Source organism: Streptomyces finlayi (genome assembly GCF_014216315.1).
In the GTDB taxonomy this organism is placed as follows: Bacteria; Actinomycetota; Actinomycetes; order Streptomycetales; family Streptomycetaceae; genus Streptomyces; species Streptomyces finlayi_A.
Genome location: NZ_CP045702.1, coordinates 2,575,070 through 2,632,740 on the forward strand (window position 1 = coordinate 2,575,070; position 57,671 = coordinate 2,632,740).

Sequence of the window (57,671 nt, forward strand, 5' to 3'; positions counted from 1 at the left end):
ATGCGTGCGCCCGCGCCGTGCATGCGGCATGTGCGCGTGCTCAGCGGTGGATGGCACCTCGCAGCCGGCGCGCCGCTTCGGCGACCGCGGGCCGGTCCTGGTCCAGCCAGTCGACGTCGTCCACCTCGTCGGGAGCGAGCCACCGCAGCGCGTCGTGGTCCTGGAGGGTGCGGGGATCGCCGGACACCAGGGCAACCGTCCATACCTGAAGCACATATCCGGGCTTCAGGGGCCATTCGCCGGGAATGCGCTCCAGCGGCCGCGACTCCACACCGAGTTCTTCGCGGAGTTCCCGGACGAGCGCCTGTTCACCGCTCTCCCCCGGCTCCACCTTGCCGCCGGGCAGCTCCCAGCGACCGGCCAGCTCGGGAGGGGAGCTGCGGCGGGCGGCCAGCAGCCGTCCTTGGTCGAAGACGGCGCCGGCCACCACCACTGAAGCGTTCATACGCGGGAGCGTAACCGCCCGAGACCCGGCCCGGACCAGCCCCGGACCCGGCCGGGAGATGACGGGTTGTCCGCCGACCGGCCGGAGAACCGGCCCGTCCGCTACGGCCTGGCGCTCTCCCCCACGCGCTCGACCCAGTACAGCTGCTTGTGTCCGCGGCTGTCGAGGCCGTCCGCGATCTTCTGGGCCTCGTCCTGCGTGGCATACCTGCCGACGCGGTAGCGATTGCCGTTGTCGTCCTGCCGTATCACCAGCCAAGGGAGCACGGCACCGCTGTCGCTCATCGTGTCCCGCCCGAGCATGTTGCCCCTCTCCCCACCGGAGTGCACATCTCTAAGGATCCCCAGGAAACCGCAGTACGCATATGCCCGAGCCTACGCCTGACCTTTACTCAGCGGATGCGTCTTTACACAAAGAGATACGCATCCAGCCATACGTGCGGGGCGCACCCTTCCGGATGCGCCCCCCGAATTCCCGACGCGCCCGTTTCGGCGGCTTGTGGATGGCAATGGCCTCCCGTTCAGGGCGCCCTGTGCACCGCTGACATCGGCAGGAGCACGGCTCCGGCCGACGGCTCCTTGCGGCACACGTCCCCGCACTCCGCGTCCAGTGAGCAGCACAACGAGCAGATCGGCCCCGACCGGAGCGGGCAGTCCGCGATGTCCGGCAGCTCGTACGCGGTCTCGCACACCGCACACAGATGGGTCGCGGTGATGTCGGAGACGTCGGCGTCCGGCCCGTTCGACGGGTTCGGGCGCGCCAGGGGTACCTGCCCTGGTCGCCCACGCGATCAAGGGGCAGAGCGTGAGCGTCAGGCCGGCCGCGATGAAGGTCGAGAACGCTCCGGCGTACTCCCCGAAAAGCCCGAAGAACGCCAGGACAGAGATGGTCGAGGCGATCACCATCGCCCGGCACCCCGCCGGGTTCACGGCATACAGAGAGGCCCGCTTGAATTCGATGTACGGCGGGCTGAGCCCGATCCGCTTGTTCAGGGCGCGAGCATATGCATCTCCGTCAGCGCGATCGCGATCGCGAGGTTGAGGAAGATGTACCAGACAGGGCCCGGGTGCTTGTGGGTCATCCGGGAAAAGGAGTTCGACCAGGACAGCAGCCGCTGTAGGCGTTGGTCACATCGATCTTCACCTGCGAAACGATGACGAAAACCGCGGCGGCCGGAAGGGCGAAGGAGCCCAGCCATGGCTTCAGGGCCTCGATCTGCGGCGCGTCGGCTCCGGGGCGTGCGTCTTGCCGACCGCCTCCAGCGCGACGAAGGCGAGCAGTGCCCCGCCGAGCTGCTTCGCCGCTCCGATGATCACCCAGGCAGGCCCGCCGCGAGAACGGCCAGATTCCACCGCCTCCTGTTGGCCTCCGTCCTGGCGTACCGGCGTCACGAGCGGCGGACAAGCCGTTCATATATCGGGCAGCCGGCAGGAACGTTCCGCCAATGGGCCGACCGGGCTCACTCGAACCGACCCACGGCAGGGCAACCGTCACGTCACCGACCCACGGCCAGGTTCACCGTCACCGACGGACAAAGGCCACCAGCACCGACCGTCTGCCGGCGTCAACAGAACGCCCATGGCCGGGCTCACTTGACCGGCAGATGGTAGGCGATCCGATAGCGGTCGGCCGGCACCACGACATCCGCCGTCTCGACGGCCCGGCCCGAGGCGTAGTACGTCCGCTCGACCACCATCACCACATGACCGGGTACACCGCCGAGCGCCAGGAGCTCCTCCGCCAGCCCCGGCCTCGCGCCGACGTCCTCGGCCACGTTGTCCACGACGACATCGATGGCCGCCATCCGGTCCACCACCCCGCAGCCGCCCAGCGGTCCCTCCTCGGGCAGCATCACCGGCGTACGCCCCGTGACCGCCAGCGGTTCCCAGGAGGTGGAGAGCATCATCGGCTCGCCCGCTTCCCGGAACACGTATCTCGTACGCATCACCCGGTCGCCCGGTTCGATGCCGAGCCGTTCGGCGATCTCCGCACTCGCCTCCTCCTGCTCGCTGCGGGACTCCCAGGTGCCTCGCGCCCCTTCCGCCGTCTGTTCCTGGCGAAAGGGGTTGGCGCCGCCGCCCGTCCGGTAGCCGGAGCGGGCGATCCGGCGCGGGACGGGGCGCTCGCGCACATAGGTGCCGGAGCCGGAGCGCCCTTCGACCAGCCCCTCGGCCATGAGCACTTTGCGCGCCTCCAGGGCGACGGTGTCCGAGACTCCGTATTCCTCGCGAATACGGGCCTGCGACGGCAGGCGGGTACGGGGCGGAAGAGCGCCGTTGACGATCTTCTCTCTGAGATCGCTCGCAACGCGCAGATAGGCGGGCTGCTCACCGAAAGTCACAGGCCACTCCCAAAAGGTTGACAGACTGCGACAGCGTGGCAACCGTCGGTTGTGAACCGCAAGCGCTGGCCAAAGTTTCACTCGAAGTGATGATTCAGGGCCGGTCAACGCATATCTCGAACATCAGCACCACAGCAGTCCCAGCCATTTCCTGCCCCGCCGACCCCCTCGCAACTCCCCTACCCTTGACCCTATTTGGTCCAGACCAACATCTTCCTGTGCGGCACGGCTCCCACCCCCCGACCGCCCAGCCGTCAAGGACCTGGACACCAGCGGCGCCGCCGCCAAGCTCACGCACATCAACTACGCCTTCGGCAACGTCAACGCCGACGGCAGGTGCTTCACCGGCAACGTTCCCGGAGAGGCCGACTCCTGGGCGGACTACGCCCGTCCGCTGGATGCCGCCGGATCCGTGGACGGGGTCGCCGACACCGCCACCCAGCCGCTCGCGGGTCGACGGTGTGGACCTGGACTGGGAGTGGCCCGTCCGGCCGGAGACACGGACACGGTCCACCGCCCCGAGGAAAAGCGGAACTTCACCGCGCTGGTGCGCGAGTTCCGTACCCAGCTCGACGAGTACGCCAGGGGTACGACTTCCACGTCTCCGGCGAGAAGAACACCGCGCAGCAGTCCGCCCTGTACGCGAAGGGCGACTTCAGCGTCGACCAGACCGTCCGCGACTGGATCAGGCGTGGCGCGCCCGCCCGCAAGCTCGTGGTCGGTATGCCGTTCTACGGACAGGGCTGGACCGGTGTCACGGGCGCGGTGACGGGCGCGGTGACGGGCTCGGACAGCCCGCCGCCGCTCCCGCACCGGCCACCTGGGCAGCCGGGTACGAGGACCACAAGGCCCTCAAGAAGCCGCCCGACTCGGGCGCGTACACGGTCCACCGGGATGCCCGGAACGGCCATGCCTGGCTGTTCGACGGCACCACCCTGTGGACGTACGACGACCCGCAGGTGCTGCGCGCCAAGACCGCCTACATCCGCGACCGCGGTCTCGGCGGTGCGATGTTCTGGTCACTGGACAGGGACACGGACGACGGTGAGCTGATGAGCGCCGTCGACCGCTGCCTCAGCGGACGCTGAGGCGCGACACGGACACTGCGCGAACGGGACGCTGAGGCGACACGGACGCGAGGCGGCACCGGTGCGAGGCGGCACCGGTGCGAGGCGGCACCGGTGCCGAGCGAACGCCGTGCGGGGCGGCTGCCGGTGGCAGCCGCCCCGCACTCGTTCAGCAGGACTCCGGAACAGTCAGCTCGTCAGAACTGCATGGCCCAGGAGTTGAGGCGTCCCGTGTCGGCCGACGCGTTGTCGCTGACCCGGAGCTTCCAGGTGCCGTTGGCGGCCTCCGACGACGCGTTCACCGAGTAGGTGGTGTTCACGTTGTCGGCGCTGCCGCCCGTGCCGTACGCCTTCAGGGTGTAGACCGACCCGTCGGGCGCGACCAGGTCGATCTTCAGGTCGCCGATGTACGTGTGCGTGATGTTGACCGGGACACTCAGCGCGGCCGGCGCGTTACCGGCGACACCGGTGACGGTGACCGGGGCCTCCACCGTGGAGTGGTCCGCGATGGCGTAGCCGGTCGTGTTCTCGAACTTCGGTCCGGGCGGCGTGACCGTGCCGCTGCCGACGTTCAGCAGGCGGTTCGGGGAGCCGGTGCCCGGGTTGGTCACCACGCCGGTCGAGGACGCCGCGACCAGGCCGGCCGAGACCTGCGCCGGGGTCTGGCCCGGGTTGGCCGCCAGGTAGAGGGCGGCGGCACCGGCCACGTGCGGGCTCGCCATCGACGTGCCGGAGATGGTGTTGGTGGCGGTGTCGCCCGTGTTCCACGTCGACTTGATCGAGGAGCCCGGGGCGAACAGGTCCACAACCGTGCCGTAGTTGGAGAAGCTGGAGCGGGCGTCGGTGCTCGTGGTGGAACCGACGGTGATGGCCTCGGCGACGCGCGCCGGGGACTTGGTGGAGGCGTTGGTCGACTCGTTGCCCGCCGCGACGGCATAGGTGATGCCGGAGGCGATGGAGTTGCGGACGGCCGTGTCGAGCACGCTGTCCGCCCCGCCGCCGAGGCTCATGTTGGCGACGGCCGGCTTGACGGCGTTGGCCGTCACCCAGTCGATACCGGCGACGACGCCCGCGGTGGTGCCGGATCCGGCGTTGTCGAGGACGCGGACGCCGACGATCTTCGCCTTCTTGGCGACGCCGTACGCCGTACCGGCGACGGTGCCCGCGACGTGGGTGCCGTGGCCGTGGCCGTCCTGCGCGGTGTTGTCGTTGTCGACGGCGTCGAAGCCGTACGAGGCCCGGCCGCCGAAGTCGCTGTGGGTGATCCGCACACCGGTGTCGATGATGTACGCCGTGACACCCTGGCCCGCGGTGTCCGGGTAGGTGTAGCTCTGGTTCAGCGGCAGAGCCTTCTGGTCGATCCGGTCCAGGCCCCACGAGGGCGGCGAGGGCTGGGTGGCCGAGATCGTGAAGGTGCGGTTCTGGGCGACGGACTCGACGGCCGGGTCGGCCGCGAACTTCTTCGCCTGCGCGGCCGAGAGTTCGACGGCGTAGCCGTTGAGCGCGGCGCTGTAGGTCTTCTTGATCTTGGCGCCGTACTCCTTGGCGAGGGCCTTGCCGGACGCGGAGTCCGCGTCGGCCGCCGATTCGTCGAGGGTGACGATGTAGCTGCCGCTGATGGCGCCCGGGGCTCCGGCGTTCTCGATCCGGCCTTCCGGCGCGGACTCCGAGGCGGTGGCGGGGAAGGCCGCCGCGGTGGTGAGTGCCATGGCGGCACCGGCTATGACGCTCGCCGCGGCCAGTCTTCGACGCGTGTAGGGGGTGTGACGCATGTGAGGGGTCCTCCTCATCGGCGGTGCCCTGCGGGGGATATGCAGCATGAGCATGACAATCCCCCCTCGCAACGCCACACTGCGCGCGCTGTTCCGGGGATCGGCACGACCTGCTGCCGACGAAAGATTGACTCATCCATAGGAATCGCACAAGAGTGCCTTGGCAATCGCCGTGCACCTGACATTCACCCGCCGGCCCCCTGCCATGCTGGTCGCCATGACCACCTACCTCTGTCCGCAGGACGGCACCCGGGCCGATACGACCTCGCTGACCTGGCGTTGTCCGGAATGCGGCGGCCCCTGGGACCTCGACTTCCGGATCAGCGAACCCCTCTCTCCCAACTCCCTGGCGGGCCGCGTCAATTCACTGTGGCGTTACGAAGAAGTGCTGCCGCTCTCCGCCCCGGCGACCACACTCGGTGAGGGCCGCACCCCGCTCGTCCCCCTCACGGACACGGTCTCGGCCAAGCTCGACTTCCTCATGCCGACGCTCTCGTTCAAGGACCGCGGCGCCGTGATGCTCGCCGAGCTGGCCCGGCGGCTGAATCCCGACCGTGTGGTCGCCGACAGCAGCGGGAACGCGGGCACCGCCGTCGCCGCCTACTGCGCCCGGGCCGGGCTGCCCTGCACGGTGTACGTCCCCGAGGGGACCTCCCCGAAGAAGACCGAGCAGATCCGGGCCCACGGCGCTCAGCTGCACATCGTCCCCGGCGACCGCGAGGCCACCGCGCTTGCCGCCCGCAGCGCCGCGGACGCCCCCGGCACCTTCTACGCCTCGCACGTCTTCAACCCGTACTTCCTGCACGGCACGAAGACCTATGTGTACGAGATGTGGGAGGACCTCGGCGGGCAACTGCCGGACGCGATCGCCGTCCCCGTCGGCAACGGAACGCTCCTGCTCGGCGCGGCCCTCGCCACGCGGGAACTGCTCGCCCAGGGGCTGATCGAGCGGCGCCCGGCCCTCATCGCCGTGCAGGCGGAGGCCGTCGCGCCGCTGGCCGCCGCCTTCCGGGCGGGGGCCGACGACCTCCTCGACGGCGCGGGCGACGGCCCCGCCGCCCCCACGCTCGCCGAAGGCATCGCCATCCCCCGCCCGCCGCGCGCCCGCCAGATCCTGGCGGCCGTACGCGCATCGGGCGGCACCTTCCTCACCGTGCCGGAGGACCGCATCCGCAGCGCACAGCTGGACCTGGCCGCCCGCGGCCTCTACGTCGAGACGACCGGAGTCGCCTGCTGGGCGGCCGTGGGCGACTGGACCGACCGCAGCGTGGTCGTTCCGCTGTGCGGCGCCGGACTCAAGACCGGTCCGGCCTCCTGACCGCCGGCCCGGCCCGGGTCCTTCCGAGCACACCGGCCCGCCACGCGCGCCGTGCACACGTCCACGCCGCCGGATTCCCTACCTTCGTACGGTGAGAATCTCGCGCATCTCTCTGCTGACGTCCTTGGTCGCGGGCACTCTGATCGCGCCCCTGCCACCCCTCTCCCACGCGGCCGCCCACCCCACGACACCGCCGGCGGCGGCTGCCTGCGCGCCCCCGCACGGCGGTGACGCCTCCTGGGCGCAGACCTCCACGCGGCTCGGCGAAGCCGACGGGTACGACCCTTACGTCGGCAACGGCTACCTGGGCCACCGCGTGCCCCCGACCGGTGCCGGCTACGCGGCGACCGGCGAGAAGACGGGCTGGCCGCTGTTCACCCCTCGCTACGACGGCGCCTTCGTCTCCGGCCTGTACGCCCGCGACAAGAACACCGCCGAGGGCCGCGACGTGATCGCCGCCCTGCCGAGCTGGACGACGCTCGACGTACGCGTCGGCAAGGAGACCTACGGTTCCGGCACCCCGGCCGGACGCGTCTCGCACTACCGCCAGACGGTCCTCCTGCGCTGCGGAGTGGTCGTCACCTCCCTGCGCTGGACCACGGCCGACGGCCGCGCGACCGACCTGACGTACGAGGTGCTGGCCGACCGTTCCGACGTCCACACCGGTGCCGTACGCCTGCGGATGACCCCGCACTGGGACGGCGAGGCAACCGTGACGGGCCACCTGGACCGGCGTGGGGCGCGCCGGGTCGCGGTGGCCGACGACGGCACCTTCCGCACCCTGGGCAGCCGCACGGCGGGGGCCGTCGCCCAGACGATGCGACGCGGTTCGGGAATCGTCGAGACGCTGCGGCCCCGACCGAAGACCACTACCGCACCACGGGCCACACCCGCACCGCTCGTCACGCCCACACCGAAGGCCACACCCGTGCGCAGCGGGCGCACCTACACCTTCGAGAAGTACGTGGGGATCGACACCGCCCTCACCTCACCCGATCCGCTCGCTTCCGCGCGCTCCGCGGCCGACCGCGCCGCCCGGCGCGGCTGGGCGCGTGTCTACGCGGACAACGCCGCCGCCTGGCGCGAGGCATGGTCCGCCGACATCGCCGTGCCGGGCAGCCCCGAACTCCAGGCATGGCTGCGGGCCGCACGCTACGGGCTGCTGGCCAACACCCGCCCCGGCTCCTCGGACAGCATCGCCCCCGCCGGGCTCACCAGCGACAACTACGCGGGCATGGTGTTCTGGGACGCCGAGACATGGATGTACCCGGGGCTGCTCGCCACCCATCCCGAACTGGCCCGTTCCGTCGTCGAGTACCGCTACCGGACCCGGGACGCGGCCGCCGAGAACGCCCAAAAGCTAGGCTACCGGGGCCTGTTCTACCCCTGGACGAGCGCGAGCGAGGGGCGACTGGACACCGAGTGCCAGAGCTGGGACCCGCCGCACTGCCTGACGCAGAACCACCTCCAGGGCGACATCGCCCTCGCCGTCTGGCAGTACTACCTGGCCACCGGGGACCGCGCCTGGCTGGCCGGGCGCGGCTGGCCGCTGCTGAAGGGCATCGCCGACTTCTGGCAGTCGCGCGCCACCGCGAACGACGACGGCGGTTACTCCGTGAAGAACGTGGCGGGCCCCGACGAGTACAGCAACGGTGTCACCGACGGCGTCTTCACCAACGCCGTCGCCGCCACCGCTCTGCGCCACGCGGCCCGCGCCGCCGAACTGCTCGGCCGCCCGGCGCCCACCGCGTGGAGGCGCCTCGCGGACGGCCTGCGCATCCCGTACGACAAGAAACGGAAGATCTTCCTTCAGTACGCGGGCTACAACGGCTCCACCATCAAACAGGCCGATACCGCCCTGCTGATCTACCCACTGGAGTGGCCGATGGAGCCGGGCGCGGCCGCCGCCACCCTCGACCACTACGCCGCGCGCACCGACCCGGACGGGCCCGCCATGACGGACTCGGTGCACGCCGTCGACGCGGCCACGATCGGGGAACCCGGGTGTGCCACGTACACCTATCTCCAGCGTGCCGTGCGGCCGTTCGTCCGCGGACCGTACGCGCTCTTCTCCGAGGCACGTGGCGAGAAGTCCGGGGCGCAGGACCCGCTCTCCGGCTTCCCCGCCGAGGACTTCCTCACCGGGAAGGGCGGCTTCCTCCAGGTCTTCACGCACGGGCTCACGGGGCTGCGGCTGCGCGAGGACGGGGTGCGGCTCGACCCGATGCTGCCGCCGCAGCTGCGCGAGGGCGTCACACTGACGGGGCTCCGATACCAGGGGCGTACGTACGAAATGGCCATCGGGGCCCGGCGGACCGAGGTCCGGCTCACGTCCGGCGCCCCGTTCACGGTCCACACCCCGGCAGGCCCGCGCCGTCTCTCCGCCACTCTCACCCTGCCCACCCGGCGCCCCGATCTCGCGCCGACGTCCGACGCGGCGCGCTGCCGCCCGGCGACGGCGACCTCCGAGACGCCTGGCCTGTACGCGGCGGCCGCGGTGGACGGCAGTCCGGCGACGGGCTGGGCACCGGACGGGGCGGAGGGCGCGCTGTCCGTGGACCTGGGCCGGGTGTCCGCGATCACCTCCCTCGTACCGCGATGGAGCGACGTACGGCCCGAGTCGCACCGGCTGGACGCCTCGCTCGACGGCAGCCGCTGGCGGCCGTACCGGCCGGGGACGGCCGCCAGATATGTGCGGGTGACGGTGACGTCGGCCGATGCGGAGAAGCCCGCGGGCATCGACGAGCTGACGGTGACGACGGACGGGTGAGACCGTAGACCGCCCCGGAGGGTCAGTGGGCGCAGGAGGTGACGGTTTTTGCCGGTGACGTCTGGAAGCGGCGGAAGTGGTCGGTACGTTCCCCGTCTGCCAGCAGGGGCGCGAACAGAGCGCGCTCCAGGTCGAGTCCGGCCTCCAGCGGGCCGTCCACGCCCTCGTCCATGGCCTGCTTGGCGGCGGCCAGCGCACCGGCCGGACTCGCGGTGTAGCGCAGGGCCCACGCGCGGGCGGTCGGAAGGAGGTCCTCCACCGGGACGACGGCGTCCACGAGCCCGATACGGGCCGCCTCGTCGGCGTGCACCATGCGCCCGGAGAAGATGATGTCCTTGGCCCGGGACAGCCCGATCAGCCGGGGCAGCCGCTGGGTGCCTCCGGCGCCCGGGATCAGGCCCAGCGGTGTCTCGGGAAGGGCGAAGCGGGCGGTGGGCGCACAGACGCGTACGTCGGCGGCCAGGGCGAGTTCGCAGCCCCCGCCGAGGACGAAGCCCTCCATGGCGGCGACGACGGGGACGGGCAGCGCGGCGACCTGCCGGGTCAGACGGCTGATCCGCCCGGCGTACTCGGCCACCTCGTCCGGCCGCAGGGCGCCCATCTCCTTCACATCGCCGCCGGCCGAGAAGTGGCCGTGGGCGCCGGTGAACACCACGGCGCGCAGCCCGTCGTGGGTCTCCAGCTCTCCCAGCGCCAGCTCGGCGGCGAGCTGCTGCGACGTGTCGAAGAGGTTGAGCGGCGGCCGGTCCAGGCAGACCCACGCCACGGTGTCCTCGTAGCTGACGCGCACCGTCACAGGAGTCCTCCGTCGACCTGGACGACCTGCCCGTTGACGTACGAGGCAGCGGGGCTGACCAGGAAGACGGCCGCGTTCACGGCCTCCTGGGGCGTGCCGGCCCGGCCGGCGAGCAGGCGGGGCCAGTACGCCGCCCTCAGCCGTTCGTCCGCGCAGACCGCTGCGCCCATACCCACGGTGAGGATGCCGGGCGACAGACAGTTCACCCGGACCCGGCGGCCGGCGAACTCCACCGCGCAGCAGCGTGTGAACGCCTCGACCGCCGCCTTGGACGCCACGTAGGCGCTCGCGCCGGGGGCGATCCGGCCGGTCATCGCGGAGGACAGGGTCAGGATCGTGCCGCCGCCGCCGCGTTCGAGATGGGGCAGAGCTGCCTGCACGGTGTGGAAGACGCCGTCCACGTTGGTGCTCATCACGTCCCGCCAGTGCTCCGGGCTGAGTCTGCGCACCGTGCCGTTGCGGGTGATGCCGGCATTGGCGACGACGATGTCCACGCCGCCGAACCGGTCGGCGGCCTCTGTCATCAGCCCGTCGACGGAGGCGGGTTCGCGCACATCGGCCGGATGGTAGTGGACGAACTCCCCGTATCTTTTGACGAGTTCACCGGACTGACCCTCTCCTCTGGCGCCGCACACGACCTGCGCACCCGCCTGGAGGAACCCCTCGGCGATGTACCGGCCGAGCCCCGCGGTGCCGCCCGTGACGACCGCGCGCATCCCGGCGAGGACCCCTTCGCCACGCGGGTGTCCAGCCGTCCCGCGTTCCGGAACCGGCGCACCGGCGACATCCGGAATCGAATCAACACTCGGGACGCCCATCGGTCAACCTTCCGTCGTGCCACCTGAACAGCGGTCATCGTGTCACCGGGTTGCCAGCGACTCGCCGTCCTACACGTTCACGTCCGAGTGATTCCAGGACAACCGCCTCGCACGGTCGTACGAGGGGGAGGAAACGGCACCTCTGGGCGGGCCGCCACGGGCGCGCTTCACCCGAATGAGGATGGCTGACTTGGAAGTTGTCGCCCCGGAGGCCGAAAATCAACCAACCCCCAAGCCTGTCGACACTGTCGGCCAACGAACCACGGGATGCCTCTCACATGGATTTCTCCACCTCCGCCGCCGGCACCGATCCTCTCGTCCCTCCGGCGGGAGCCGAGCCGTTCCCGTACGAGATCAGCGGCGCCCACGCGGACCTGGGAACCATCGTCGGCATGGACGACTGGGCCGGTCGGGCCCGCGTCCCCGACCGCCACCGGCCTGGTGGCCACCTGAGCGGCGCGACGCTCACGAAGCTGCTCGGCGTACGGGGCAAGAGCTGGGACCCGGCGCACTTCGCGAGCCTCGACGCGGTCGTCGCGGTCGCCCGGCAGGCTCTGGACCAGGGCGGGCTCGACCCCTCCGACGTCACCGCGGTCGTCCTCGTGACGTGCACGCCCTACCAGGTGATGCTCGACCAGGACGCCTTCGCGCTCATGCGGCGGCTGGGGATCGCCGACCGCGTCCCGCCCGTGCAACTCGGCGCGGGCTGCGGGGGTCTGGCGCGCGCGGCGGCGGTCGTCTCGGCGATGCGCGCCGAGCGCGCCCTCGTCGTCGCGTACAACATCACGAGCCGCGTCAGCACCGGCTCCGACGGCTCGCTGCTCCCCCAGTACGCCGAGAACTCCGCCCACCCGTACGGCAGGAACCTGTGGGCCTCCCCCGCGCTCTTCTCCGACGGAGCCGCGGCCCTGGTCCTGCTCCGTGACGCGGAGGCCGACGGTGTCCTGCTCTACTCCCGCGACAGCCGGTCCTTCGACGGCGGCCCCGCCGTCACCGACCCGCTGATCCACTTCCTGGGCAGCGGCAGCAGCCACCCGGCCGGCACTCCGGGAGCGGACGAGCTCTCCGCGTACGGCATGAACTCACCCGAGATCCGCCGCTACTACAGCACCGGTATGAAGCTCAACCACCAGGTTCTACAGGCCGCCCGCCCCGGCTACCTCAAGGAGATCAGCCGTCTGTACACGCATCAGGCGCACCCCTTCCTCGTCGACGCGTTCCTGGCCGAGACGGACATCCCCGCGGAGAAGGCCCCGGGCAACGCCCGGACGATCGGCAACATCGCCGCCCCTTCCACCATCGCGCTCCTGCACGCCGACCTGCGGGCCGGCGCCCTGACACCCGGCGACCTGGTCTGCCTCTCGGTGGTCGGCTCGGGCCCGGAGCGCGGAGCGTTCCTGGCACGGATGGCCGCGGAATGAGGCGGCGTCAGCTCTTCGGCAGGGAGGCACACCGCGAGCGTCGCGAGCCGGCCGCCGCACTGCTCGCCCCCGACCGGGCCGCGCGCAGTACGGGGTGGAGGACGCCGCTGCACTCGCCGGCCGTGTCCGCCCCGAGTCTGCCGTACCGCCACTGCCGTACCAGGAGCCCTACGGGATACGCAAAATCCACGGGATACGTAGGATGACCACCCCCGACGTCGTGCGGGCACCACGGCGGGCAGGAGCCGGACGTGACAGACCGGAACAAGGACGGCACGGACGAGCAGCCCCGCCGCCGCGGCCAGGGCGAGCTGGAGGCACAGGTGCTGTCCACGCTGTGCCGGGCGCCGGGGCCCGTGACGGCGGCCTGGGTGCAGGAGCGGCTCGGCGGCCACCTCGCGTACACGACGGTGATGACCATCCTGACCCGTCTGCGGGCCAAGGGTGCGGTCGAGCGGCGCCGCGAAGGCCGTTCCTTCCAGTGGACTCCGACCGCGGACGAGGCCGGCCTCGCCGCGCTGCGCATGCGCAAGGTCCTGGACGGGGAGGCGGACCGGGAGGCCGTGCTGACCAGCTTCCTGACGGCCCTGACTCCCGGCGACGAGCAACTGCTGCGCGAGCTGCTGACACAGGCGGCCGACGAGCCGGAGGCGTAGACGGCATGGGTGTCTTCGTCTTCCTGCCTCTGGTACTGCCCCTGACCGCCTGGCCCGTGGCGCGCCTGGCCGCCCATCATCTGCACCCGCGTACCGCGACCCGGCTGCTGTCGGCCGTCGCGGCGGTGCTGGCGGTGTGCAGCACCCTGTGCCTGGCCCTCCTGGTCGTCGTCGGTACCGCCCAGCTGCCGGGCAACCCGCTGCCCGACGGCTGGTCGGACCCGGAAGTGCGTGCCGTGGTGCCGTACGACGAGGTGGCGGGCAAGGTGGCCATACCCGCCCTGGTCGCCGTGCTCGTCGCGTGCGCGAGGGCCGCATGGCGTCATCACCGCGTACGGCGCGGCGTCGAACGCGCCCTGGCGGGGCTGCCCGCCACTCAGGTGGCGGTGCTCCCCGACGACGCGCCGTACGCCTACGCGCTGCCCGGTCGCCCCAGGGGGCGCGTCGTGGTGTCCACGGCCCTGCTGGCGTGCCTGGACGCGGAGGAACGCCGGGCGCTGTTCGCGCACGAGCGCGCCCATCTGGACGGCCTGCACCACCGGTTCCTGCTGACGGTACGGCTGGCGGCACGGGCCAACCCGTTCCTCCGGCCGCTGCGGACCGCCGTCGCCTACACCGCGGAACGGTGGGCGGACGAGGACGCCGCAGGGGCGGTGGGCAGCCGACGGGTGGTGGCGCGCGCGATCGGCAAGGCGGCGCTGGTCTCCCGCGGCGCGCCCGCGGCGACGTTCGCCGGCCTGGCCGCACCGGGACCGGTACCGCGCCGGGTCGCGGCCCTGCTCGCACCGGCCCCGGCCGCCCGGACCTGGCCGCCGGCCTTCACCGCCGCGGGTATGGCGGTCTGGGCCGCCGCGGTCGGCGCGACGGTGTCGGCGCTGTCGTCGGCGAACACGGCGGTCACACTGTTCCTCGTGCTGAGAGCCGCGACGCCGCTGTGAAGTCCCGGTGGGCCGTGGGGCTCTAAAGGTCGAACTCGTGGGGCGGCAGGTCGAGCGTGAAGCAGGCTTCGCGGACGACGGCCTGTTCGGTCTTGTCGAAGTCGCCGTCCGCGCCCCCGATGACGATGCCGATCTGGATGACGGCACGCGCCTCGGCGGGCTTCTTCTTCGCCTTGGCGATCTCCTGGAGCACGCTGACCTTGCCGAACGCGAAGTCGGTGGTGAGCTTGGTCAGGTTCTCGTCGAAGCGACGCCGCAGGTCGTCGGCCGAGAAGTTCTGCAGCACCTCGTTGGTGGCGATGAGCTGGGCGACCCGGGCCCGCTCGGCCGGATCGACGGTGCCGTCGGCAGCCGCGACGAGCGCGCACATCGCCATGCTCGCGTCGCGGAAGGCCCCGCTCTTCAGATCGTTCTTCTTGGAGTTGAGCTGGGTCTGCATCGTCGATGCGGATTCCTTGAGGCGGTCCCACAGTGCCATGCGAACTCCGTACGCGTCAGGGGCGGTCCGGACTGCCGGGAGCGGCCCGGAGCCGCCGTGATCTCTACAGTGATGTCGAAGCTATCAGGGAAGGTCCGGCGGCCCCGGCCCTCGTCGTCCCATCCTGTCCGACGGCACGGAAAGACCGAGCGAAGAGTTCCGGTAACTACCGTCCCGAGTAGGAGCGCCCGAGATCCGGTGCCACTCCCCGCCGAGAAAGGCTCGACGTTGGACGAGAAGGTCCTCGACGCCCAGAAGTGGGTCAACTCCACCTACGGCAGCGTCTCCGGATACGCACGATGCCCCGAGGACGGCCGCACCGGCTGGTCCACCATGAACGCCCTCGTCATGGGCCTCCAGCACGAACTGGGCATCAGCCCGGTGGTCGCCAGCTTCGGCCCGACCACGATGTCCAAGCTCCAGGCGCTCGGTGACATCGGCTTCGGATGGAACAAGAACGCGAACATCGTCCGCATCATCCAGCACGGCCTGTTCTGCAAGGGTTACTGGGGAGCCAACGACTACGGCGGATACGGCGCCGTGACCACCGAGGCGGTCAAGAGCCTCCTCCTCGACATGGGCCTGCCCGACGGCGGCATCGGCACCGCGGGCGGCGTGACCACGCCGAAGATCTTCAAGTGCATCCTGAACATGGACGCCTACACCAGGGTCAGCGGCGGCACCGACGAGATCCGTACGATCCAGCGCTGGCTCAACGGCCGCTACTGGACCAGGGACGCGTACACCATCGGCCCCTGCGACGGGATCTACTCCCGTGACGTGCAGAAGTCCATGATGATCGCCATCCAGTACGAACTCGGCATCGCCTCACCCAACGGCAACTTCGGCCCTTCCACCCAGGCCGGACTGCAGACCAAGAACTTCGGCGAGGGCAGCTCGGGCCTCTGGGTCGAACTGTTCTCCGCGGCTTGCGTGTTCAACTCGCCTGTGCCGACGGGCACCAGCGACGCCGGCACCCCCACCACCTGGCGCAGCAGTTACGACAGCAAGCTGCGCGAGTGGGTCGAGATCTTCCAGAGCTTCTGCAGGCTGGAGGTCACCGGCCGCTCCGACTACCGGACCTGGGCGCAGCTCCTGGTCTCGATGGGCGACCCCGACCGGCCGGCCACGGGCTCCGACACCCGCTTCGAGATCACCGCGTCGCGGGCCCAGTGGCTGCGCAACAACCGGTACGAGGTCGTGGGCCGCTACATCTACGACCCCCCGGGCTCCACCCTGGACAAGGAGATCAAGCCGGGCGAGCTGCAAACGATCTTCAGCAACGGGCTGAGGGTCTTCCCGATCTACCAGGACAACGCCCGCGAACTCGCCGACTTCACCTACAGCCAGGGCTATCAGCACGCGCTGAACGCCCACAAGCTGGCTTCGGACTACGGGTTCAACCGCGGCACCGTCATCTACTTCGCGGTGGACTACGACGCCACCCGTGAGGAGATCGACGCGGCGATCGTGCCGTACTTCCACGGGGTGGCCGCAGGGCTCTCCTACAACGGCAAGCGCTATGTGCACGGTGTGTACGGCTCGCGGAACGTGTGCACCGTGGTCAGCCGGCAGACCGGGGCCCGCTACTCGTTCGTCTCGGGCATGTCCTGGGGCTTCTCCGGCAACCTCGGCTTCCCGATTCCGGCCAACTGGTCCTTCAACCAGATCAAGGAGTTCAAGGTCACCAACGGGTCGGACACCTTCGACCTCGACCGTGACGTGATCTCCGGCATCGACCTCGGCCAGAGCAGCGTGCTGAAGCCGTCCGGTCCGGCGGACGCCTTCATCGACTACGTCCAGCGCCTGTACGACCACGCGGTCGCCTACACCGGGGACCGCGACCCGAACCAGCTGGTGATGGAGTACATCCGGCACAAGGCGTACGGCGGCGGCGACTGGGACCTCCTGATCGGCTCGTACGACTCGGCGTTCGTCGACTACGCCAACAGGCAAGGCATGTCGGTCATGACCGACTTCACCGACCCGTACACCGCGTACGAACTGAACGCCGAGCACCTCATGGCGTCCGCCAACGGGCACCACGTCGCCTGGATGCCGTCCAACCCGCGTTCGGTGAACGAGGGCGATGTCGCGGGCTGGGGCGGGGACCTGCTCACGCTGTACGTCGACTGGCGCCGCGCGAGCGACCAGTACCCCGACGGCCGCAACTTCGTACAGCTGAAGATGGCCAAAGTCGGAGTCGCCTCCAGCTTCGGCTACAACGACCTGATCGAGGACGCCGACGCCTGGCTCCTGGCCAAGGCGGTCCGCGAAGGCAGGACGATCGTCCAGGCCGTCCGCGACCTCTACAACGGGGGCGGTGGCCTGACGCGTTTCAGCCGCTACTGGGACGGGCGCTTCAGCGGCAGTGCCACGGACGCCAAGTTCCTGGCACACAATATTCTCACCGCGGCCGACGACAAGGAGGTCCTGCTGGCCCAAGTCGGCCTGGTGACCGTCCGAGGCGGGATCAAGACGCTCCCGGCCATGCTCGGATACGACGAACTGGAGCCCTTCGAGCAGGGCTTCGTCGACGTACTGCTGGCCCGTACGGGAACCGAACAGCGCCTGCGCGCCACCTACGAAGCGAACCACGAGAAATACATGAAGGCCGCCAGGACCCGCGCGGCCCGCAAGTGAACGAAGGGACCACCCCGTAAGTGAACGCCGTCTCGGCACTGGCCGCCATCGCACTTCCCCCGCTCGTCCTGGCCGTGTTCGTGCTGAGCGCCTGGAAAACCGCACGCGGACTGGCTACGCGCCGCTGGCGGCAGCCCGGGTGGTGGGCGTACCCGCCAGTCGTTCTGCTCGGCATCGGCTGCGGCGTCTGGTTCGTCGGGGCCTTCTCCGGCGGTCTCGACGTCCGGGAGGCCTGCGCCGCTCGCGGTGTCCCGTTCGACGACGCCTACCGGACCGAGCAATGGCGGGAGCCCTCGCAGTGGTTCCCGCTGCACAACAAGTGCAACGCGGATTACGACCTGGTCCCCGCCTGGGTCAACCCCTCTCTCGTCGCCCTCGCGGTGTTGCTCGTCGGCTGTGCCGCGGGTGCCGTCGCGGCGGCGGTCATCGGAAGGAAGCAGAGTGAGAAACACGATTGACCGACGCGGTGTCCTCCTGGCGGGCGCCGCACTCGGGGCCGCCACGGCCCTGACCACCCTTCCCGGCACCGCGTACGCCGCTCCGCCCGAGGGCCGGCGCCGGCCGGGCGGGAAGTCTGCGAACGGCTGGCCCGTACTGGAGGAGGCGGAACTCTTCCGGATCGAGGGGTCGGGCCGCTCCGTACGCCTCGCCGGTGGTGACGCGGCGGTGATCCTGCTGCACGTGGCCCGCCGCTTCCACTACGAGATCGACCAGCTGCGCGACGGCGACGTCACCGGCCATTCCACGACGCACGAGGGCGTCCAGGACTACGAGTCCAACTACCTCTCGGGTACGGCCCTGGCCATCCGCCCGCTGGCGTACCCGGTCGGGGTCAAGGGAGGCCTGTACCCGCACGAACTCGTCGTCGTGCGCGACATCCTCGCGGAGCTGGACGGCGTGGTGAGGTGGGGCGGCGACCTCGCCGTTCCGAAGGAGTCCCACTTCGAGCTCGCGTACGGGCCCGGCCACCCGAAGGTGAAGGGCGTGGCCCGCACGATCCGCGGGTGGCACGCGGGCCCGGGCAACGAGGGCGCCGGCACCGTCGACGCCTTCGACCCGGACCGCCGCAGCAGGTCCCGGGCGTTCGCCCGCCGGGCGGCGTAGCTCCCGAGCCGCGGTCTCATCGGCCGGGTCGTCGACGGCTTCCACGGGGGCCCTCGGCGTGGGAAGGGTGCGGCCGTCACCTCGGTGGCGACCGCACCTCGTCCTGCCGGCCCGGATCAGCCGGCCTCCGGGCTCCCGAGCGGAACGGGCCGCACAGGCTCCGACCCGCGGTGACGCGGTTCACCATCCACGACATCCGCCACCGGTACGGCGATGGCGAAGGGGTCGACCCCACGGGGCAGCGGGTGCCGTCGAGGCCTCAGCGGGTGTCCGAGCGGATGAGGCCCCGGGTGGTGGCGGCGCGGACGGCGGCGGTGCGTGAGTCGACGCCGAGCTTGGTGTAGATGTGCACCAGGTGTGATTTGACGGTGGCCTGGCTGAGGTGGAGTTGTTGGCTGATCTGTTGGTTCGTCAGCCCGTCGGCGACCAGGCCGAGTACCTCGATCTCGCGGGCGCTGAGCGACGCGGCCGGCGAGCGCAGTCGCTCCAGCAGCCGGTCGGCGACAGCCGGGGCGAGCGCGGAGCGGCCTGCTGCGGCAGCCCGAACGGCCTGGGCGAGTTCCTCGGGCGGAGCGTCCTTGAGCAGGTACCCGGTGGCGCCGGCTTCCAGGGCGGGCACGGTGTCAGCATCGGTGTCGTACGTGGTGACGATCAGCACACGCGGTGCTCCCGGGCGGGCGGTGATCGCGGCGGTGGCCTGGGCGCCGTTCATTCCGCGTCCGAACTGAAGGTCCATGAGTACCACGTCGACCTCGATCGCGGCGGCGAGCGCCACCGCCTGTTCGGCGGTGCCCGCCTCGGCGACGACGGTGAAGTCGCGCTCGGTCTCCAGGACCGCGCGCAGCCCGGCCCGGACCACGGGGTGGTCGTCGGCGAGCAGGAGGCGGATGGGGTCGGTCACGGGCTGTCCTTCGGTGGGGCGTCCGGCGGGGGTGTATTCGGCGGCTGGGTGCTTGGCCGCTGGGCACCGGGCAGCAGCACGGCGACGGCGGTGCCCTCGCCGCGGGCGGATTCGATCGAGAGCGTGCCGCCCAGCGCGCGGGCCCTCGAACGCATCGCGGCCAGCCCGAATCCGTCTTCGGCCATCCCGGGGGCGGGGACGGCGGTCGGATCGAAGCCGGTGCCGTCGTCGACGACGTCCAGCGCGACCTCGGTGTCCATGTAGCTCAGGGTCACTTCCGCGTGTGAGGCATCCGCGTGCCGGACGGTGTTGGCCAGTGCGGACTGGGCGATCCGCAGCAGGGCGACCTCGTACGGAACCTGCAGGGTGGTCGGGTCGCCCGAGACGTGGAATCGGACGGGCATGCCGCTGTGCGCCGTGGTGGTTGCGCACAGGCGTTCGAGTGCGGCCGACAGGGAGGAGTCCTCAAGGCCCGGCGGCGTGAGCGCGCGGACGAACCGGCGGGCCTCGGTCAGATTCTCCTGAGCGGCCTGGCGGGCCTGCTCAACGTACTCGCCAGCCGCCTCCGTCCGGTCGGGAAGTGCCCGCTGGGCGGCGCGCAGCAGGAGTTGGATGCTGGAAAGGCTCTGGGCGAGGGTGTCGTGGATCTCCCGGGCCAGTCGCTCGCGCTCGGCAAGTACGCCGGCGGTGTGATGGGCGGCGGACAGATCGGCGCGGGTGGCCGTCAGCTCGTCGATCAGCCGCCTGCGCTCCTCGCTTTCGCGGTACAGCGCCTGGTAGCCCAGCACGGTTGCGGTCGCCACGGCCGCACCCAGTGCCGGGCCTATCACCGCCGCAGAGTTGAAGGCGTGCTGGTGCCAGGTGAAGGCGGTGATGGCTGCGACGGCGGTCAACGTCATGGCGACCAGCCCGGCACGCCGCCCGAGCAGGTGCAGTTCCATGAAGTAGAGCGGGAAGGCCAGCCACACGCCGTCCCGGGTCAGGACCAGCAGCACCACCCAGGCCGCGCCGAGCACCGCGAGCCAGACCACGGCCCCGCTGCGCGAGCGGTGGACCGGGCCAAGTAGCGGCCCGGCCGCGTAGACGGCGGCCATCACCACCGCGGCAGCGGTGACCGCGGCCGGACGGGGAGTGTCACCGGCCACGGCGCGCGCCGCCGCGAGCGCGAGCAGGGCGACAACAAGCAGATGCAGGCAGACCTGCAGCGTTCGGGCGACGGGGGGAAGTGAACGATTGGTCGCCATCAACCCAGGATAGGCACCCAACACCACCCGGGCATCAATCGAAAGGTTGAACGGCAAGTGTGTCCTTCGATGCCAAGGAAACAATCCCCTGCGCGATGCCGGAAGGCAGGCGGTGCGGCGAAAGTGGTGAGCGTTGTGCCACTACTACGGGAGGAGCGCCGACACCGTGTTCGTCGCCTGGAGAGACCTAGGATTCGCCAAGGGGCGGTTCGCCCTGATGGGAACCGTCATCGTCCTGATTACCGTGCTGGTGGGCCTGTTGTCCGGCCTTACTGCCGGACTCGGCAAGCAGAACGTCTCAGCGATCACCGGACTGCCCGCCGACCACCTGGTCCTCTCGGCTCCCGCCGACGGGCAGAAGCTCTCCTTTGCCGACTCCCAGGTCACCCCCGGCCAGTGGAACGGCTGGGCCAAAGCCCCCGGTGTCACCGGCGCCCAGCCGCTGGGCATCACCACCACCAAGGCCGCAGCGGGCGGGCGCACCGCAGCACTGTCCGCCTTCGGAGTACCGGCCGGCTCGAGCCTGGCTCCGCAAGGTGCCCTGATCGCCGAGGGGCACGCGGTGCTGTCCGAGACCGCCGCCAAGGACCTCGGCGTCCGGACCGGGTCGCCCCTGACGCTCGCGGGCCGGACACTGACCGTGGCCGCTGTCGCCGGCGATGCATCCTTCAGTCACACCCCGATCGTCTGGACCAGCCTGGCCGACTGGCAGCAGGTGTCACCCGCGACCAGGAACGGCGAACACGCCACGGTCATCGCTCTCACGACCACCGCCGGCGCCGACCTGTCCGCCACCGACAAGCAGCTCGCCACCAAGACGCTCACCCGGGACGACTCGCTGTCCGCGATCGGCTCCTACACCTCCGAGAACGGCTCGCTTCAGCTGATGCGCGGCTTCCTGTTCGCCATCTCCGCCCTGGTCATCGGCGCCTTCTTCACCGTCTGGACGATCCAGCGCAGCGGCGACGTCGCCGTCCTCAAGGCACTCGGCGCCTCCACCGGGTACCTGCTGCGCGACGCCCTTGCGCAGGCTGTCGTCCTGCTGGTGCTCGGCACCGCCCTCGGTACCGCGATCGCGGCCGGAGTCGGCGCGGCGGTCGGCTCCACCGTGCCCTTCGTCCTCGACGCACCCACCGTCCTGTTCCCTGCCGCCGTGATGATCGCGCTCGGCGCGCTCGGTGCGGCACTGTCCATCCGCCGTATCACCTCCGTCGACCCGCTGACCGCCCTGGGGAGCACCCGATGAGCCTGCACCTCGCCCACATCACCCTCACCTACCCGGACGGCGACAGCCGGCTGACCGCACTGGACGAGGTCACCCTCGACGTGCCCAAGGGCAGCATCACCGCCGTGGTAGGCCCCTCCGGCTCCGGCAAGTCCAGCCTGCTCGCCGTCGCCGCCACCCTGATCACCCCCGACAGCGGACAGGTCGTCATCGACGGCGTCGACACCACCGGCCTGAAACGCACCGAGCTGACCACACTGCGCCGCCACCGGATCGGAATCGTCTTCCAGCAACCCAACCTGCTGCCCTCGCTCACCGCCGCCGAACAGCTCCAGGTGATGGCCCACCTGGACGGCCGCCCCCCGCGCGCAGCCCGCCCCCGGGCGCTCGAACTCCTGGACGCTGTAGGGCTGGCGGATCAGGCCGACCGTCGCCCGAACCAGCTCTCCGGCGGGCAGCGCCAGCGCGTCAACATCGCCCGCGCGCTGATGAACGACCCCACTGTCCTGCTGATCGACGAGCCCACCAGCGCCCTCGACCACGAACGCGGTGCCGCGATCATCGACCTCATCACCGAACTCACCCACCGCAGGGCCACCGCCACCGTCCTGGTCACCCACGACCGCACCCATCTGCGCGCCGTCGACCAGGTCGCCGAGGTCCACGACGGCCGCCTACAAGTGCCGGCTCGTACCTGAGCGAGCACGCGTCCCGTATAGGCGAAAGGCGACGAGCTCCGCGGTGTCGGCGTACTCACGTTTGTGCAGAGGTGCGTACGGATGAAGGTGCAGAGCAAGTATCCGCCCGCTGCGCTCATTGCCATGAGAGAAGATGGGGTGGTGGATCTTCGTTACTCGCCAGGAGCCCGTCGCGGTCCAGCGCGTCCAGCCGCGCTCGCACTGTTGGCTTGCCCCGGCGGGCCAGTGCGGACTTGGCGATGAGGTAACGCCCCTTACGTGGCTGGTGACGGAGCCCGCGTTGGAGTCGGTGGGCCGGGTGGTGGTGTATTGCCGTGTGTCGTCGGGTGATCAGAAGGCGGATCTGCTGGTGACGACGGCCGACTTCGACGGTGACCGCACCTGGTTCGCACCGGATGAAGTACGACTCGCCGTCGAGGTGGTCTCCCCCGAGTCCGCACACCGGGACCGCACGGTAAAGCTCCACGAATACGCAGAGGCCGTGATCCCGCACTACTGGCGCATCGAGGACGAGGACGGAGCACCCATCGTCCACGTCTACGAACTTGACGAGCCAACCGCCACCTATGTACCCGTTGGCATCTTCAGGGGCTCGCTCAACCGTCCGGTGCCCTTCGAGATCAACCTCGACCTGGAGAAGCTCGCTCCACCCCGCCGCGGCTGAGTCAGCACCACGTCAGTACGGAAATGCGGTAGGGGCCGGACTTACCCAAGTCCGGCCCCTCTGACCAGCGTTCTTGACGAAATAGCCAGCTTGCAGTAACCAACCCGCTACACGTTGAAGCGGAACATGCAGCACAGAGCTCCGACCTGCGAAAACAGGGATCCTGGAGATCGTATCCAGCACCAATCCAGCACCGTCGGGAGCATCCAGCACGTCAGGTCGCGCGGTAAAGGACCAGGCGCAATCGACTCCGCGACATTGTGTACACACGGGACACTCGGTACACTTAAGTGCATGACGCAGCCCATGCCCAGAAAGTCCATCCGCGACGTGCGCGCACACTTGGCCGAGGTCGTGGAGCGGGCCGAGCGGGACGACGTACCCACCGTGATCACGCGCCGAGGCAAGGAAGTCGCCGCCGTCGTGTCCATCGAGGTGCTTCGGAAGTACCAGGAGTGGGAAGAGCGCGAGATCAACCGGATCATCGACGAGCGCATGGCGAATCCGGCAGCGGGCATCCCGATCGAGGACATCATGAGGGAGACGCTGGCGCGCAGTGAGTGAGTACCGCACCGTCTTCCGGCCCGAAGCCAAGGCAGAACTCCGCAAGATCCCCCGCGACATGGCGCTCCGGATCCTGGCCAAGCTGACCGAGCTGGAAAGCGACCCCCTCGGCTTCAACACCACCGCCCTCGTGTCCCAGCCGGAACGCCGCCGCCTACGAGTGGGTGACTACCGTGTCGTCTACACGATCGACAACGGCGAACTGGTGGTGTGGGTCGTACACATCGGTCACCGCTCCACCGTGTACGACACCTGATCCTGCGCCGGAAGCGCCCGCGGTCAGCGGAAATCCGCTGGAGGTAGCGGCGCCACTGTCCGTACCGGCCGTGCCGAGCTGTCAGCGACGGCTGCTTTCATGACGCCATGAGCACTGCGTACGAGACCGCTGCCCTCCTCCCCGACCCCGCCGAACTCCGCATCCATTTGCGTGCGTTGGTTGCCCTGGACGCCACGATCAGCGACGATCCGCGGTTCTGCTGCTACACCTACGACGACACCTGGGGCCCCAGCGAGGAAGCGGCCCTGATGGAGAACGGCTCGGGAGACGACTTCTCCGTCCTCTTCACCCCGGCCGGCGTGCTCATACGCGGCTTCGCCCACGAGTCGGAGATGAGTCCGTACGCGACGGACGACGAGCAGGTCTGGCCCAATGTCATCGACGATGTGCCCGCCTCGCGGAGCCCACTCCTGGACGAACCCGCCTTCCACGACGAGGGCGTCGACGCCCCTCGCGTCACCGCCTGCGTGTGGGACGGGTTCGTCGGTGAGGGCGGCCCGGTGTCGATGGAGAGCCGCCAGGTCGTGCCGGTCGAAGGTCTCCACGTCATCAGTGCGGGTCCAGTAGCCACCCACGGCGGGGGCCACGGGCAGCCGGTCGTCGGGCAGTATCCCGGCGAGCCTCGCGGCCGAGCGGTTCGATCGCCCGGCCGCGCCAACTGGTCCAGCTCTCCCGAATCCGCGCCAAGGTCAGATCGCCCCGCCCCCGCTCGATCTCCTCCATGGAGGGACCCTCCACGCATGGCACTAACGACAACGTTACTGACATCGATGTCAGTGGAGCATCGTCGCCAACGTCCCCTCCTGCCGCCCACTCTCGACAGCGCACCGTCCATTCGCCGCACCCGTCCATTCACCCCGAGGTCACTCTGCGCCGAGGGCTCCGTACAGCACCTCGTCGGCGTCGGTGGCCGGCGGGCCCGCCGCCCACCACTGGCCGCGCTCCTTCCGGTACGGGTACCAGCGTCCGTCCGAGCCCCAGCGCAGCTCGACGTCCTCGCCGACCAGCTGCAGGCGGCCACGGGTCCGGCGCGGCCTGGGCGGTCCCGACCGGCCTGGAATCCGTACCTGCAGCAGCCGCTCGCGTGCCGCGGCCTCAGTCTCGGGCGGCGGTACGAGTGTGCCGTCCAGGGCGCTCAGCGCCGCCGGGCCGCCGTAGCGCCAGGCGACGCTCGCCCGGGCGAGCTGGGTGCGGGCCCGGTCCGAGCTGTTCAGCAGGCGGGAGACCACCGGCAGGTCGCCGTCGGCGGCAGCAGCCCGGCGCACGGTGTCGTGCCAGGGGTCGCCGTCCAGCATCAGAAGATCGGCCGCCTGCGTCTGCGCGGCCCCGGCAGCCGCCTTTGTATCGGTGACATCCCGCTGGTCAACCGTCCACACATAGACCGCCGAAGCACGCTGGGCGGCATCGACAGCCAGCAGGTGCAGCGCTTCCGGGGCGACGGACTCGCCCACGAGCAGCACCGGCGTCATCGCCGCGGCCTTGTCCTGGCCCACGACAGGAGCAAGGAGGGGCGCGGGCAGCACCGGCAGTACGGCAGGACCCTCCGCCGCGCGGGCCCGGGCCCGCGTGAACGCCTCGCCTGCCGGGACCCCGGTGGGCCGCGCCGCCCGTACGGCCTCCTCCCGCGCCTCGTCGGCCGCGGACTGCTCCCGCTCGCCATGGCGTACCGAGATCTCGGTGGCTGCCTCGACAAGGTCGCGTCCGCGCAGTATGAGCAGCGCCTCGGCGCGGGTGTCCAGGGCCCGCGCGAACGCGTACGACAGCGCGGCGGCATGCTTGCACGGGTCGCCCCAGTCGGGACAGGAGCAGTGGTAGACGAACGCGTCCGGCGGCGGGACCAGGTCCGTCTCCGCCCGCACCGCGGCATCGACCGCGTGTACGCCGAGCCGACCCTGGGCGAGTTCGAGCAGCAGCTCCCGCCCGGCGGCGGTCCACTCCTCGAAGAGCTTGTCCCACTGCGCCTCGGACAGTTCGGGTACGTGGATCTCGCAGCGGTAGGGGGTACGGCGGCTGCCCTTGACGCGGGCGGCCACCGACCCCGGCCGCACCGTGATCTCGCCGACCGCCCCCTTGCGGGCGTAGGTGCGGGCGCGGGCCAGGCGGCTGTCGTGGCCCGCGGAGAATCCGTACCCGAACGACGTGGAAGGCGTCTGAAGGGAGTCGATCCACTCCTCGCCCCACCAGCTGCTCGCCATCTCCCGCTGCCCGCGCGCCAGTTGCGGCGCCGGGAGGGCGAGGGTACCGGTGCGGCGCCTCATCGGCGGCTCCTGTCGCCGTGGGCGGAGTGCAGGGAGACCAGATCGGCGAGTTCATCGTCGCTCAGGTCGGTGAGGGCGGCCTCGCCCTGCCCGCCCAGCACGGAGTCCGCCAAGTCACGCTTACTACTGAGGAGTTGAGCGATACGGTCCTCCACCGTTCCCTCGGTGATCAGACGGTGGACCTGGACGGGCTGGGTCTGGCCGATGCGGTACGCACGGTCGGTGGCCTGATCCTCCACTGCCGGGTTCCACCACCGGTCGTAGTGGATGACATGCCCGGCGCGGGTGAGATTGAGGCCGGTGCCCGCGGCCTTCAGGGAGAGCAGGAAGACCGGGGCCTCGCCGCGCTGGAAGGCGTCGACCATCTCCCCGCGCCGCTTCACCGGCGTACCGCCGTGCAGATAGAGGGAGTTGATGCCGCGCGCGGTCAGATGGCGTTCGAGGAGGCGGGCCATCTGCGTGTACTGGGTGAACAGCAGCACGGACGCGTCCTCGGCGACGATCACATCGAGGAGCTCGTCGAGGAGTTCCAGTTTACCGCTGCGGCCGGTCAGCCGAGTCGCGTCGGGCTCCTTCAGATACTGGGCGGGATGGTTGCAGATCTGCTTGAGCGCGGTGAGGAGTTTGAGTACGAGACCATGCCGGGCAATGCCCTTCGCCCCCTTGATCGCGGCAAGCGACTCGCGTACCTGCGCCTCGTACAGCACGGTCTGCTCCCTGCTCAGCAGCACCCGCTCATCGGTCTCGGTCTTCGGCGGCAGCTCGGGCGCGATGCCCGGGTCGGCCTTGCGCCGGCGCAGCACAAAGGGGCGGATGAGCCGGCCGAGCCGCTCGGCCGCCGCACTGTCCTCCTCGCCGGTCGCACCACCGCGCGCGGCACGCTCGGCGGCCCGCCCATAACGGTCCCGGAAAGCCTTCAGAGAGCCCAGGAGCCCGGGGGTCCCCCAGTCCAGGAGCGCCCACAGTTCACTGAGGTTGTTCTCCACCGGGGTGCCCGACAGGGCCACGCGCGCCGAACTCGGCAGGGTGCGCAGCGCTTTCGCGGTGGCCCCTGCCGGGTTCTTCACATGCTGCGCCTCGTCCGCGACGAGGAGCCCCCACGGCCCGGCTGCGGCGAGCGCCTGGGCGTCGCGGCGCATGGTGCCGTACGTGGTGAGGACGATCTCGCCCGGTTCGAGGCCGCCCAGATCGCGCCCCGGTCCATGGTGGCGGCGCCAGGGGGTGCCGGGCGCGAACCTGTCGATCTCCCGGCCCCAGTTGCCGAGCAGGGATGCCGGACAGACCACCAGAGCCGGCCTGCCCGCGGTCGCCGGATCCTCCTGGCGTCGCAGATGCAGGGCGATCGTGGTGATCGTCTTCCCCAGGCCCATGTCGTCGGCGAGGCAGGCGCCGAGGCCCAGCCGGGTCACCCGGTCCAGCCAGGCAAGTCCGCGCAGCTGATAGCCGCGCAGAGTGGCGTCCAGAGCGGCGGGCGCGGCCAACTCGGCCTCACCGGCCTGCTCGGGAGCGGCGAGCCGGTCGCGCAGGGCGGCCAGCCATCCTCCTGCCCGTACGGGAACGAGCACGCCGTCGGGGTCCTCCACGCTGCCGGTGAGCGCGGCGCTCAGCGCATCGAGGGCGCCCAGTTCACGGCGGGCGCGGCGCGCCTTGCGCAGCAGATCCGCGTCCACCACGACCCACTGGTCACGCAGTCGCACCAGGGGGCGCCGGGCCTGCGCGAGCCGGTCAAGATCGCCTTGCGTCAGCGTACGGTCGCCGACCGCGAACTCCCAGCGGAAGGAGAGGAGTTGCTCGGGCGAGAAGAACGCTGGGGCCTCGGCGTCCTGGTCGCGTTCGGCCGGCCCCTCGGGCTCGATCACCGCGCGGGCCGTCACCTCTCGCGCCAATTCCCTGGGCAGGTGGACGGCGACCCCGGCGGCCGAAAGCGCGGCCGCCCCGCCTTCGAGAAGTCCGATGAACTCCTCTTCGTCCAGGGCGAGTTCATCCGGATCCGGCAGCGAGAGGATTCGGCGCAGCGGCGGCCACGCAGCGGCGGCCCGGCGCAGGACGTCCGCCACCTGGGCGCGGGTACGCGGACCGAATCCGCCGCTCTCGCCACTGAAGACGTCGGCCGCGTCCGCGAGGAGCAGCGGATCGGCGAGCGAGTGCACCTGCACGACGGCCCGCACCGTCGCGGCGGCGGGGTCCGTGGCGGCGTCGCATCCATCCTCGTCGTACGGATCCTCGTCGTGCGGATCCTCGTCGTGCGGATCCTCGTCGTACGCATCGCCCTCGTGCGCGCGCATCGCGCCGCCCGGCAGTTCGAGCCGCAGCGAGACGCGTACACCGGCATCCCGGCCGTCGGCCACCCGTGCGGCCCACGGCCGCAGCCCCGGCAGATGCTGCACATCCCGCGCAGCGAAGGGCTGCACCCCGGCCGCCGATGACGCGGCAGGGGTACGCGGCAGCAGATCCGCCACCGCGTCCATGAACTCCCTCAACCGGGTGTAAGGATCGGGGAGTTGCAGTGGCGTACGCGCACTCCCATCCCCCGCGGACTCCAGCGCTACGGCATACGCGGCGGGCGGCATGACCTCGGCCAGCGCTCGCACCCAGGTCGCGTCCGCCTCCGCATAAGGGCCAAGCCGCCAGGCATCATGGTCACCGGCGCTGAGCCCCGGCAGCAGCAGCCCGCGCCCCGCCAGGTGCAGGGCGTACAGAGCAGCGTGCCGCCAGCCTGCCGCCGTCTCACCGCACGGCGCATCCGCCTCCACATCCACGGACAAGAGCCAGGGCAGCACCTCGGCCAAGGGTCGCACCACCGCCGACACCATACGCCGACGCGCCCCACGCCCATGCGCGGTAACGATCTCCACGTCCTCGGCCGGCAAACCCACGGGTAGCCGACCGCTCCCCGCGACATGAAACGCCACGCGCCCACCGCGCGGTGGATCCGCCGGCAGAAACACCGCCACACACCCGGACAACACCGACCACTGCTCCCCGGCGAACGCCCGGGACGTAACCCGTTCCCGACCCCCCGCGGACGCAACAGCCGCATGAGCTACGGCAACAGGGGGTACAGCAACACGGGATACCTCGCCACGGGCCGACCCGCGCACGACAGACAGCCGAGGGGCAGGGATCTCGCACCCCGCCTGGTCGTAGTACTGCGTCCGAACCTCATGGCCGTCCTCGTCATCCACGGTCACCACCCGAAATACGGTGGCCATGCGCCGATCCCTTCGCCTGCCGGCAGACGGGTGGCCCACCCGGATCCACCCCGCCCATCTCGGACACGCAAGCGTACCGGGCCCGGTCGCGCCCCCTTGACAATCGCCCAGAGTTGACCCTGGGACACGACGATGTCGACCTCGACATCCAGCATCGTCCCCCAGCCCGCCTCAACGAGGCATCTGATCGAACAGGGCGGCCTGATTGGGTGATCTTGGCTGGGATGAGCAGCCACCCGGCTCTCTGGTACCGAAATCCGTACTGGCAATGTACACTTTTCAGTACCATTCGAGGGCGGCCGGAGCGAAAGAGGCAACAGCAATGACGATCACCGGAACCGAGGCACGGAGGGACTTCTTCCCGTTGCTGAAGAAGGTCAACGACGATCACGCACCGGTGCGGATCGCCTCCAAACAGGGAAACGCCGTCCTCATGGCAGAGTCCGACTACGAAGCGTGGACGGAGACCATGTACCTGCTCGGCAACGCGCGCACCGCCGCTGAGCTGATGGAGTCCGTTGCCGAGCTGGACGCCGGACGCGGCACTGTGCGCGACCTGATCGACCCGGAGGCGGCGGAGTGAAGGTCATGTTCTCCACCCGCGCATGGGAGCAGTACGCGCAGTGGGCCATGACCGACCGGCGCGGCCTCAAGCGCATCAACGTCCTGATCGCGGACATCCAGCGCAACCCCGATGACGGCAACGGCACCGGAAAGCCCGAGATGCTGAAAGGCGCACTCAAGGACTGGCGCTCGCGGCGCATCACCGAGGAACACCGCCTCGTGTACCGGGCGAGTGGTGACGTACTGGAGATCGCCCGCGTCTACGGCCACCACACCGACCGCTAGCGGGTCAGCCCCTCCCCGGATCGCGCACCGTGCGGTACCGCCTTCACGATCGACAGGAATACGGCTTCTCAACACCGAGACGCTGCGCGACTGGATCTGGGCCCGTTTCACCGAAGGTTCCCGTTCCGGTCATCGAGGAGTGGCTCGCGTTCGCAACCACGCACCTCCAACGCCTCGCCGAAACCGCCTCAGCGCCAAAGCTCCCCACGCCGCCCAAACCCGGCGCCGCCGACCTTGAAACCCTTTCTCCGCGGCTGGAGTCCGTACGGGCCCCGCTCGTACTGAGCCCCGCTACGGCTCACAACCCACATATTCTCTCCGAAAACGGGCAAAGCCGGACCCATTACCCGCAACTCACCCAGCACCGGTCCGCGACCCAGCACGGGCGTCCTCGTTCCATCCCAGCACGATCCCAGCACGGGAAAAAACCACGGGCCCGACCTCGAAAGGCCGGGTCCCATCTGACCTGCATGTTTGCCAGATCAGCGACGTGGCGCCATGTCACCCACTACACATTGAAGCGGAACGTCTGCGGCCCGATCCTGACCTGCGGCGGAGCCCCGTCCAGGGCTCTGACCTGGGATTTCCCGGTTGGCATGCGTTGGCTCCCGACGGCCGTTTACGGGTGCCCTGCGGACTGGCTGCGGACTGGCCGGGCAGGAGAGCGACTCCTACCCCTGCCCGTGCTGCGGGAACCGCGTGCTGGACGCGATGCCCGGCTCGTACGAGATCTGCCCCGTCTGCTTCTGGGAGGACGACGGGGTCCAGTTCCGCTGGCCGACCATGGCAGGCGGGGCTAACAAGGTCTCCCTGCCCCCCTTCGAAGCCACCGAAGCGCCGGTCGGCGACAACATCTTCGTCACCCCCACCTGGATCGACCGCACCGGTCTACACCCGGAGAGGTGACCCATGCTGTCCCAGCACCCCGAGGAAATCGCCTACGGCTACGTGATCGAGCGCTACGTGACGAGGAAGAACTCGGACCGCCGACGCTACAGCGAACTGAGCAGCCGTCGTGTCCTGCTGCCCGGGTGGCCACGTGCCGAACGGGCGCCGAGCTGCACGGTCTGCGGGCCACGGCCATTTACACCCGAACCCTTACGACCGCCGGTAGCATCGACACCATGAGCAGTAGTAAGAAGTACTCGATCAGCCTGCCCGAGGATCTCGCCGAGGCCGTACGCACCCACGTCGGCCCCGGCGGCTTCTCCGCCTACGTCGCCGAAGCCCTCGAACAGCGGGTCGCCATGGACAAGCTCCGGGAGATCGTCGCCGACTTCGAGACCGACAATGACGAGCTCACCCGCGAGGAGGTCGAGGCCGCCCGCGCGCTGCTGCGCCATGACCACCGGCAGGTCGGCGGAGCCGCCGCCTGATGCCCGGCACCCTACTGCTCGACAGCGAAGGCCTTTCGAAGCTCTACCGCAAGGACCGCACCGTCATGGCACTGGTCCAAGCGGCATCGGAGGAGGGCGTCCGCGTGGCCACAAGCGCCATGACCACCCTGGAGGCCGACTACGAGCGCATCCATCCCGCTCGCATCAGGTGGGTCCTCTCCCGCGTCGGCGTTCACGACGTCACCAGGGAGATCACCGACCAGGCCGCGGCCCTCCTGCGCACCCACCATATCCACGGCCACAAGTACGCCATCGACGCCGCCTTCGCCGTTATCGCACGCACCTCTCCCCAGCCGGTCACCGTCCTGACCTCCGATCCCGAGGACCTGACACTCCTGTGCGGCTCCACGGTAGAGGTCATCAAAGTCTGAACGCCGATCGCAGTCGTAGCGACCAGACCCGTCACCAACACCTCAGCGCGTTGCGGGACGAGGACTCCGCACGGACAAACACCCGTGTCCGGCCCACCAACAAGCGGGCTGGACACATTCTTTGATGGGGCGTCACACGTTGAAGCGGAATGTCTGCGAGCTGAATCTGACCTGCGGCGGAGTCGTCTTCAGTGCTCTGAGCTGGGGTTTTCGCGTTGGCATGCGTTGGCTTCCGACGACCGTTTACGGGTGTCCTGCGGACTGACTGCGGACTGGCCGGGTACCCCCGAGGCAAAGATATCCATGGCACCCCAGCATCACTACGCCAGCCTGCTGATCAAGCGCGGCGAGTTCGTGAAGACGGTCTCCGAGCGTCTCGGCCACACCAACGCGGCTATGACGTTGAACATCTACACCCACCTGTGGCCCGACTCCGAGGAACGGACCCGGGCCGCCGTCGACAAGGCGTACGCGGACCAGCCCGCCGATGCCCAGCCACAGGCCGACGAGGCGGCGTAACCGCTACCCCGCGTGCCGGACCCGTCCAGCACGCTGCGGACTCCGAGCGGACCGCAAAGGCCGCCCAACCCGCTCCGCCGCAGGTCAGACGGCCTTTCGCCGAACGTATTAGACGTTGAAGCGGAACTCCACGACGTCGCCGTCCTGCATCACGTAGTCCTTGCCCTCCATGCGGGCCTTGCCCTTCGCGCGGGCCTCGGCCACCGAGCCCGTTTCGATCAGGTCCTCGTAGGAGATGATCTCCGCCTTGATGAAGCCCTTCTGGAAGTCGGTGTGGATCACACCGGCCGCCTCGGGGGCCGTCGCGCCCTTCTTGATCGTCCAGGCGCGGGTTTCCTTCGGACCTGCCGTGAGGTAGGTCTGGAGGCCCAGGATGTCGAAGCCGACACGGCCGAGCGTGGCCAGGCCGGGCTCTTCCTGGCCCATCGACTGGAGCAGCTCCAGGGCCTCGTCGTCGTCGAGCTCGATCAGCTCGGACTCGATCTTGGCGTTCAGGAAGATCGCCTCGGCCGGGGCGACCAGGGCCCGCTGCTCGTTCTTGAAGTCCTCGTCGACCAGTTCGTCCTCGTCGACGTTGAAGACGTACAGGAACGGCTTCGTCGTCAGCAGGTGGAGCTCGTGCAGGAGGCGACCCTTCTCCGTGTCCGCGGTGATGCCCGCGGCGAACAGGGTCTGGCCGGCCTCCATGATCTTCTGGGCCTCCTCGACCACGGCGAGGACCGCGACCTTCTCCTTCTGGAGGCGGGACTCCTTCTGGAGGCGCGGGATCTGCTTCTCGACGGACTGGAGGTCGGCGAGGATCAGCTCCGTGTTGATCGTCTCGATGTCGTCCTTCGGCGAGACCTTGCCGTCGACGTGGACGACGTTCTCGTCCTTGAAGGCCCGGATGACCTGGCAGATCGCGTCGGACTCGCGGATGTTCGCGAGGAACTTGTTGCCCAGGCCCTCGCCCTCGCTCGCGCCGCGCACGATGCCCGCGATGTCGACGAAGTCGACTGTGGCGGGCAGCAGCTTCTGCGAGCCGAAGATCTCGGCCAGCTTGTGCAGGCGCGGGTCCGGGACGCCCACGACGCCCACGTTCGGCTCGATCGTGGCGAACGGGTAGTTGGCCGCCAGCACGTCGTTCTTGGTCAGGGCGTTGAACAGGGTCGACTTGCCGACATTCGGCAGACCGACGATTCCGATCGTGAGCGACACTTTGGCGACTTCCTGGAGTAAGGATGAAGGAGAGAGGGTCCAGTTTACGGGCGGGGCCGGGCAGGCAGCCACGGGCCGGGCAGCGGACCGGCACAGGGCCGAACAGGGTGCGTTTCGGCCGTGTGACATCGAACTCAACGCCAAGCTCGGCCAAAGCGCGTGTCCAACGCCTGATTCCTGCCGTCGCGCGACCTACGTTGTGCTGGTGGAGCAGCCCAGGACACGTCCCCCGCAGCGCAGGCAGCCTCAGCGGCAGGCCCCGCTGACCCCGCAGGCCACGGCCGGTGAGACCGCCGCCGTCTACCAGGTGACGGGTGCGCCCGGGGCCCGGCCCCGGGCGGTGTCGCCCGTCGTGGCGGCCCTGCGGAAGTTTCCCAATCCCCGGCTGACCGGCATCGGGGCGGGGCTCTTCGCCGCCCTCACCATGTTCGTGCTGGCCTGCCTCGACCGGCTGCTGTTCGGCAGCTCCGAAACGGTGTACGGGCTGCTGTTCCTGCCGGTCAGCGCGCTGACCGCGCTCTGGGTGCGGCCCGCCGACCTGGTCACGGCGCCGATCAGCGTACCGATCGCGTTCGCCGTCGGAGTGATCCCGATCTCCGGCGGCTCCGGTGGCTTCGGCGGGCAGACGATGGCGCTCGTCACAGCCCTCGCCGTCCATGCCGGCTGGCTGTACGGGGGCACGCTCGTCGCCGGTCTCATCGCGAGCGTCCGCAAGGTCCGGCACATGCGTCAGCGGCACCTGCTGCGCGCCGCGCAGGCCGCACGCGCGGTACAGGGCGTGCGGCGGCCTCAGCAGCCGCAGGCGTAAGCCGGCCGGGTCAGGAACCGGCGCTCTTCGAGGCGGCCATCGCGGCGCCCACGATGCCCGCGTTGTTCTGGAGCTCGGCCGGGACCATCTCCGCCCGCACGTGCTCGATCAGGGGGAGGAACTTCTCCGCCTTGCGGCTCACCCCACCGCCGATGATGAACAGCTCGGGCGAGAACAGCATCTCCACGTGGACCAGGTACTTCTGCACCCGGTGCGCCCAGTGCTGCCAGCTCAGGTCCTCGTCCTCCTTGGCCTTCGTGGAGGCGCGCTTCTCGGCGTCGTAACCGTGCAGCTCCAGATGGCCCAGCTCGGTGTTGGGGACGAGCAGGCCGTCCGTGAAGACCGCGCTGCCGATGCCCGTACCGAAGGTCAGCACGATGACCGTGCCCTTGCGCCCGCGGCCCGCTCCGAACGCCATCTCGGCCATACCGGCCGCGTCGGCGTCGTTGAGGACCGTGACCGGCCGGCCGATCCGTTCGCCGAGGAGGGTGCGGGCGTCCGTGTCGATCCAGCCCTTGTCGACGTTGGCCGCGGTCCGGGTGATGCCGTCCGTGACGACCCCCGGGAAGGTGATCCCGATCGGCCCCTGCCAGTCGAAATGGCCGACCACCTCGGCCACGCGGTCGGCCACGCCGTCGGGCGTGGCCGGTTGCGGTGTCAGCACCTTGTGGCGCTCCTGCGCCAGGTCTCCGCGGTCCAGGTCCACGGGAGCACCCTTGATCCCAGAGCCGCCGATGTCCACGCCGAAGATCTGCATGCGCTCCACCGTACGGGCAGGCGGGGCCTCGCGCCCGGCTACTGGCCGGAGAGTTCCGCGGCCTCGGCCCTGAGGTCGCGGCGGAGCTCCTTGGGAAGGGAGAAGGTGATCGACTCATCGGCCGTCTTCACCGTCTCGACGTCGGCGTAACCCCGCTCGGTCAGCCACTCCAGTACGCCGTCCACGAGCACGTCGGGGACGGAGGCGCCGGAGGTGAGGCCCACCGTCGTGACGCCCTCCAGCCACGCCTCGTCGATCTCGTGTGCGAAGTCGACCAGATGGGCGGCGGGGGCGCCCGCGTCGAGGGCGACCTCGACCATGCGGATCGAGTTCGAGGAGTTCTTGGAGCCGACGACGATGACCAGTTCGGCCTCCTCGGCCAGCTTCTTCACCGCGATCTGACGGTTCTGCGTGGCATAGCAGATGTCGTCGCTGGGCGGCGAGAGGAGGTTCGGGAACTTCTCCTTGAGGGCGTCGACCGTCTCCATCGTCTCGTCGACGGAAAGCGTCGTCTGGGACAGCCAGACGACCTTCGACTCATCGCGGACGGAGACGTTGGCGACGTCCTCGGGGCCGTCGACCAGCGTGATGTGGTCGGGCGCCTCGCCACTGGTGCCGATGACTTCCTCGTGGCCCTCGTGGCCGATCAGGAGGATGTCGTAGTCCTCCTTGGCGAAGCGGACGGCTTCCTTGTGGACCTTGGTCACCAGGGGGCACGTGGCGTCGATCGTGGCGAGCTTGCGCTCGGCGGCCTCGGCATGGACGGTCGGCGCGACCCCGTGCGCGGAGAACATCACGATGGATCCCTCGGGGACCTCCGCGGTGACGTCGACGAAGATCGCGCCCTTCTTCTCCAGCGTCTGGACGACGTACTTGTTGTGCACGATCTCGTGGCGCACGTAGATCGGGGCCCCGTACTGCTCCAGGGCCTTCTCGACGGCGATCACGGCACGGTCCACGCCCGCGCAGTAGCCACGAGGAGCGGCGAGCAGGACACGGCGTGCAGGCGTTGCAGTCATGCGTCCCATCGTAAGGCCGTACCGAACAGGCGCGGGTCCGGCCGGGTCGCAAGACTGGGGCATCACGCGCATACCCGGACGGGACGACGGAGGGTTCATGGCCGGCAGTACCAAGGACCGCGAAGGGGACCAGGGAACCTTGCGACGGACGCTCGGCTTCCGGGATCTGGTCGTCTACGGGCTCCTGTTCATCGCCCCCATGGCTCCGGTCGGGGTGTTCGGCACGCTCGACGCGAAGTCCGGGGGTGCGGTCGCGCTGGTCTATGTCGTGGCCACGGTCGTCATGGCGTTCACCGCTTTCAGTTACGCCCAGATGGTGCGGGTCGCCCCTCTGGCCGGTTCGGTCTTCACATATGCGCGCAAGGGTCTCGGGGAAGGGCCGGGGTTCATCGCCGGGTGGATGGCGATGCTCGACTACCTGCTCATCCCCGCGGTCGCCTACCTCTTCTCCGGGATCGCGATGAACGCGCTGGTCCCGGAGGTTTCGCGGTGGGTCTGGACGGCCATCGCCGTGCTGGTCACCACGCTGCTGAACCTGTGGGGCGTACGGGCGGCCGCCCGGGTCGGGTTCGTGGTGCTCGCCATGGAGATCGTGGTGCTGCTCGTCTTCGTGGTGTCGGCGGTCTGGGTGCTCGTGCGGGACGGAGCGCAGCGCGGGTGGCTGACACCGTTCACCGGGGATTCCGGGTTCTCGATGACGGCGGTGCTGGGGGCGGTGTCGGTGGCCGTGCTCTCGTATCTCGGCTTCGACGCGATCGCCTCGTTCGCGGAGGAGGTGACCGGCGGGTCGGCGAAGGTGGCCCGTGCGGTGCTGTTCTGCCTGGTCCTGGCGGGCGCGTTGTTCATCGCGCAGTCGTATCTGGCCGCGCTGCTGGAGCCGGTGAGCTCAGCGGAACTGGCGGCCGACCCGGCGGCGCAGGGATCGGCGTTCTACGACGCGGTGGATGCCTCGGTCGGTACGTGGCTGCACGACCTGGTGGCCGTGAGCAAGGCGATCGGCGCGGCGTTCGCCGCGCTGGCCGGGCAGGCGGCGGCGGGGCGGCTGGTGTTCGCGATGGCACGGGAGCGGCGGCTGCCGGGGTTCCTGGCGAAGGTCGACGCAGGCTCCGGCGTCCCCAGGACGGCAATCCTGGGTGCCGCGATCGTGACCCTGGTGGCGGCCGTGTGGGCCGCCCGGCGCGACAACGGCCTGGACCTTCTGGTCTCGGTCGTGGACGTCGGCGCGCTGTCGGCGTTCGTGCTGCTCCACGCGTCGGTGGTGGGCTGGTTCGCCGTACGCCGGATGGCGGGGCCGCCGAGCTGGTGGCGGCATGTCCTGGTGCCGGTGGTCGGCGCGGTGGTGCTGATCGCGGTGATCGTGGAGGCCACGACGAGCGCGCAGGTGGTGGGCGTGTGCTGGTTCGGGGTCGGTCTCGTGGTCCTCGCGGTGCAGTGGGGGCGCCGGTCGGGGCCGGGCGGACCGGGGCCGGAGCCGGGGCCGGGGCAGGAGAGGACCTCGGTGACGCGCTGAGCGGGAGGGGCCGACGGGCTGACGGGCTGACGGGCTGACGGGCTGACGGGCTGACGGGCTGACGGGAGTTTGGGGGCGGGGGCACGGGGTGCGGTGGCCGGGGCTTCTGTCGGTGGGGGCCGATACGCTCGCCGCATGGCTCTCCAAACGTCCGCGGAAGCACCCCTGCCCGTCGGTGAGGTGTCACGGCTCATCGGCGGGTGGATCGACCGGCTCGGTGCGGTCTGGGTCGAGGGGCAGATCACGCAGCTGTCGCGCCGGCCGGGTGCCGGCGTGGTCTTCCTGACGCTGCGCGATCCCTCGCACGACATCTCGGTGAGCGTCACCTGCTTCCGGCAGGTCTTCGACCGGATCGCCGATGTGGTGACCGAGGGCGCGCGCGTCGTCGTCCTCGCCAAGCCCGAGTGGTACGCCCCCCGTGGGCAGCTCTCCCTGCGGGCCACGGAGATACGGCCCGTGGGGATCGGCGAGCTGCTCGTACGGCTGGAGCAGCTGAAGAAGTCGCTCGCGGCCGAGGGACTGTTCGCGCTGGACCGGAAGAAGCCCCTGCCCTTTCTGCCGCAGCTGATCGGGCTGGTCTGCGGGCGGGCGTCGGCGGCAGAGCGCGACGTACTGGAGAACGCGCGGCGGCGCTGGCCCGCTGTGCGCTTCGAGGTCCGCAACACCGCGGTCCAGGGTGTGCACGCGGTGAATCAGGTGGTCCAGGCGGTCCAGGAGCTCGACGCGCTGGACGAGGTCGACGTGATCGTCGTCGCGCGGGGCGGCGGGAGCGTGGAGGATCTGCTGCCGTTCTCCGACGAACAGCTGATCCGGGCGGTGGCCGCGTGCCGTACGCCGGTGGTCTCCGCGATCGGCCACGAACCCGACTCCCCGCTCCTCGACCTGGTCGCGGACCTGCGGGCCTCCACGCCCACCGACGCGGCGAAGAAGGTCGTACCGGATGTCGGCGAGGAACTGGACCGGGTGCAGCAGCTGCGGGACCGGGCGCTGCGTACGGTGCGCGGGCTGCTGGAGCGGGAGGAGCGGGGGCTGGCGCATGCGCTGGGGCGTCCCGCGATGGAGCGGCCCCATCGGCTGGTGGACGAGCGGGAGGCGGAGGTCGACGCGCTCGTCGGACGCAGCCGGCGGGTACTCGGGCATCTGCTGGACCGCGCCGAGTCGGAGATCTCGCACACCCTCGCCCGGGTGGTGTCCCTGTCGCCCGCCGCCACACTGGAACGCGGATACGCGGTACTCCAGCGGCCGGACGGGCATGTGGTGCGTTCGCCCGAGGAGGCCGGTGCGCCGGGCGAGGAGCTGCGTGCGCGGGTGTCGGAGGGGGAGTTCGTCGTGCGGGTCGCGGAGTGAGGTCCGGGGCGGACCGGGCGGCCGGGTGCCGTCGGGGCGGTCGGGTGACGTCGGGTCGTCGGCTGCCGTCGGTGCCGTTCGGTGCGTGCGGTTTCTGCGGTTCCCGCGCTTCCCGCGGTTCCGCTGTCGTAGCTCAAACATAGGGTGGATCACATGACGGACGACGGGACGACGGCGGCTGCGGCGACGGGCACGCTCGGCTATGAGCAGGCGCGGGACGAGCTGATCGAGGTCGTGCGCCGCCTGGAGGCGGGCGGCACCACGTTGGAGGAGTCGCTGGCTCTGTGGGAGCGCGGCGAGGAGCTGGCCCGGGTGTGCCGGCGCTGGCTGGAGGGGGCGCGGGCGCGGCTCGACGCGGCGCTGGCCCGGCCGGTGGAGGAGCGGGCCGATGAGGCGGAGGGTGGTGCGGGCGGGGAGAGCGGGTGAGGAGTGCGCTCGTGGGTGCGGATGCGTGTGCGGGGCCTGTGCGTGCGGGGCCTGTGCGTGTGCGGGGCCTGTGCGTGTGCGGGGCCTGTGCGTGTGCGGGGCCTGTGCGTGTGCGGGGCCTGTGCGTGTGCGGGGCCTGTGCGTGTGCGGGGCCTGTGCGTGCGGGTGCGGGTGTGAGGTGGGGGCGCTGCGCGGGGCTTGTTCCCCTACCCGCCGCTTCCCGTAACCGGGGCTCCGCCCCGGACCCCGCGCCTCAAACGCCGGCGGGGCTGGGTTCGGGGGCAGGGCGGAATAGCCGGGTTGAGGCAGGCGGCGGGGCTGGGTTCGGGGGCAGGGCGGAATAGCCGGGTTGAGGCAGGCGGCGCGGCTGGGTTCGGGGCAGGGCGGAATAGCCGGGTTGAGGCAGGCGGCGCGGCTGGGTTCGGGGCAGGGCGGAATGGGCGGGTTGAGGCTGGCGGAGTGGCTGGGGCCGGCAGGCCGGAGTGGGGCGCGCGGACTGACGTGGCAGGTGGCTGTGGGGTGGGTCACCCCCGGGTGGGATTAGTTGAAAGTTAACCTACTTCTGGTTACAGTCGAGCCGACGCTTGATCCCCTGTACGCCCGGAAGGTAACTCGTACGATGCCCCTCGCTCTTGACCCCGCCGCCCAGGACCTCCTCTTCCGTGAGGCCCGTACCGCCAACACGTTCACCGACGAGCCGGTGACCGAGGAGCAGGTCCAGGCGATCTACGACCTGGTCAAGTACGGCCCGACCGCGTTCAACCAGTCGCCGCTGCGCGTCGTCCTGGTGCGCTCCGCCGAGGGTCGCGAGCGTCTCGTGAAGCACATGGCCGAGGGCAACCGGCCGAAGACCGCCTCCGCACCGCTGGTCGCGATCCTCGTCGCGGACAACGAGTTCCACGAGGAGCTCCCGGCGCTCCTGCCGCACTTCCCGCAGGCCAAGGACATGTTCTTCTCCGAGCGTCCGGTCCGCGAGCAGGCCGCCGCGCTGAACGCCTCGCTGCAGGCCGCGTACTTCCTCATCGGCGTCCGCGCCGCCGGTCTCGCCGCCGGTCCGATGACCGGCTACGACGCCGCGGGCATCGAGAAGGAGTTCCTGGACGGCGACCACAAGGTCCTCATGGTCGTCAACATCGGCAAGCCGGGCGAGGACGCCTGGTTCGCGCGCGGGCCGCGCCTCTCCTACGACGAGGTCGTCACGACCGTCTGACCGGCGCCCGCCCGGAGGGACAGCCGGCACGAGGAAGCCCCGGAGCCGTGTGCCGTGCGCTCCGGGGCTTCCTCGTGCGGTCGCGCAGGTCAGGACGTCTTGAGCGCCGCGGCCATCTGCGTCAGCCGCTCCATGGGCGCGGAACCCGTCACCACCGTGGTCGCACCGTCGGCGTGCAGCACGAGGGCGTCGTACTTCGGGCCCTCCCAGTGCTGCCACGCCTCCCCCGCGACCTCGTGCGTGCGTCCGGTGTCCGTCGCGCGCTGGCTGACCTCGGCCACGTACTTCTTCGCCGGGGCCGTGGACTGCTCCACCGCGACGTACCTGCCGTCCGGGTCGAGGAAGCCCAGGTGCCAGCTGTTGGCCGACTGGCGCTCGTACGAGACCGAAGTCGGCTTCCAGCCCTTGGGCAGCCCGTCGGGCGCCGCCACCGGATACGGCGCCGCGCGCCGTGCCGTCAGGAGTTCCACCCGGTAGTCGACGGCCTTCACCGGGTCGGCCTTGTCGTCGTGCGGGATGAAGATGTAGATGACCCCGGCGACGGCGGAGATCACGATCATCGACAGGAGCATGTCCCGCACGGTCTGCTTGCCTCGAGTGCTTGCCACGCGCCCAATGGTGGCATGAGGCCCCACGCGCCCGACGAGGGGGCGGCCCGCTCATACGTGACCCGGTCTGCTCATTTTATCGACCTACCGATAGAGTCGGGGCACCCTCTTTTCCGGTCGTCGTCGTACAGAAAGGTGCGCTCCGATGTCCGAGCATCATCATCTGCCGTCCCAGCTAGAGGTCTCCCCGGAGGCCCCCGACCGCAACCTGGCCCTGGAACTGGTCCGGGTCACCGAGGCCGCGGCCATGGCCGCCGGCCGCTGGGTCGGTCGCGGCGACAAGATCGGTGCCGACGGCGCCGCGGTGAACGCCATGCGGACCCTCGTCTCGACCGTGTCGATGAACGGTGTCGTCGTCATCGGTGAGGGCGAGAAGGACGAAGCCCCCATGCTCTACAACGGCGAGCGGGTCGGCGACGGCACCGGCGCCGAGGTCGACATCGCCGTCGACCCGATCGACGGCACCACGCTGAACGCCAAGGGCATGCCGAACGCCATCGCCGTGCTCGCCGCGGCCGACCGCGGCACGATGTTCGACCCGTCCGCGGTGTTCTACATGGACAAGCTGGTCACGGGCCCGGAGGCCGCCGACTTCGTCGACATCAACGCCCCCGTCTCCGTCAACATCCGCCGGGTCGCCAAGGCGAAGAACTCCACCCCCGAGGACGTCACCGTCGTCATCCTCGACCGCCCCCGCCACGACGGCATCGTCAAGGAGATCCGGGAGACCGGCGCCCGGATCAAGTTCATCTCCGACGGCGACGTGGCCGGCTCGATCATGGCCGCCCGCGAAGGCACCGGCGTCGACCTGCTCATGGGCATCGGCGGCACGCCCGAGGGCATCATCTCGGCATGCGCCATCAAGTGCCTCGGCGGTGTCATCCAGGGCAAGCTCTGGCCGAAGGACGCCGCCGAGCGTCAGCGCGCGCTGGACGCCGGGCACGACCTGGACCGGGTCCTGTCGACGAACGACCTGGTCAGCGGCGACAACGTGTTCTTCGTCGCGACGGGAATCACCGATGGCGAGCTCATGCGCGGTGTGCGGTACCGCGGCGAGACCGCCACCACCGAGTCGATCGTCATGCGGTCCAAGTCCGGCACGATCCGGAAGATCGACTCGACGCACCGTCTCTCGAAGCTGCGCGCGTACAGCGCCATCGACTTCGACCGCGCGAAGTAGCTCCCGTACGCGGAATATCCCGGCGGCCCCGCTCTCGGACCGCCGGGTCCGCTACGTGGCGCCGCGCGGGCGAAGCACGGTCTGGGTCAGGGGCTGCCGGTCGGGGCGGCCCCTGACCCGTAGGTCAGCCGGCCCGTAAGTCGGCCGGCCCGTAGGTCAGCCGGCCGCGGCGACGTGTCCGGTCGTGGACGCGGCCTTCAGTTCGACGTCCCGCCTGCGCCTGCGGGCGAGCAGCACGCGGCGCTCGGCGGCGGTGAGGCCGCCCCACACCCCGTACGGCTCGGGCTGGACCAGGGCGTGTTCCTGGCACTCGACCATCACGGGGCAGCGCGCGCAGACCCGCTTCGCGGCCTCCTCGCGCGACAGCCTGGCGGCAGTCGGCTCCTTCGACGGGGCGAAGAACAGCCCCGCCTCGTCCCGGCGGCACACCGCCTCCGCATGCCAGGGGCCGGCCTCGTCCTCCCGCGCGGGAGTGCGCTGGGAAGGCACGGCGGCGACCTGCAGAGACTGAAGCGGCGGTTGCAGCACGGGTCTACTCCTGACGACGGCTTCGCGAGCGAGAGACGATGCAGCCTCCCTACCCGCTGTGCGCGCGCCTATGCACTGAGTGGCACTGACTTGCGGCGCACGCAAGAGCGACCCACCACCACACTTGGCCGAAACTCGAAGTGCGCAGTCAGTACGCGTCAGTGGCCGAGGTGTTTGCGCACCTGATCGTGGAGGTTGGCAATGAGCTTGCCGCGCTTGGGTTTCGCCTCGATGTTTCCGAACACCGAATAGCCGTTCACAACGACCACGGGCGCTTCCGGGTCCGTGGATTCGAGTGTGACCACTTCGAAATTCCCGAAAACGCCTGCCCCGCTGCCGCGCAGCGAGATGTTCTCGGGCACCTTGATCTCGACGTTGCCGAAGATGGACGTGGCGTTGATGACGCTCAGTCTCTGTCCGAAAAGAGACTCGGTCAGATCGATCTCGATACTGCCGAAGAGCGCGAAGGCGTTGGTCCGGCCGCCGACCCGCCAGCGTCCCCGCCGGGTGGAGTTGCTGAAGACGGCGACCAGATTGTCGGCGGGCCCGGCCGGCGCGTCGGAACCGTGGCCGGCCGGGGACCCCGTGGACTGCTGGGCACCCGCGCCGTTCGGCAGGTCCCGCACGAGCGGTTCGAGAGCGTCGACGGTCCTGGCCCGGTAGACGAGATCGATCCGCTCGGCGTGCTCCTCCGCGGTCAGCCGGCCGTCGGCCACGGCCTCCCGCAGGATGTCCGCGATCCGGTCGCGGTCGGCGTCGGAGGCCCGGATGCCGGCCGGGGCGGGGCCGGGGGGTGCAGTGGCGGGCGGCTGCGGCTGCTGGGGCTGCTTTTCGAGGTCCACCGACCCAGCGTACCCAAACGCGATAGATCGCGACTAGGGGTTGGGGGGCGTGGCGGGTCGGCCTGGGTACGGGGGGGGTGAGGTGTGAGTGCGCGAACGCCGGAGGGACCGGAAGGGAGAGGCAGGGCCCGGAGGGTGCCGCGCGGAGGGCGCCACGCGGAGGGCGCCACGCGGAGGGTGCCGACCGGAGGGCGCCGACCGGAGGGTGCCACGCGGAGGGTGCCACGCGGAGGGTGCCGACCGGAGGGTGCCGACCGCGACGGTGCCGACCGCGACGGTGAGCGTTACCTCACAAGAGCGGGTGCCCCGCGGCGTTCTACCCTGGTGTGCGCTGCCCAAGGGAGGTCAGCCACTGTCTGCCGAGTGAGGAATGGCCGTAATGCCAGAGTTTGCGTACTCCGAACTGCTCCCCCTGGGAGAGGACACCACGCCGTACCGTCTGGTGACCTCCGAGGGCGTTTCCACCTTCGAGGCCGACGGCCGGACGTTCCTCAAGGTCGCGCCGGAGGCTCTGCGCACGCTCGCCGCCGAGGCCATGCACGACATCTCGCACTACCTGCGGCCCGCGCATCTTGCGCAGCTGCGGCGGATCGTGGACGACCCGGAGGCGTCGTCGAACGACAAGTTCGTCGCACTCGACCTGCTGAAGAACGCGAACATCGCCGCCGCGGGCGTGCTGCCGATGTGCCAGGACACCGGCACGGCGATCGTCATGGGCAAGCGCGGTCAGAACGTGCTCACCGAGGGCGGTGACGAGGAGGCCCTGTCGCACGGGATCTTCGACGCATACACCGAGCTCAACCTGCGCTACTCACAGATGGCCCCGCTGACCATGTGGGACGAGAAGAACACGGGCTCCAACCTCCCGGCCCAGATCGAGCTGTACGCGACGGACGGCGGCGCGTACAAGTTCCTCTTCATGGCGAAGGGCGGCGGCTCGGCCAACAAGTCGTTCCTGTTCCAGGAGACCAAGGCCGTCCTGAACGAGTCCTCCATGATGAAGTTCCTGGAGGAGAAGATCCGCTCCCTGGGTACGGCCGCCTGCCCGCCGTACCACCTGGCGATCGTCGTCGGCGGTACGTCGGCGGAGTTCGCGCTGAAGGCCGCGAAGTACGCCTCCGCGCACTACCTCGACGAGCTGCCCGCCGAGGGCTCCCCCACCGGTCACGGTTTCCGTGACAAGGAGCTGGAGGAGAAGGTCTTCGAGCTGACGCAGAAGATCGGCATCGGAGCGCAGTTCGGCGGCAAGTACTTCTGCCACGACGTGCGGGTCGTCCGTCTGCCCCGGCACGGCGCCTCGCTGCCCGTCGCGATCGCCGTGTCCTGCTCGGCGGACCGTCAGGCCATCGCGAAGATCACCGCCGAGGGTGTGTTCCTGGAGCAGCTGGAGAAGGACCCGGCCCGCTTCCTGCCGGACACGACGGACGAGCACCTCGACGAGGCCGGGGACGTCGTGAGGATCGACCTCAACCGGCCGATGGACGAGATCCTCGCCGAGCTGACCAAGTACCCGGTGAAGACCCGGCTCTCGCTGACCGGCCCGCTGGTCGTGGCGCGCGACATCGCGCACGCCAAGATCAAGGAGCGGCTCGACGCGGGCGAGGAGATGCCGCAGTACCTGAAGGACCACCCGGTCTACTACGCGGGTCCGGCGAAGACGCCCGAGGGCTATGCCTCGGGTTCCTTCGGGCCGACGACGGCCGGGCGTATGGACAGTTACGTCGCGCAGTTCCAGGCGGCGGGCGGTTCGAAGGTGATGCTCGCCAAGGGCAACCGCTCCAAGCAGGTCACGGACGCCTGCGACGCGCACGGCGGCTTCTACCTCGGCTCGATCGGCGGTCCGGCGGCGCGGCTCGCGCAGGACTGCATCAAGAAGGTCGAGGTCGTCGAGTACGAGGAGCTCGGCATGGAGGCGGTCTGGAGGATCGAGGTCGAGGACTTCCCCGCGTTCGTCGTGGTCGACGACAAGGGCAACGACTTCTTCACCGAGCCTGCCCCGGCCCCGACGTTCACCAGCATTCCGGTACGGGGTCCCGGCCTCGGCTGACCGGACAGCGGGGAGTCCGCTCCGTACGTGCCCGCGGGGCGTCCCGGTTCCGGCCGGGGCGCCCCGCGGGCGTTCCGCTTTCAGGCCTCCGGGCCGTCCAGGAGGCCGGACGTCGCGACCAGGTAGCCCAGCTGGGCGCGGCTGTTGCTGCCCAGCTGGTCGGAGACCTTGCGCATGTGTTCGGCGACACTGCGCCGGCTCATGCCGAGGCGGCGGGCGATCGACGCGTCGGTCTCGCCGTTGACGACCGCCTGGAGGATCGCGCGCTGGAGGTCGGACGTGATCACGGGAGTGCGCAGCGGGGTGCGCTCCGGGCGGACCGGGACCGCGCGGGACCACGTGTCGTCGAAGCTGCGGACCAGGAAGCGGACCAGTGACGGGTGCTGGACGAGCAGGGCGTTGTGCGGCTCGTCGGAGAACGGGATGAACGCCAGTTCCTGGTCGAACACGATGACCCGGTCCACCACCTCGGCGAGGGTCCTGATCTCGGCTCCGGCGGCGGTCACCTGTTCGATGTAGGAGAGCGTCGTACGGTCCGCGCGGACCGTGTGCTGATAGATCGTCCGCTGCCGGATGCCCCTGCGCAGATTGCCCAGGTCCCGGATCAGGGATTCCTTCAGGATGTGCGCCGGCCGGCCGCCGCCCGGGTGCGCCGTGCGGACCTGCTCCCGGCAGCCGGCCACCCCGGCGTCGAGCGCCTTGCTGATCACGGCCTCGCCGGTGAGCCGGGTGAGGGCGGGCTGCTGGAGCCGGTGCACGTCGGCGTACAGCGCCTCGAAGACGGACAGGGTGGCTCGGGCGGAGCGCAGCGTGCGGCGCTGCTCGACGATCGCCTCCTCCATCGGGGCGAGCGCGGCGAACGACGCCGTCTCCGGCGGTACGGGGATCATGAACCCGGGCGAGTCGCGGTCCGCCACCATCAGGTGCAGGGCCCGCAGACAGCCCGCCACCTCAGCCTGCGGAAGGCTCCCCTCCACGAGCGCGCGCCGGTATATCGCGAGTGCCACGTCGCAGGGACGCTCGCCCGGCGCACGGCCCGAAGTCGATTCGCGGCAATCACATGCAGGTGGGGTGGAATGATCGTCCTTCACAAGTATGCAGATTACCTTTGTGCGAACGGGCCGACGCCGGTGAACGCGGTGCCTGCATGACTATGAGCGGGTGACGCTCGGCAGCAACGGCACGAACAGCCAATCGAACCCACGGGACAGCCGAACGGGCAGCGGAAAGGGCAGGGGAACGAACAGCGGGAAGGGCGAAGCGGCACGTTCCGAACGGCGCTTTCGCATCCTCGTCGCCGGTTACGCGGTCTCTTCGTACGGCACCTTCCTGAATATGGTGGCGCTCAATCTGTTCGTCTATACGACAACGGGCAGAGCGCTCGCCATGGGCCTGTTCATGGCCGTGCGGCTGGCTTCCGGATTCGTCGCCGGGCTGACGGTCGGCGGGCTGCTCGCGCGCTTCCCGGCGAAGAGCATCATGCTCTGGGCCAATGTGGCGCAGGCGGCCGTGATGCTGCTGCTGATCCTGGCACCTGACGGGATGCGGACGGCGGTGCTGACAACCGTCTCGGTCGTGATCGGGGCCTGCGGCACGCTCTTCATGGTGTCGCTGCGCAGCTCCATCCCCGAGATGGTCGGCGCGGACCGCAGGGCCTGGGCGAACTCCCTCTCCATCACGGGGCGTTCGCTGGCGATGGTGGCCGGTTTCGCGTCGGCAGGTGTGGTGGTGTCCCTCGTGGGGTACACAGCGGCCTTCGTGGTCGACATGACGACCTTTGTGGTCTGCGCGGTGACGGTGGCTCTGCTGCCGATCGCGCGGGGTGGCAGAGGCGGGGACGCGTCGCCGGATTCGGAGGGGGATTCCGGCGAGCGTACTGAAGAGGGGCCGGCCGATCGGCCGGCCAGGGGCGCGGCGGCGCGCGCGAGGACGGGACGACGGCGTACGCCGGTCGCGTTCCTCGCACTGGCCGCCGCGCCCGGTCTGGGTCTCATGGTGGCCCTGCGCGGTGTGGACGCCTTCGGCTCGTCCTCGCACAACGCGGCGCTGCCGGTGTATTCGAGCGACGTGGACGCGGCGAACCCCGCCGTGTTCGTCAGCGCCTTCTGGTGTCTGTGGGCGCTCGGCAGCATCGCTGTCCAGCAGGTGATCCAGCGGTACACGAAGCGTACGGGGCGGACGGTCGGGGCACTGGGCTTCGGGTACGGCACGGTCGTCATGTCCTCGGCCTTCATCCTGGCGTTCGCCGGCTTCCCGCTCGCCGCCACGGCCGTGATCGCCCTGGTCGCCGGAGCTGCCGACGGGCTCACCGAGGTCTCGTACACCTCGCATCTCCAGACGCTGCCGACCGGTCCGCGCGGGCACGCCTTCGGACTCTCCGCGACCTTCGAGAATCTCGGTTTCGGTGTCGGCATGATCCTCGTCGCCGCCGCTCTGGACGGATACAGCCCCCTGACGGTCGTCGCGTGGTCCCATGGTGCTGCCGTCGTGGTCGCACTGGCGTTCCTGCTTCGGGTGGCCCGGCAGCGGGTAGCGGGGGTGCGGGCGCCCGGTGACCGGGTGGTGGGGCCGGGGCGAGCGGAGCCGCGGCCGGACACGGCGTGCGAGGGAGAAGACGCAGGTGACGGAGAACCGCATCGCGGTGATCGGGACGGCGCTGAGACTCCCCGGAGCCAGTGACACCGCGGAGTTCTGGCAGGACATACGGGCCGGCGTCTCGCACGTACGCCCCTTCGGGCCGGCCGAGTTCGCCGCCGCCGGGGTCCCGGAGGCGGACTACACCGCGCCGGACTTCGTCGGGGCGAGCGCGCTCCTCGCATCGGTGGACGGGTTCGACGCCGGGTTCTTCTCGATGAGCGGCCGGGAGGCGACGCTCACCGATCCGCAGCAGCGGCTCTTTCTGGAGTGCTGCTTCCACGCACTGGAGGACGGCGGTTACGCCGAACCGGACCCCGCCGTCCGCATCGGGGTGTACGGGAGCACCGGATACCGCCTGTACTCGCTGCACAGCTATCTCACCGCGAACCTCGCCGACGAGGTCCGGTCGGGTGACTGGATGACGCGCAAACAGGTCCAGGTGGGCACCTACCCTGACTTCGCGGCCAACCGGGCCGCGTTCCGGCTCGGTCTCACGGGCCCCGCCGTCAATGTGGCGACGGCCTGTTCGAGCGCGCTGGTCTCCGTCCATCTGGCCTGCCAGGCGCTGCGCGCGGGCGACGCCGATCTCATGCTGGCCGCCTCCGCGGCCCTGCACTTACCGCAGATCACCGGGCATCACCGGGTGAAGGGTTCCACGCTCTCCCCCACAGGCACGGTCAGAGCCTTCGACGCGGACGCGGACGGCACCGTCGGCGGCAACGGGGTGGTGGCCGTCCTGCTGAAACGGCTGGACCGGGCGCTCGCCGACGGTGACACCGTGCACGCGGTGATCCTGGGCTCGGCCGTCACCAACGACGGTGCGGACAAACGGGGTTTCGTCGCACCGGGCGTCGCCGGACAGCGCGACGCGGTCCTGGGGGCGCTGGACGCGGCAGGGGTGGCCGCCGATTCCGTGGGTTACGTCGAGGCGCACGGCACGGGCACCCTCAAGGGCGACCCCATCGAGTTCGCCGCGCTCACCGAGGCGTTCCGCCGGGACACCGACCGGACGGGCTTCTGCGCACTGGGCTCCACGAAGCCCGCCATCGGTCACCTGGACAGTGCCGCGGGGCTCGCCGGACTGGTCAAGGCCATCGAGGTGCTGCGCCACGGAGTGGTGCCGCCGCTGGTGAACTTCACCCGGCCCAACCCCGCCCTGGCCGTCGACGGGAGCCCGTTCCTGCTGCCGGACCGTGAGCGTCCATGGCCGCTGCCGGGGGTGCGCCGGGCGGGGGTCCACTCCATCGGGATGGGCGGCACGAACGCGCACGTGATCCTGGAGCAGGCACCGGCCCCGCCGCCGCCCCGCCCGGTGGCCACCCGAACTCCGCGACTGCTTCCGCTGTCCGGTGCGAGCCATGAAGGGCTCGTGGCGTACGCCCGGGCCTTCCGTGAGCGGCTGGTGCGCGGGCCCGTGCCGGAGCCCGCCGATCTGCTGGTCACGGCGGCGCTCGGCAGGCGTCTGCTGCCCCACCGGCTGGTCGTGACCTCGGCGGACCCGGTGGCGGGCCTCGACGCGTTCCTGGCGGGGCCCACGGCGGAGGGGGCGAACAGGAGTGCGTACGCGAGCGGAGTGGCGGAGCGGGTGGCCGAGCCGGTCTTCCTCTTCAGCGGACAGGGCGGCGGGCGCCCGGGCACAGCGGGCGCCCTCGCGGCCCGCTTCCCCGTCGTCGCCGCGACCCTCGCCGACTGCGCCCGGGTGTACGAGGAGGAGACGGGCCGAGGTGACTTCCTGGCCCGTCTGGTCGACGGCGGCGGGCGCGCGCCCTGGGACACGGACTTCGCCCAGCCCGCCCTGTTCGCCCTCCAGGTCGCCCAGGCGCGGCTGTGGGAACAGCTCGGCGTCGCGCCCTCGCGGGTGGCCGGGCACAGCGTCGGGGAGTACGCGGCGCTGTGCGTGGCCGGGGCGCTGGGTACGGCGGACGGGATGCGGCTGCTGTGCCGGCGCGGGCAGCTGATGCAGCGGGGCTCAGCAGCCGGCGCGATGCTCGCGGTGTTCGTTCCGCGCGGGCGGGTGAGGGAACTGCTGGCCGCCGTAGGCGGCCTGGAGCTCGCCGTGGTCAACGGGCCCGCCCATCACGTGGTGGCCGGCCCGCCGTCGGCGGTCGCACGGGCGCGGGCACTGCTGGCGGCCCGGGGCGAGGCGTACGAGCGGGTGGAGGTGGACCGGGCCTTCCATACGGCGCTGCTCGACCCGGTCCTCGACGCGCTGCGGGCCGCCGCCGAGAAGACGGAACTACTGCCGGTTCGGGTGGAGTTCGTGAGCGGCCTGGACGGAGCCGTCCGCCCTCCGGGGTGGCTGCCGGACGCCGGATATCTGGTACGGCAGGCCCGGAGGACGGCTGATTTCGGCGCCGTACTCGCCACGCTCGGGAGGACCGCTCCCCTCGTGGTCGAGCTCGGGCCGGCCGCCACCCTGACCGGTATGGTGCGCCGCGCGCTCCCGGACGCCGTCTGCGTACCGACCCGGTCGTGGGAGCAGGCCGTGGCCCGGCTCCACTGCGCGGGCGTCGCGGTCGACTGGCGTGCGCTGCTCGACGGCTGTGGCGGGCGCCGGGTGCCGCTGCCGACGTACCCGTTCCGGCATCAGTCGTACTGGACCGGTCCGCCGCCGGTTCCGGTACCCCCGCACGCCCACCGACGCACGACGGAGGATCGCATGACCGAACACGCCGTACTGGACAGGGTGCTGGAGCGCGTACGGGAGCTCACGGCCCACCATCTGGGGCACCCGCCGTCGGAGGTCGGTGCCGACCGGTCGTTCGTCGCGCTGGGAGCGGATTCACTCCAGCTCATCGGGATGGTACGGCAGCTGGAGGCGGAGTTCGGTACGACGATCGCTCTACGGGAGATCCTGGAGGAGGCGGGGACACCACGCCTGGCGGCCGGGCTCATAGCCGGACGCACGGCAAGGGAGGCGGAGCCGGACCCGGCACGGTTGCCCACGCTCGCGCCGTCCTCGCCCGCGACTTCACCCGCGCCCGCCACGGTCCAGGAAGAAACCGTCTACGCCACGCGCGCCGAGATACAGGAACTGTCGCGTCAGATAGAGCGGTTGGCCGAGACCCAGGCCGCCATGCTCACCCAGCTCTCGGATGCCGTCGCCCTGCTCGGCCGCTCGTCCGGGGCGTCGGACCGATGAGTGCGACGGAGGGTTCCGCCGCCGCCGTGGACAGGGCCGCGGCGCTCTCCCGCCGGCTCACGGAGCAGCTCGCGGCGGCCTCCGCCGCACCGTCGGACGCTCCCGCGTCCCACGGCCCGCGCCTCCTCGTCGACCCCTCGGGCGGGATGACCGGAGCATCCGCCGATGAGGCCCAACGCGCCCATACGGCCTCCCTCGTGAGCCGGCTCACCACACGTACCGGCACATCCAAGGCGCTCGCCCAGAAGCACCGGCCGGTGCTCGCGGACAGCCGGGCCGTCGTCGGCTTCCGCAGTGGCACCAAGGAGATGCTGTATCCGATCGCGGCCCGTTCGGCGCACGGCGCGCACCTCACCGATGTCGACGGCAACGACTACACCGACATCACCATGGGGTTCGGCGCCCTGCTCTTCGGCCACGAGCCCGAGTTCGTGACCGATGCCGTGAGCCGCCACCTCGCGCAGGGGCTCCGCTTCGGCCCCCGCTCCCCCGACGCCGGTGAGGCGGCGGAGCTCCTCGCCGGACTGACCGGACTGGAACGGGTGGCCTTCGCCGGTTCCGGTACGGAGGCGAACTCGGCGGCCGTACGGCTGGCCCGCGCCGCGACCGGGCGCGACAAGGTCGTCATGTTCCGGGGCTCGTACCACGGGCACATCGACTCCGTACTCGGGCGGCCCGGCGGCCACGACCACCACGCCGTACCCGTCTCACGCGGCATCCCCGCCTCCGCCGTCGCCGACCTGCTCGTACTGGAGTACGGCAGCCAGGAGGCGCTGGACACCATCGCGACGCTCGGCGACAGCATCGCCGCCGTCCTCGTGGAACCCGTCCAGTGCCGCAATCCGGGACTCCGGCCGGTGGACTTCCTGCGCGCACTGCGCGACCTCACCGCACGCCGGGGCATCGTGCTGCTCTTCGACGAGATGCTCACCGGTCTGCGCCCGCACCCGCGCGGCGCCCAGCACCACTTCGGCGTCGTGCCCGACCTCGCCACCTACGGCAAGGCACTCGGCAGCGGCTTCCCGATCGGCGCGGTGGCGGGCCGCGCCGACCTCCTCGACGGCGTCGACGGCGGGTTCTGGCGGTACGGGGACGACAGCGGACCCCCGCACGAGACCACCTTCATCGGCGGCACGTATATGCAGCACCCGCTCTCCATGGCGGCGGCGAAGGCGGTACTCACCCACCTGAAGGAACAGGGGCCGGGACTTCAGGACCGGCTGAACGCCCGCACGGACGCGCTCGCCACCGAACTCAACGCCTTCTTCCGGGACGAGGAATTCCCCCTGGAAATCGCCCACTTCGGGTCGATGTTCCGCTTCACCCACCGCGCCGACATGGATCTGCTCTACCACCACCTGCTGCTGCGCGGGCTGTACGTCTGGGAGTGGCGCAGCTTCTATCTGTCCACCGCCCACACGGACGAGGACGTCGCGGAGATCTCCCGGGCGGTGAAGGGGTCCCTGCGCGAGCTCCGCGACGGCGGCTTCTTCCCCGCCACGAGGCAGCCGTCACCCCGTTCCCGCACCCGTCCCCGCGAACGCCCGGCCCCCGGCTTCGGTATCTACTTCTTCGGCGACCACCCCGAGAGCGCCGACACCCCGGCGGCGTACGAAACGGTCTTCGAGACGGCCCGTTTCGCCGACGCGCACGGCTTCGGCTCGGTCTGGCTGCCCGAACGGCACTTCCACTCCTTCGGCGGGCTCTTCCCCAACCCGGCCGTCCTCGCCGCCGCGATCGCGCGCGAGACCGACCGCGTCCGGATCAACGCCGGTTCCGTCGTCCTGCCGCTGCACGACCCGGTGCGCGTCGCGGAGGAGTGGTCGGTCGTCGACAACCTCTCCGGCGGGCGGGTCGGCATCGGGTGCGCGACCGGCTGGCACGCCCAGGACTTCGCCCTGCACCCGGACCGGTTCGCGGACCGCAGGGAGATCGCGTTCGCCCACCTGGACGAGGTGCGCGCGCTGTGGCGCGGCGAGGCCGTGCGGCGCCGGACGGGGGACGGCTCCGAGACCGGCGTACGCATCCAACCCCGGCCGGTGCAGGCCGAGCCGCCGATGTTCCTCGCGACGTCCGGGCAGCGTGGTTCGTACGAGGAGGCGGCCCGGCGCGGTCTCGGCATCGTCACCAATCTGATGAGCCAGACCGTGGACGAACTGGCCGCGAACATCGCGCACTACCGGCGTGTACGGGCCGGGTGCGGTCTCGACCCGGAGGCGGGCCGGGTGACCGTTCTGGTGCACACCTATCTGGCGCCGGACCACGACACCGCGCGGGCCGGGGCGCTGGAGCCGATGAGCCGCTATCTGCGCGCCTCCCTGCTGATGCGGTCGGCGGCGGGCGCGCTCGGCCACAGTCCGCAGGACGTGGCGGCGGCGAGCGATGAGGACCTGGACTATCTGTTCCGGCGGGCGTACGACCGGTACTGCGACCAGCGGGCGCTGATCGGCTCACCGGAGACGTGCGCGCCGTTCGTCGACGCGCTGCGCCTTGCGGGCGTCGACGAGATCGCCGCGCTGGTCGACTTCGGGGTGAGCGGGGAGCAACTGCGGGCGGGACTCGCTCAGCTGAACGTGCTGCGGCGCCGCACGGAGGAGCGGAAGCGGGGGCATGAGCAGGAGCGGGAGCGGAAGCCGGAGCAGAAGCGGGAGCCGGAGCCGGAGCGGACAGGGGAGCTGGAGCGCGTACGCGTACCGGTGCGGGAGACCGTCGCGCCCGCCACCTCCGGTCAGCGCCGGCTGTGGCTCGCCTCCTCGTTGCTCGGCAACCCGGCCGCGTACAACGAGACGCAGGCGGTACGGCTGCACGGCCCGCTCGACGAAGCGGCGCTGCGCACCGCTGTGGACGGGCTGGTCGCCCGCCACGCGGGACTGCGCACGGTCTTCCGGGCGGGAGAGCGGGACGAGACGGTGCTCCAGGCCGTACGGGACCGGCAGCGCGTGGAGTTACGGGTGACCGATGCCCGAGGGCGGCGGGCCGACGAGGTGATCGGAGCGGTGCTCTCCGAAGAGAGCACCCGTGCCTACGATCTGGCCGAGGGCCCTCTCTTCACGCCCCGCCTGATCCGGCTGGCCACCGACGACCACGTCGTGGTCCTGGGGATGCACCACATCATCACGGACGCCCATTCGTCGGCGCTGGTCACGGCGGACCTGGAGGAGCTGTACAGGGCGGCGTCCGAGGGCCGGGCTCCCGTCTTCGCCCGCCCGGCCGGCACGACGCTCGGCGCCGCCGAACCGCCCCGGAGCGAGGCTGCTCTCGCGTGGTGGCGGGAGCGGCTGGGCGAGAAGCCGCCCGTGCTGGAACTGCCCACGGACCGGCCACGCGAACGGCGGGTCGCGGGACGCGGCGGTGCGGAGGCCGTACGGCTCGGCGGGGAACGGACCGCACAGCTCCAGGAGTGGAGCGGGGAGCACGGCGTCACACTGTTCGCGACACTGTGCACGGCCTGGCAGCTGGTGCTGCGGCACCGCTCGGGACAGCAGGAGTTCGTGCTCGGCACGACGTTCGGGCGGCGCACGCCCGCCACCCGGGACACGGTCGGCTTCCACGTCTCCCTGCTGCCGCTGCGGGTGTCGCTGCCCGAGGGGACACCCGTCGCGGAGGCGGTGCGGGCCACCGGGCGCGCCCTGTTCGACGCCGACGAGCACAGTGACGTCGATGTGGACGCACTGCTCGCCGACGCACACCCGGACCCGGGCAACCCGCGCCCGCTGGTCACCGTGTCGGTGGACCTCGACACCGCGACCCTGTCCAGGATCGAGCTCCCGGGCCTGCGCAGCGAGGAGGTGGCCGCCGGCACGGAGTCGGCCCCGCTGGAACTGGCGCTGATGGCGACCCGTACGCCTTCGGGGCTGCGCCTGCGGCTGCGCTACGACACGGACCTGTTCGACCCGGAGACGGTACGCGGGTATCTCACCGAGCTGGACGAGACGCTGGCAGCCATGGTGGCCCCCACGGGGAACACCGGCGAGGACGACGAGGACACGGAACAGGACGCCGCAGGGGACACAGGCGCGGCTCTGCGCAAGGTCTGGGAGTCGGTCCTGGACGTCCGCGGGTTCGCCGACACCGCCAACTTCTTCGATCTGGGGGGCAATTCCATCGCCGCCATCCGCCTGGTGAACCGGGTGCGCGACGCGCTGGGTGTCGACTACCCGATGGGCGACTTCTTCTCCGAAGCCACCCTGCGGGCCATGACACGGCAGCTCGGCCGGGCACCGGAGACGCTCGTCGACCGCGCACCCGTCAGCGACCAGCAGGCCCGCATGATCGCCGGCCATCACTCCGTCCCCCACCCCGAGGTCTGGAACGTTCCCACCCGCATCACCTTCACCGGCCGCCTCGACCCCGACGCACTGCGCTCCGCGCTCGCCGAGGTCATCGCCCGCCACGACTCGCTGCGCACCCGCTTCGTACAGGACGCGGATGACGGCGCCTGGTGGCAGGAGGTGCTTCCGCCGTCGCCACTCGACCTGCCGGTCGAGGACCTGACCGGACTGCCTCCCGGCGAACGGCGGGCGCGCGCCGACACGTTGTGCCGGGAGACGGCGGGAAGCGGTTTCGACCTCGCCCGCCCCGCGCTGCCCCGGCTGCGGCTGCTGCGCGTCGAGGAGGACCGCTGGGCCCTCATGTTCGTCCTGCACCACATCACCGCGGACGGCTGGTCCCTGTCCCTGCTGCTCGCCGAGATCGCCGCGCTCTACACGGCACAGGCCGCCGGTGTCCCGCACGGGCTGGCCGCCCCCGGCGCACAGCCCACCGAGTACGCCCGCCGTCAGCGCGCCCAGCACGACCCGGAGACGGAGGCACGCCGGGCCGTCCACTGCGCGGCGTACCTCGACGGGGTGCCGTCGGCGGTCCCCGTACCCACCGACCGTCCGCGTCCCGCGAAGCTCAGCGGCCTCGGGGACACCATCCGCGGGGAGGCCTCCGGCGAGCTGCGCGCGGCGGTGGAGTCCTTCGCGAGCTCCCTGCACACCACCCCGTTCGCGGTGGCGGCGACGGCGCTCGGGGTGTTCCTGACCCGGCTCTCCGGGGAACCGGACATCCTGCTGAGCGTTCCGTACGCCAACCGCGAGGGCACCGCGTACGAGTCGCTGGTGGCCATGACGTCGACCGCGGTCATGGTCCGCGTACGGCTGGATCAAGCCAATCCCGCGGAGAGTTGCGCGGAGCTGGCCGTGCGCACCGGGGCGGGCGCGATGGGCGCCATGGCCCACGTACTGCCCACCGCCAGGATCATGCAGGCGATGCGGGACGCGGGTGCGGAGCACGTACCGGACCGGGTTCCGCACGTGCTCGCCTTCCAGAACTCCGTCGACACCGACATCGAGATCCCCGGTCTCGGCGTCGAGGTGGAGGATCTCGCACCGTTGCTTTCCCGCAGCGAGCTGTGCTTCGGACTTGCGCCGCGGCGGGACCCTGCGATGGGTTATCGGACGTTCCTGGAGTTCTCCGCGGACCTCTGGAACCGGGACACCGCCGAGCGACTCCTCACCGGATACACCGACCTGCTCGGCGAGTTCTGTGCGCGTCCTGACCGGCCGGTCAGCGAGCTGCTGCACGGAGACCGCCCCGAACCATCAGTGCCTTCACCCTCGCAGTCACTGCCGAACACCCGAAAGGCGGAAGCCGTATGACGTCGGCCCCCCACCGCAACCACAC

General features: G+C 70.6%; 47 protein-coding genes and 4 pseudogenes (1 of these 51 cut by a window edge). 31 read left to right on the forward strand and 20 right to left on the reverse strand.

What is annotated here, in order from left to right; all coding sequences use genetic code 11:
- Positions 1-40: 40 nt before the first annotated feature.
- From F0344_RS11565 to F0344_RS11580, 4 genes and pseudogenes are all read right to left on the reverse strand, one after another.
- Complete coding sequence (locus F0344_RS11565; RefSeq protein ID WP_185298696.1) at positions 41-445, reverse strand: (deoxy)nucleoside triphosphate pyrophosphohydrolase; 405 nt, start codon at positions 443-445, stop codon at positions 41-43.
- A gap of 101 nt (positions 446-546) precedes the next feature.
- A complete protein-coding gene (locus F0344_RS11570; RefSeq protein WP_185298697.1) occupies positions 547-747 on the reverse strand; it encodes an SPOR domain-containing protein in 201 nt (66 codons plus the stop codon).
- 218 nt (positions 748-965) lie between these two features.
- Positions 966-1,823, reverse strand: a pseudogene (locus tag F0344_RS11575) (hypothetical protein); the annotation flags it as partial.
- A gap of 210 nt (positions 1,824-2,033) precedes the next feature.
- Entirely contained in the window at positions 2,034-2,786 is a 753-nt protein-coding gene (locus F0344_RS11580; RefSeq protein ID WP_185298698.1) for a GntR family transcriptional regulator, read from the reverse strand.
- Positions 2,787-3,039: 253 nt separating this feature from the next.
- Between F0344_RS11580 and F0344_RS11585 the strand changes: the two are divergent.
- Positions 3,040-3,874 (forward strand): annotated as a pseudogene (locus F0344_RS11585) (glycoside hydrolase family 18 protein); the annotation flags it as partial.
- Positions 3,875-4,050: 176 nt separating this feature from the next.
- Here F0344_RS11585 and F0344_RS11590 read toward each other — a convergent pair.
- Positions 4,051-5,625 (reverse strand): S8 family peptidase, encoded by a 1,575-nt coding sequence (locus F0344_RS11590; protein WP_185298699.1) that lies wholly within the window; start codon positions 5,623-5,625, stop codon positions 4,051-4,053.
- A 217-nt stretch (positions 5,626-5,842) separates the two neighbouring features.
- Here F0344_RS11590 and F0344_RS11595 point away from each other — a divergent pair, with 217 nt between their 5' ends.
- Entirely contained in the window at positions 5,843-6,943 is a 1,101-nt protein-coding gene (locus F0344_RS11595; protein ID WP_258049863.1) for a threonine synthase, read from the forward strand.
- A gap of 91 nt (positions 6,944-7,034) precedes the next feature.
- The gene (locus tag F0344_RS11600) at positions 7,035-9,713 is read left to right on the forward strand and encodes a discoidin domain-containing protein (RefSeq protein WP_185298700.1); all 2,679 of its coding nucleotides are present in this window, start codon (positions 7,035-7,037) and stop codon (positions 9,711-9,713) included.
- Between the two features lie 22 nt (positions 9,714-9,735).
- Here the strand turns inward: F0344_RS11600 and F0344_RS11605 are convergent, their stop codons facing one another.
- Both F0344_RS11605 and F0344_RS11610 read right to left on the reverse strand, forming a co-directional pair.
- Positions 9,736-10,509 carry an enoyl-CoA hydratase/isomerase family protein gene (locus tag F0344_RS11605; RefSeq protein ID WP_185298701.1) on the reverse strand — a complete coding sequence of 258 codons (774 nt, stop codon included), beginning with the start codon at positions 10,507-10,509 and terminating at the stop codon, positions 9,736-9,738.
- Positions 10,506-11,225 (reverse strand): SDR family NAD(P)-dependent oxidoreductase, encoded by a 720-nt coding sequence (locus F0344_RS11610; RefSeq protein ID WP_185298702.1) that lies wholly within the window; start codon positions 11,223-11,225, stop codon positions 10,506-10,508. The genes F0344_RS11605 and F0344_RS11610 overlap by 4 nt, the downstream gene beginning before the upstream one ends.
- Positions 11,226-11,605: 380 nt before the next feature.
- Here F0344_RS11610 and F0344_RS11615 point away from each other — a divergent pair, with 380 nt between their 5' ends.
- The 3 genes from F0344_RS11615 to F0344_RS11625 all read left to right on the forward strand — a co-directional run bounded on the left by F0344_RS11615 (position 11,606) and on the right by F0344_RS11625 (position 14,342).
- Positions 11,606-12,748 carry a 3-oxoacyl-[acyl-carrier-protein] synthase III C-terminal domain-containing protein gene (locus tag F0344_RS11615; RefSeq protein ID WP_185298703.1) on the forward strand — a complete coding sequence of 381 codons (1,143 nt, stop codon included), beginning with the start codon at positions 11,606-11,608 and terminating at the stop codon, positions 12,746-12,748.
- A gap of 251 nt (positions 12,749-12,999) precedes the next feature.
- Positions 13,000-13,404: a BlaI/MecI/CopY family transcriptional regulator gene (locus F0344_RS11620; protein WP_185298704.1), complete on the forward strand. Its 405-nt coding sequence runs from the start codon at positions 13,000-13,002 to the stop codon at positions 13,402-13,404.
- A 5-nt stretch (positions 13,405-13,409) separates the two neighbouring features.
- Positions 13,410-14,342 carry a M56 family metallopeptidase gene (locus F0344_RS11625; protein WP_185298705.1) on the forward strand — a complete coding sequence of 311 codons (933 nt, stop codon included), beginning with the start codon at positions 13,410-13,412 and terminating at the stop codon, positions 14,340-14,342.
- Positions 14,343-14,364: 22 nt separating this feature from the next.
- Here the strand turns inward: F0344_RS11625 and F0344_RS11630 are convergent, their stop codons facing one another.
- Entirely contained in the window at positions 14,365-14,820 is a 456-nt protein-coding gene (locus tag F0344_RS11630) for a tellurite resistance TerB family protein (protein ID WP_185298706.1), read from the reverse strand.
- Positions 14,821-15,048: 228 nt separating this feature from the next.
- On the opposite strand from F0344_RS11630, the gene F0344_RS11635 reads away from it, so the two are divergent.
- The 3 genes from F0344_RS11635 to F0344_RS11645 are packed head-to-tail and all read left to right on the forward strand — an operon-like array spanning position 15,049 to position 18,567.
- On the forward strand, positions 15,049-17,463 hold the full coding sequence (locus F0344_RS11635) for a glycoside hydrolase domain-containing protein (protein ID WP_185298707.1): 2,415 nt from the start codon (positions 15,049-15,051) through the stop codon (positions 17,461-17,463).
- A 20-nt stretch (positions 17,464-17,483) separates the two neighbouring features.
- The gene (locus tag F0344_RS11640) at positions 17,484-17,921 is read left to right on the forward strand and encodes a hypothetical protein (protein ID WP_185298708.1); all 438 of its coding nucleotides are present in this window, start codon (positions 17,484-17,486) and stop codon (positions 17,919-17,921) included.
- Entirely contained in the window at positions 17,905-18,567 is a 663-nt protein-coding gene (locus tag F0344_RS11645) for a hypothetical protein (RefSeq protein ID WP_258049864.1), read from the forward strand. The genes F0344_RS11640 and F0344_RS11645 overlap by 17 nt, the downstream gene beginning before the upstream one ends.
- 259 nt (positions 18,568-18,826) lie before the next feature.
- Here F0344_RS11645 and F0344_RS11650 read toward each other — a convergent pair whose 3' ends face one another.
- Entirely contained in the window at positions 18,827-19,468 is a 642-nt protein-coding gene (locus F0344_RS11650; RefSeq protein ID WP_185298709.1) for a response regulator, read from the reverse strand.
- A complete protein-coding gene (locus F0344_RS11655) occupies positions 19,465-20,712 on the reverse strand; it encodes a sensor histidine kinase (RefSeq protein WP_185298710.1) in 1,248 nt (415 codons plus the stop codon). Before F0344_RS11655 ends, F0344_RS11650 begins: the two co-directional genes overlap by 4 nt.
- A 166-nt stretch (positions 20,713-20,878) precedes the next feature.
- On the opposite strand from F0344_RS11655, the gene F0344_RS11660 reads away from it, so the two are divergent.
- The 5 genes and pseudogenes from F0344_RS11660 to F0344_RS11680 all read left to right on the forward strand — a co-directional run bounded on the left by F0344_RS11660 (position 20,879) and on the right by F0344_RS11680 (position 24,119).
- Complete coding sequence (locus F0344_RS11660; protein WP_185298711.1) at positions 20,879-21,958, forward strand: ABC transporter permease; 1,080 nt, start codon at positions 20,879-20,881, stop codon at positions 21,956-21,958.
- Positions 21,955-22,635, forward strand: a complete 681-nt coding sequence (locus F0344_RS11665) for an ABC transporter ATP-binding protein (protein ID WP_185298712.1) — start codon at positions 21,955-21,957, stop codon at positions 22,633-22,635. Before F0344_RS11660 ends, F0344_RS11665 begins: the two co-directional genes overlap by 4 nt.
- A 235-nt stretch (positions 22,636-22,870) precedes the next feature.
- Positions 22,871-23,299: pseudogene (locus tag F0344_RS11670) on the forward strand (Uma2 family endonuclease); the annotation flags it as partial.
- Between the two features lie 294 nt (positions 23,300-23,593).
- Positions 23,594-23,863: a type II toxin-antitoxin system Phd/YefM family antitoxin gene (locus tag F0344_RS11675; protein WP_185298714.1), complete on the forward strand. Its 270-nt coding sequence runs from the start codon at positions 23,594-23,596 to the stop codon at positions 23,861-23,863.
- On the forward strand, positions 23,856-24,119 hold the full coding sequence (locus F0344_RS11680; protein WP_185298715.1) for a type II toxin-antitoxin system RelE family toxin: 264 nt from the start codon (positions 23,856-23,858) through the stop codon (positions 24,117-24,119). Before F0344_RS11675 ends, F0344_RS11680 begins: the two co-directional genes overlap by 8 nt.
- A 425-nt stretch (positions 24,120-24,544) precedes the next feature.
- On the opposite strand, the pseudogene F0344_RS35670 reads toward F0344_RS11680, so the two are convergent.
- The 3 genes and pseudogenes from F0344_RS35670 to F0344_RS11695 form a co-directional block, all read right to left on the reverse strand.
- A pseudogene (locus F0344_RS35670) lies at positions 24,545-24,872 on the reverse strand (ATP-binding protein); the annotation flags it as partial.
- Positions 24,873-25,003: 131 nt separating this feature from the next.
- A complete protein-coding gene (locus tag F0344_RS11690) occupies positions 25,004-26,398 on the reverse strand; it encodes an SWIM zinc finger family protein (RefSeq protein WP_185298717.1) in 1,395 nt (464 codons plus the stop codon).
- Positions 26,395-29,199, reverse strand: coding sequence for a DEAD/DEAH box helicase (locus tag F0344_RS11695; RefSeq protein WP_374940083.1), 2,805 nt, complete (start codon positions 29,197-29,199; stop codon positions 26,395-26,397). Before F0344_RS11695 ends, F0344_RS11690 begins: the two co-directional genes overlap by 4 nt.
- Positions 29,200-29,932: 733 nt before the next feature.
- Between F0344_RS11695 and F0344_RS11700 the strand changes: the two genes are divergently transcribed.
- The 6 genes from F0344_RS11700 (at position 29,933) to F0344_RS11725 (ending at position 32,746) form a co-directional block, all read left to right on the forward strand.
- Complete coding sequence (locus F0344_RS11700) at positions 29,933-30,193, forward strand: type II toxin-antitoxin system Phd/YefM family antitoxin (RefSeq protein ID WP_138358631.1); 261 nt, start codon at positions 29,933-29,935, stop codon at positions 30,191-30,193.
- Positions 30,194-30,198: 5 nt separating this feature from the next.
- The gene (locus tag F0344_RS11705; protein ID WP_308460959.1) at positions 30,199-30,459 is read left to right on the forward strand and encodes a Txe/YoeB family addiction module toxin; all 261 of its coding nucleotides are present in this window, start codon (positions 30,199-30,201) and stop codon (positions 30,457-30,459) included.
- 591 nt (positions 30,460-31,050) lie between these two features.
- Entirely contained in the window at positions 31,051-31,365 is a 315-nt protein-coding gene (locus F0344_RS36790; protein WP_374940084.1) for a CPCC family cysteine-rich protein, read from the forward strand.
- 218 nt (positions 31,366-31,583) lie between these two features.
- Positions 31,584-31,835: a hypothetical protein gene (locus F0344_RS11715; RefSeq protein ID WP_185298720.1), complete on the forward strand. Its 252-nt coding sequence runs from the start codon at positions 31,584-31,586 to the stop codon at positions 31,833-31,835.
- Positions 31,835-32,227, forward strand: coding sequence for a DNA-binding protein (locus F0344_RS11720; protein ID WP_185298721.1), 393 nt, complete (start codon positions 31,835-31,837; stop codon positions 32,225-32,227). The genes F0344_RS11715 and F0344_RS11720 overlap by 1 nt, the downstream gene beginning before the upstream one ends.
- A gap of 303 nt (positions 32,228-32,530) precedes the next feature.
- Positions 32,531-32,746 (forward strand): hypothetical protein, encoded by a 216-nt coding sequence (locus F0344_RS11725; protein WP_258049868.1) that lies wholly within the window; start codon positions 32,531-32,533, stop codon positions 32,744-32,746.
- Between the two features lie 108 nt (positions 32,747-32,854).
- Here the strand turns inward: F0344_RS11725 and ychF are convergent, their stop codons facing one another.
- Positions 32,855-33,943: a redox-regulated ATPase YchF gene (gene ychF, locus F0344_RS11730; protein WP_185298722.1), complete on the reverse strand. Its 1,089-nt coding sequence runs from the start codon at positions 33,941-33,943 to the stop codon at positions 32,855-32,857.
- Between the two features lie 205 nt (positions 33,944-34,148).
- On the opposite strand from ychF, the gene F0344_RS11735 reads away from it, so the two are divergent.
- Entirely contained in the window at positions 34,149-34,751 is a 603-nt protein-coding gene (locus F0344_RS11735) for a DUF6542 domain-containing protein (protein ID WP_185298723.1), read from the forward strand.
- 10 nt (positions 34,752-34,761) lie between these two features.
- On the opposite strand, the gene ppgK is transcribed toward F0344_RS11735, so the two are convergent.
- Positions 34,762-35,508, reverse strand: coding sequence for a polyphosphate--glucose phosphotransferase (gene ppgK, locus F0344_RS11740; protein ID WP_185298724.1), 747 nt, complete (start codon positions 35,506-35,508; stop codon positions 34,762-34,764).
- A 38-nt stretch (positions 35,509-35,546) separates the two neighbouring features.
- Positions 35,547-36,536: a 4-hydroxy-3-methylbut-2-enyl diphosphate reductase gene (locus F0344_RS11745; RefSeq protein WP_185298725.1), complete on the reverse strand. Its 990-nt coding sequence runs from the start codon at positions 36,534-36,536 to the stop codon at positions 35,547-35,549.
- Between the two features lie 88 nt (positions 36,537-36,624).
- Between F0344_RS11745 and F0344_RS11750 the strand changes: the two genes are divergently transcribed.
- The 4 genes from F0344_RS11750 to F0344_RS11765 all read left to right on the forward strand — a co-directional run bounded on the left by F0344_RS11750 (position 36,625) and on the right by F0344_RS11765 (position 41,020).
- The gene (locus tag F0344_RS11750; RefSeq protein ID WP_185298726.1) at positions 36,625-38,037 is read left to right on the forward strand and encodes an APC family permease; all 1,413 of its coding nucleotides are present in this window, start codon (positions 36,625-36,627) and stop codon (positions 38,035-38,037) included.
- Between the two features lie 135 nt (positions 38,038-38,172).
- On the forward strand, positions 38,173-39,384 hold the full coding sequence (xseA, locus tag F0344_RS11755) for an exodeoxyribonuclease VII large subunit (protein WP_185298727.1): 1,212 nt from the start codon (positions 38,173-38,175) through the stop codon (positions 39,382-39,384).
- A 153-nt stretch (positions 39,385-39,537) separates the two neighbouring features.
- Positions 39,538-39,810: an exodeoxyribonuclease VII small subunit gene (locus F0344_RS11760; RefSeq protein WP_185298728.1), complete on the forward strand. Its 273-nt coding sequence runs from the start codon at positions 39,538-39,540 to the stop codon at positions 39,808-39,810.
- A 619-nt stretch (positions 39,811-40,429) separates the two neighbouring features.
- On the forward strand, positions 40,430-41,020 hold the full coding sequence (locus F0344_RS11765) for a malonic semialdehyde reductase (RefSeq protein ID WP_185298729.1): 591 nt from the start codon (positions 40,430-40,432) through the stop codon (positions 41,018-41,020).
- An 89-nt stretch (positions 41,021-41,109) separates the two neighbouring features.
- Here F0344_RS11765 and F0344_RS11770 read toward each other — a convergent pair whose 3' ends face one another.
- Complete coding sequence (locus F0344_RS11770) at positions 41,110-41,628, reverse strand: DUF4245 domain-containing protein (protein WP_185298730.1); 519 nt, start codon at positions 41,626-41,628, stop codon at positions 41,110-41,112.
- 145 nt (positions 41,629-41,773) lie between these two features.
- Between F0344_RS11770 and glpX the strand changes: the two genes are divergently transcribed.
- Positions 41,774-42,808, forward strand: a complete 1,035-nt coding sequence (gene glpX / locus F0344_RS11775) for a class II fructose-bisphosphatase (RefSeq protein WP_185298731.1) — start codon at positions 41,774-41,776, stop codon at positions 42,806-42,808.
- A gap of 156 nt (positions 42,809-42,964) precedes the next feature.
- Here the strand turns inward: glpX and F0344_RS11780 are convergent, their stop codons facing one another.
- On the reverse strand, positions 42,965-43,336 hold the full coding sequence (locus tag F0344_RS11780; protein ID WP_185298732.1) for a WhiB family transcriptional regulator: 372 nt from the start codon (positions 43,334-43,336) through the stop codon (positions 42,965-42,967).
- 158 nt (positions 43,337-43,494) lie between these two features.
- Positions 43,495-44,178: a DUF1707 SHOCT-like domain-containing protein gene (locus tag F0344_RS11785; RefSeq protein WP_185298733.1), complete on the reverse strand. Its 684-nt coding sequence runs from the start codon at positions 44,176-44,178 to the stop codon at positions 43,495-43,497.
- A 379-nt stretch (positions 44,179-44,557) separates the two neighbouring features.
- Here F0344_RS11785 and F0344_RS11790 point away from each other — a divergent pair, with 379 nt between their 5' ends.
- Positions 44,558-46,225, forward strand: a complete 1,668-nt coding sequence (locus F0344_RS11790; protein ID WP_185298734.1) for a fumarate hydratase — start codon at positions 44,558-44,560, stop codon at positions 46,223-46,225.
- A gap of 80 nt (positions 46,226-46,305) precedes the next feature.
- Here the strand turns inward: F0344_RS11790 and F0344_RS11795 are convergent, their stop codons facing one another.
- Positions 46,306-47,316 (reverse strand): LuxR C-terminal-related transcriptional regulator, encoded by a 1,011-nt coding sequence (locus tag F0344_RS11795; RefSeq protein WP_185298735.1) that lies wholly within the window; start codon positions 47,314-47,316, stop codon positions 46,306-46,308.
- A gap of 70 nt (positions 47,317-47,386) precedes the next feature.
- Here F0344_RS11795 and F0344_RS11800 point away from each other — a divergent pair, with 70 nt between their 5' ends.
- The 4 genes in view from F0344_RS11800 to F0344_RS11815 are tightly spaced (each overlapping or abutting the next) and all read left to right on the forward strand, a layout consistent with a single transcriptional unit that may run on beyond the window.
- Entirely contained in the window at positions 47,387-48,904 is a 1,518-nt protein-coding gene (locus F0344_RS11800) for an MFS transporter (protein WP_185298736.1), read from the forward strand.
- Positions 48,846-52,004 carry a type I polyketide synthase gene (locus tag F0344_RS11805; protein WP_185298737.1) on the forward strand — a complete coding sequence of 1,053 codons (3,159 nt, stop codon included), beginning with the start codon at positions 48,846-48,848 and terminating at the stop codon, positions 52,002-52,004. Before F0344_RS11800 ends, F0344_RS11805 begins: the two co-directional genes overlap by 59 nt.
- Positions 52,001-57,646, forward strand: a complete 5,646-nt coding sequence (locus F0344_RS11810; RefSeq protein WP_185298738.1) for a MupA/Atu3671 family FMN-dependent luciferase-like monooxygenase — start codon at positions 52,001-52,003, stop codon at positions 57,644-57,646. The genes F0344_RS11805 and F0344_RS11810 overlap by 4 nt, the downstream gene beginning before the upstream one ends.
- Positions 57,643-57,671 carry the beginning of a M18 family aminopeptidase gene (locus F0344_RS11815; RefSeq protein WP_185298739.1) on the forward strand. 1,273 nt of this gene lie beyond the right edge of the window, so the window shows 29 of its 1,302 coding nt (coding positions 1-29); its start codon is at positions 57,643-57,645; the stop codon falls past the right edge of the window. The genes F0344_RS11810 and F0344_RS11815 overlap by 4 nt, the downstream gene beginning before the upstream one ends.

What these genes read in the sequence shown, in the direction of transcription:
- F0344_RS11615 (WP_185298703.1), top strand. Translation starts at nt 11,606, where the DNA reads ATGGATTTCTCCACCTCCGCCGCCGGCACCGATCCTCTCGTCCCTCCG.
- F0344_RS11725 (WP_258049868.1), top strand. Translation starts at nt 32,531, where the DNA reads ATGGCACCCCAGCATCACTACGCCAGCCTGCTGATCAAGCGCGGCGAG.
- xseA (WP_185298727.1), top strand. Translation starts at nt 38,173, where the DNA reads ATGGCTCTCCAAACGTCCGCGGAAGCACCCCTGCCCGTCGGTGAGGTG.
- F0344_RS11590 (WP_185298699.1), bottom strand. Translation starts at nt 5,625, where the DNA reads ATGCGTCACACCCCCTACACGCGTCGAAGACTGGCCGCGGCGAGCGTC.
- glpX (WP_185298731.1), top strand. Translation starts at nt 41,774, where the DNA reads ATGTCCGAGCATCATCATCTGCCGTCCCAGCTAGAGGTCTCCCCGGAG.
- F0344_RS11610 (WP_185298702.1), bottom strand. Translation starts at nt 11,225, where the DNA reads ATGCGCGCGGTCGTCACGGGCGGCACCGCGGGGCTCGGCCGGTACATC.
- F0344_RS11715 (WP_185298720.1), top strand. Translation starts at nt 31,584, where the DNA reads ATGAGCAGTAGTAAGAAGTACTCGATCAGCCTGCCCGAGGATCTCGCC.
- ppgK (WP_185298724.1), bottom strand. Translation starts at nt 35,508, where the DNA reads ATGCAGATCTTCGGCGTGGACATCGGCGGCTCTGGGATCAAGGGTGCT.
- F0344_RS11810 (WP_185298738.1), top strand. Translation starts at nt 52,001, where the DNA reads ATGAGTGCGACGGAGGGTTCCGCCGCCGCCGTGGACAGGGCCGCGGCG.
- F0344_RS11675 (WP_185298714.1), top strand. Translation starts at nt 23,594, where the DNA reads ATGACGCAGCCCATGCCCAGAAAGTCCATCCGCGACGTGCGCGCACAC.
- F0344_RS11745 (WP_185298725.1), bottom strand. Translation starts at nt 36,536, where the DNA reads ATGGGACGCATGACTGCAACGCCTGCACGCCGTGTCCTGCTCGCCGCT.
- F0344_RS11595 (WP_258049863.1), top strand. Translation starts at nt 5,843, where the DNA reads ATGACCACCTACCTCTGTCCGCAGGACGGCACCCGGGCCGATACGACC.
- F0344_RS11630 (WP_185298706.1), bottom strand. Translation starts at nt 14,820, where the DNA reads ATGGCACTGTGGGACCGCCTCAAGGAATCCGCATCGACGATGCAGACC.
- F0344_RS11625 (WP_185298705.1), top strand. Translation starts at nt 13,410, where the DNA reads ATGGGTGTCTTCGTCTTCCTGCCTCTGGTACTGCCCCTGACCGCCTGG.
- F0344_RS11720 (WP_185298721.1), top strand. Translation starts at nt 31,835, where the DNA reads ATGCCCGGCACCCTACTGCTCGACAGCGAAGGCCTTTCGAAGCTCTAC.
- F0344_RS11790 (WP_185298734.1), top strand. Translation starts at nt 44,558, where the DNA reads ATGCCAGAGTTTGCGTACTCCGAACTGCTCCCCCTGGGAGAGGACACC.
- F0344_RS11665 (WP_185298712.1), top strand. Translation starts at nt 21,955, where the DNA reads ATGAGCCTGCACCTCGCCCACATCACCCTCACCTACCCGGACGGCGAC.
- F0344_RS11690 (WP_185298717.1), bottom strand. Translation starts at nt 26,398, where the DNA reads ATGAGGCGCCGCACCGGTACCCTCGCCCTCCCGGCGCCGCAACTGGCG.
- F0344_RS11765 (WP_185298729.1), top strand. Translation starts at nt 40,430, where the DNA reads ATGCCCCTCGCTCTTGACCCCGCCGCCCAGGACCTCCTCTTCCGTGAG.
- F0344_RS11705 (WP_308460959.1), top strand. Translation starts at nt 30,199, where the DNA reads ATGTTCTCCACCCGCGCATGGGAGCAGTACGCGCAGTGGGCCATGACC.
- F0344_RS11570 (WP_185298697.1), bottom strand. Translation starts at nt 747, where the DNA reads ATGCTCGGGCGGGACACGATGAGCGACAGCGGTGCCGTGCTCCCTTGG.
- F0344_RS11760 (WP_185298728.1), top strand. Translation starts at nt 39,538, where the DNA reads ATGACGGACGACGGGACGACGGCGGCTGCGGCGACGGGCACGCTCGGC.
- F0344_RS11565 (WP_185298696.1), bottom strand. Translation starts at nt 445, where the DNA reads ATGAACGCTTCAGTGGTGGTGGCCGGCGCCGTCTTCGACCAAGGACGG.
- F0344_RS11655 (WP_185298710.1), bottom strand. Translation starts at nt 20,712, where the DNA reads ATGGCGACCAATCGTTCACTTCCCCCCGTCGCCCGAACGCTGCAGGTC.
- F0344_RS11750 (WP_185298726.1), top strand. Translation starts at nt 36,625, where the DNA reads ATGGCCGGCAGTACCAAGGACCGCGAAGGGGACCAGGGAACCTTGCGA.
- F0344_RS11700 (WP_138358631.1), top strand. Translation starts at nt 29,933, where the DNA reads ATGACGATCACCGGAACCGAGGCACGGAGGGACTTCTTCCCGTTGCTG.